Annotated in this window: 49 protein-coding genes and 1 tRNA gene (1 of these 50 cut by a window edge); 22 read left to right on the top strand and 28 right to left on the bottom strand. The window is 41.0% G+C overall.

Going from position 1 to position 56,415, the window contains the following annotated elements:
* The coding region (locus tag PN447_RS05335) for a type ISP restriction/modification enzyme (RefSeq protein WP_334311082.1) at nt 1-284 on the top strand (284 nt) is incomplete at its 5' end.
* 304 nt (nt 285-588) lie between these two features.
* Here the strand turns inward: PN447_RS05335 and PN447_RS05330 are convergent.
* Together PN447_RS05330 and PN447_RS05325 are read right to left on the bottom strand one after the other, a co-directional pair.
* Complete coding sequence (locus PN447_RS05330) at nt 589-2,334, bottom strand: sensor histidine kinase (RefSeq protein WP_271761406.1); 1,746 nt, start codon at nt 2,332-2,334, stop codon at nt 589-591.
* Nucleotides 2,335-2,512: 178 nt separating this feature from the next.
* Nucleotides 2,513-2,749, bottom strand: a complete 237-nt coding sequence (locus PN447_RS05325; RefSeq protein ID WP_271734975.1) for a hypothetical protein — start codon at nt 2,747-2,749, stop codon at nt 2,513-2,515.
* 446 nt (nt 2,750-3,195) lie between these two features.
* Between PN447_RS05325 and lepA the strand changes: the two genes are divergently transcribed.
* Entirely contained in the window at nt 3,196-5,007 is a 1,812-nt protein-coding gene (lepA, locus tag PN447_RS05320) for a translation elongation factor 4 (RefSeq protein ID WP_271761404.1), read from the top strand.
* 94 nt (nt 5,008-5,101) lie between these two features.
* Here lepA and PN447_RS05315 read toward each other — a convergent pair whose 3' ends face one another.
* Nucleotides 5,102-5,560, bottom strand: a complete 459-nt coding sequence (locus tag PN447_RS05315) for a YbhB/YbcL family Raf kinase inhibitor-like protein (protein ID WP_271761402.1) — start codon at nt 5,558-5,560, stop codon at nt 5,102-5,104.
* 183 nt (nt 5,561-5,743) lie between these two features.
* Between PN447_RS05315 and PN447_RS05310 the strand changes: the two genes are divergently transcribed.
* The gene (locus PN447_RS05310; RefSeq protein WP_271761400.1) at nt 5,744-6,934 is read left to right on the top strand and encodes a glycosyltransferase family 4 protein; all 1,191 of its coding nucleotides are present in this window, start codon (nt 5,744-5,746) and stop codon (nt 6,932-6,934) included.
* Between the two features lie 213 nt (nt 6,935-7,147).
* A complete protein-coding gene (locus tag PN447_RS05305) occupies nt 7,148-8,119 on the top strand; it encodes a cyanophycinase (RefSeq protein WP_442867078.1) in 972 nt (323 codons plus the stop codon).
* Nucleotides 8,120-8,254: 135 nt separating this feature from the next.
* Here PN447_RS05305 and PN447_RS05300 read toward each other — a convergent pair whose 3' ends face one another.
* The 4 genes from PN447_RS05300 to bcp form a co-directional block, all read right to left on the bottom strand.
* Nucleotides 8,255-9,259 carry a hypothetical protein gene (locus PN447_RS05300; RefSeq protein WP_271761396.1) on the bottom strand — a complete coding sequence of 335 codons (1,005 nt, stop codon included), beginning with the start codon at nt 9,257-9,259 and terminating at the stop codon, nt 8,255-8,257.
* Between the two features lie 36 nt (nt 9,260-9,295).
* Nucleotides 9,296-10,600, bottom strand: a complete 1,305-nt coding sequence (locus PN447_RS05295; RefSeq protein WP_271761394.1) for a DNA methyltransferase — start codon at nt 10,598-10,600, stop codon at nt 9,296-9,298.
* Between the two features lie 64 nt (nt 10,601-10,664).
* Nucleotides 10,665-11,828, bottom strand: coding sequence for a cysteine desulfurase family protein (locus tag PN447_RS05290; protein ID WP_271761392.1), 1,164 nt, complete (start codon nt 11,826-11,828; stop codon nt 10,665-10,667).
* A 135-nt stretch (nt 11,829-11,963) separates the two neighbouring features.
* Nucleotides 11,964-12,440: a thioredoxin-dependent thiol peroxidase gene (gene bcp / locus PN447_RS05285; protein WP_271761391.1), complete on the bottom strand. Its 477-nt coding sequence runs from the start codon at nt 12,438-12,440 to the stop codon at nt 11,964-11,966.
* Between the two features lie 172 nt (nt 12,441-12,612).
* Here bcp and PN447_RS05280 point away from each other — a divergent pair, with 172 nt between their 5' ends.
* The 4 genes from PN447_RS05280 (at nt 12,613) to PN447_RS05265 (ending at nt 16,703) form a co-directional block, all read left to right on the top strand.
* Nucleotides 12,613-13,947 carry an aromatic ring-hydroxylating dioxygenase subunit alpha gene (locus tag PN447_RS05280; RefSeq protein WP_271761389.1) on the top strand — a complete coding sequence of 445 codons (1,335 nt, stop codon included), beginning with the start codon at nt 12,613-12,615 and terminating at the stop codon, nt 13,945-13,947.
* 29 nt (nt 13,948-13,976) lie between these two features.
* Nucleotides 13,977-14,819, top strand: a complete 843-nt coding sequence (locus PN447_RS05275) for an FAD-binding domain-containing protein (protein ID WP_271761387.1) — start codon at nt 13,977-13,979, stop codon at nt 14,817-14,819.
* Complete coding sequence (locus tag PN447_RS05270) at nt 14,816-15,232, top strand: hypothetical protein (protein ID WP_271761385.1); 417 nt, start codon at nt 14,816-14,818, stop codon at nt 15,230-15,232. Before PN447_RS05275 ends, PN447_RS05270 begins: the two co-directional genes overlap by 4 nt.
* A gap of 76 nt (nt 15,233-15,308) precedes the next feature.
* A complete protein-coding gene (locus PN447_RS05265) occupies nt 15,309-16,703 on the top strand; it encodes a TldD/PmbA family protein (RefSeq protein ID WP_271761383.1) in 1,395 nt (464 codons plus the stop codon).
* A gap of 28 nt (nt 16,704-16,731) precedes the next feature.
* Here the strand turns inward: PN447_RS05265 and PN447_RS05260 are convergent, their stop codons facing one another.
* The 3 genes from PN447_RS05260 to PN447_RS05250 all read right to left on the bottom strand — a co-directional run bounded on the left by PN447_RS05260 (nt 16,732) and on the right by PN447_RS05250 (nt 20,694).
* Nucleotides 16,732-18,099, bottom strand: coding sequence for a hypothetical protein (locus PN447_RS05260; protein ID WP_271761381.1), 1,368 nt, complete (start codon nt 18,097-18,099; stop codon nt 16,732-16,734).
* 382 nt (nt 18,100-18,481) lie between these two features.
* A complete protein-coding gene (locus tag PN447_RS05255; protein WP_442867077.1) occupies nt 18,482-18,634 on the bottom strand; it encodes a zinc ribbon domain-containing protein in 153 nt (50 codons plus the stop codon).
* Between the two features lie 140 nt (nt 18,635-18,774).
* Complete coding sequence (locus PN447_RS05250; protein ID WP_271761379.1) at nt 18,775-20,694, bottom strand: cation:proton antiporter; 1,920 nt, start codon at nt 20,692-20,694, stop codon at nt 18,775-18,777.
* 367 nt (nt 20,695-21,061) lie between these two features.
* Between PN447_RS05250 and PN447_RS05245 the strand changes: the two genes are divergently transcribed.
* Nucleotides 21,062-21,134 (top strand) — tRNA-Glu (locus PN447_RS05245).
* Between the two features lie 250 nt (nt 21,135-21,384).
* Here the strand turns inward: PN447_RS05245 and PN447_RS05240 are convergent.
* From PN447_RS05240 to PN447_RS05230, 3 genes are all read right to left on the bottom strand, one after another.
* Nucleotides 21,385-21,984, bottom strand: a complete 600-nt coding sequence (locus tag PN447_RS05240; protein WP_271761378.1) for an SRPBCC family protein — start codon at nt 21,982-21,984, stop codon at nt 21,385-21,387.
* A complete protein-coding gene (locus PN447_RS05235; RefSeq protein WP_271761377.1) occupies nt 21,977-22,165 on the bottom strand; it encodes a hypothetical protein in 189 nt (62 codons plus the stop codon). The genes PN447_RS05240 and PN447_RS05235 overlap by 8 nt, the downstream gene beginning before the upstream one ends.
* A gap of 64 nt (nt 22,166-22,229) precedes the next feature.
* On the bottom strand, nt 22,230-22,565 hold the full coding sequence (locus PN447_RS05230; RefSeq protein WP_271761376.1) for a hypothetical protein: 336 nt from the start codon (nt 22,563-22,565) through the stop codon (nt 22,230-22,232).
* A gap of 695 nt (nt 22,566-23,260) precedes the next feature.
* Between PN447_RS05230 and PN447_RS05225 the strand changes: the two genes are divergently transcribed.
* The 6 genes from PN447_RS05225 to PN447_RS05200 all read left to right on the top strand — a co-directional run bounded on the left by PN447_RS05225 (nt 23,261) and on the right by PN447_RS05200 (nt 32,332).
* Complete coding sequence (locus tag PN447_RS05225) at nt 23,261-23,617, top strand: hypothetical protein (protein WP_271761374.1); 357 nt, start codon at nt 23,261-23,263, stop codon at nt 23,615-23,617.
* Nucleotides 23,618-24,002: 385 nt separating this feature from the next.
* Entirely contained in the window at nt 24,003-26,072 is a 2,070-nt protein-coding gene (locus tag PN447_RS05220; RefSeq protein ID WP_271761413.1) for a serine/threonine-protein kinase, read from the top strand.
* A gap of 477 nt (nt 26,073-26,549) precedes the next feature.
* Nucleotides 26,550-27,113 carry a helix-turn-helix domain-containing protein gene (locus PN447_RS05215; protein WP_271761372.1) on the top strand — a complete coding sequence of 188 codons (564 nt, stop codon included), beginning with the start codon at nt 26,550-26,552 and terminating at the stop codon, nt 27,111-27,113.
* A 168-nt stretch (nt 27,114-27,281) separates the two neighbouring features.
* On the top strand, nt 27,282-29,975 hold the full coding sequence (locus PN447_RS05210) for a peptidase domain-containing ABC transporter (RefSeq protein WP_271761371.1): 2,694 nt from the start codon (nt 27,282-27,284) through the stop codon (nt 29,973-29,975).
* A 119-nt stretch (nt 29,976-30,094) separates the two neighbouring features.
* The gene (locus PN447_RS05205) at nt 30,095-31,564 is read left to right on the top strand and encodes an HlyD family efflux transporter periplasmic adaptor subunit (RefSeq protein WP_271761411.1); all 1,470 of its coding nucleotides are present in this window, start codon (nt 30,095-30,097) and stop codon (nt 31,562-31,564) included.
* 39 nt (nt 31,565-31,603) lie between these two features.
* A complete protein-coding gene (locus PN447_RS05200) occupies nt 31,604-32,332 on the top strand; it encodes a foldase protein PrsA (RefSeq protein ID WP_271761369.1) in 729 nt (242 codons plus the stop codon).
* A gap of 419 nt (nt 32,333-32,751) precedes the next feature.
* Here the strand turns inward: PN447_RS05200 and PN447_RS05195 are convergent, their stop codons facing one another.
* The 6 genes from PN447_RS05195 to PN447_RS05170 form a co-directional block, all read right to left on the bottom strand.
* Nucleotides 32,752-33,009: a hypothetical protein gene (locus PN447_RS05195; RefSeq protein ID WP_271761367.1), complete on the bottom strand. Its 258-nt coding sequence runs from the start codon at nt 33,007-33,009 to the stop codon at nt 32,752-32,754.
* A gap of 174 nt (nt 33,010-33,183) precedes the next feature.
* Nucleotides 33,184-33,450, bottom strand: a complete 267-nt coding sequence (locus tag PN447_RS05190) for a hypothetical protein (RefSeq protein WP_271761365.1) — start codon at nt 33,448-33,450, stop codon at nt 33,184-33,186.
* Nucleotides 33,451-33,886: 436 nt separating this feature from the next.
* Complete coding sequence (locus PN447_RS05185) at nt 33,887-34,021, bottom strand: hypothetical protein (RefSeq protein WP_271761364.1); 135 nt, start codon at nt 34,019-34,021, stop codon at nt 33,887-33,889.
* A 220-nt stretch (nt 34,022-34,241) separates the two neighbouring features.
* Nucleotides 34,242-36,926, bottom strand: coding sequence for a chloride channel protein (locus tag PN447_RS05180; RefSeq protein WP_271761363.1), 2,685 nt, complete (start codon nt 36,924-36,926; stop codon nt 34,242-34,244).
* A gap of 148 nt (nt 36,927-37,074) precedes the next feature.
* A complete protein-coding gene (locus PN447_RS05175) occupies nt 37,075-38,388 on the bottom strand; it encodes a TldD/PmbA family protein (protein WP_271761361.1) in 1,314 nt (437 codons plus the stop codon).
* Between the two features lie 198 nt (nt 38,389-38,586).
* Nucleotides 38,587-39,450 carry a Tab2/Atab2 family RNA-binding protein gene (locus PN447_RS05170; RefSeq protein WP_271761360.1) on the bottom strand — a complete coding sequence of 288 codons (864 nt, stop codon included), beginning with the start codon at nt 39,448-39,450 and terminating at the stop codon, nt 38,587-38,589.
* Nucleotides 39,451-40,177: 727 nt separating this feature from the next.
* Here PN447_RS05170 and PN447_RS05165 point away from each other — a divergent pair.
* Nucleotides 40,178-40,930, top strand: coding sequence for a DUF561 domain-containing protein (locus PN447_RS05165; RefSeq protein WP_271761358.1), 753 nt, complete (start codon nt 40,178-40,180; stop codon nt 40,928-40,930).
* Between the two features lie 175 nt (nt 40,931-41,105).
* Here the strand turns inward: PN447_RS05165 and PN447_RS05160 are convergent, their stop codons facing one another.
* Entirely contained in the window at nt 41,106-43,205 is a 2,100-nt protein-coding gene (locus PN447_RS05160) for a S8 family peptidase (RefSeq protein WP_271761356.1), read from the bottom strand.
* 80 nt (nt 43,206-43,285) lie between these two features.
* Between PN447_RS05160 and PN447_RS05155 the strand changes: the two genes are divergently transcribed.
* From PN447_RS05155 to PN447_RS05145, 3 genes are all read left to right on the top strand, one after another.
* Nucleotides 43,286-43,702 (top strand): XisH family protein, encoded by a 417-nt coding sequence (locus tag PN447_RS05155; protein ID WP_271761355.1) that lies wholly within the window; start codon nt 43,286-43,288, stop codon nt 43,700-43,702.
* Entirely contained in the window at nt 43,690-44,025 is a 336-nt protein-coding gene (locus PN447_RS05150; RefSeq protein WP_271761353.1) for a XisI protein, read from the top strand. The genes PN447_RS05155 and PN447_RS05150 overlap by 13 nt, the downstream gene beginning before the upstream one ends.
* Before the next feature lie 157 nt (nt 44,026-44,182).
* Nucleotides 44,183-44,788, top strand: coding sequence for a hypothetical protein (locus tag PN447_RS05145; protein WP_271761351.1), 606 nt, complete (start codon nt 44,183-44,185; stop codon nt 44,786-44,788).
* Between the two features lie 53 nt (nt 44,789-44,841).
* Here the strand turns inward: PN447_RS05145 and PN447_RS05140 are convergent, their stop codons facing one another.
* From PN447_RS05140 to PN447_RS05120, 5 genes are all read right to left on the bottom strand, one after another.
* Nucleotides 44,842-45,525 (bottom strand): Uma2 family endonuclease, encoded by a 684-nt coding sequence (locus tag PN447_RS05140; protein WP_271761349.1) that lies wholly within the window; start codon nt 45,523-45,525, stop codon nt 44,842-44,844.
* Nucleotides 45,526-45,527: 2 nt separating this feature from the next.
* The gene (locus PN447_RS05135; protein WP_271761347.1) at nt 45,528-45,737 is read right to left on the bottom strand and encodes a type II toxin-antitoxin system HicB family antitoxin; all 210 of its coding nucleotides are present in this window, start codon (nt 45,735-45,737) and stop codon (nt 45,528-45,530) included.
* Nucleotides 45,734-45,958 (bottom strand): type II toxin-antitoxin system HicA family toxin, encoded by a 225-nt coding sequence (locus tag PN447_RS05130; RefSeq protein WP_028083551.1) that lies wholly within the window; start codon nt 45,956-45,958, stop codon nt 45,734-45,736. Before PN447_RS05130 ends, PN447_RS05135 begins: the two co-directional genes overlap by 4 nt.
* On the bottom strand, nt 45,934-46,323 hold the full coding sequence (locus PN447_RS05125) for an HNH endonuclease (RefSeq protein ID WP_271761409.1): 390 nt from the start codon (nt 46,321-46,323) through the stop codon (nt 45,934-45,936). The genes PN447_RS05130 and PN447_RS05125 overlap by 25 nt, the downstream gene beginning before the upstream one ends.
* A gap of 209 nt (nt 46,324-46,532) precedes the next feature.
* Nucleotides 46,533-47,915 carry an NB-ARC domain-containing protein gene (locus PN447_RS05120; RefSeq protein WP_271761346.1) on the bottom strand — a complete coding sequence of 461 codons (1,383 nt, stop codon included), beginning with the start codon at nt 47,913-47,915 and terminating at the stop codon, nt 46,533-46,535.
* Between the two features lie 174 nt (nt 47,916-48,089).
* Here PN447_RS05120 and PN447_RS05115 point away from each other — a divergent pair, with 174 nt between their 5' ends.
* Complete coding sequence (locus PN447_RS05115) at nt 48,090-50,363, top strand: DEAD/DEAH box helicase (protein ID WP_271761345.1); 2,274 nt, start codon at nt 48,090-48,092, stop codon at nt 50,361-50,363.
* Between the two features lie 297 nt (nt 50,364-50,660).
* Here the strand turns inward: PN447_RS05115 and PN447_RS05110 are convergent, their stop codons facing one another.
* Nucleotides 50,661-51,806: a DegT/DnrJ/EryC1/StrS family aminotransferase gene (locus PN447_RS05110; RefSeq protein WP_271761343.1), complete on the bottom strand. Its 1,146-nt coding sequence runs from the start codon at nt 51,804-51,806 to the stop codon at nt 50,661-50,663.
* A 189-nt stretch (nt 51,807-51,995) separates the two neighbouring features.
* Between PN447_RS05110 and PN447_RS05105 the strand changes: the two genes are divergently transcribed.
* Together PN447_RS05105 and PN447_RS05100 are read left to right on the top strand one after the other, a co-directional pair.
* Nucleotides 51,996-52,781 carry an ABC transporter permease gene (locus tag PN447_RS05105; protein ID WP_271761341.1) on the top strand — a complete coding sequence of 262 codons (786 nt, stop codon included), beginning with the start codon at nt 51,996-51,998 and terminating at the stop codon, nt 52,779-52,781.
* A gap of 45 nt (nt 52,782-52,826) precedes the next feature.
* Nucleotides 52,827-54,668 (top strand): tetratricopeptide repeat protein, encoded by a 1,842-nt coding sequence (locus PN447_RS05100; protein ID WP_271761339.1) that lies wholly within the window; start codon nt 52,827-52,829, stop codon nt 54,666-54,668.
* 11 nt (nt 54,669-54,679) lie between these two features.
* Here the strand turns inward: PN447_RS05100 and PN447_RS05095 are convergent, their stop codons facing one another.
* Together PN447_RS05095 and PN447_RS05090 are read right to left on the bottom strand one after the other, a co-directional pair.
* Nucleotides 54,680-55,564 carry a succinate--CoA ligase subunit alpha gene (locus PN447_RS05095; protein WP_271761337.1) on the bottom strand — a complete coding sequence of 295 codons (885 nt, stop codon included), beginning with the start codon at nt 55,562-55,564 and terminating at the stop codon, nt 54,680-54,682.
* A gap of 132 nt (nt 55,565-55,696) precedes the next feature.
* Nucleotides 55,697-56,415 carry the 3' portion of a succinate--CoA ligase subunit beta gene (locus PN447_RS05090; protein ID WP_271761335.1) on the bottom strand. The gene runs 496 nt beyond the window's last position, so only the last 719 of its 1,215 coding nucleotides appear in the window; the start codon falls outside the window, past its right edge; it ends in the stop codon at nt 55,697-55,699.

Below are 56,415 nucleotides of genomic sequence, written 5' to 3'. Positions count from 1 at the left end.
TAAAGGCTGATAAAACCCAGGGAAGTATTATCTTAGATGATGTGACTACATTACAAGGTGTGCCTAGTATAGCATGGGAATATATGCTGGGCAATCGTTGCGCTTTGGAATGGATTTTAGATCAATATAAGGAGAAGAAACCCAAAGACCCCACCATTGCGGAAAAATTCAACACTTACCGGTTTGCAGACTATAAAGAACAGGTAATAGATTTATTAATGCGGGTGTGTAGAGTCAGTGTGGAAACCATGAATATAGTTAATCAGATGTCTTCCCCTGATTAGAAAGGCGATCGCCCTGGGTTGAAAAATTCCGTTTGATGCTACACGGGGATCCGGGGGTTAGAAACCCCCGTCTAATAGCTAAAGTCAGATAAATCTGACTAGAAGATCATGTATTTGATTATCTTTAGGTAAAAGTCCGGTATCTGTGGGGTGGTTAAGATCCCCGACTTCTCACATGGTCACAGATCATCTAAGATAACTTAGCCAGAAGTCCGGGATCTGTGGGGCGATCGACACCCAGGGGAGTCGGGGGTTTTGAACCCCTGGATGCTGGATGCTGGATACCACATGATTTATAATCTTTTCAGGGAGGGGAGGTATTAACATCAGCAGCAACTAAAACAGGTTGTTGATAGAGAGGTACTGTAAATGTGACCGTTGCACCTAGTCCTTCCCCCAGACTGTAAAAATGTACCTCGCCACCCATGGCTTCTATGAGTTTCTGGGATATGACTAGTCCCAAACCTGTACCCCCGTACTGGCGAGTACGTGAACCATCTACCTGGGAGAATAATTGAAAGAGTTTATCTTGTTGATCCAGGGAAACACCGATACCTGTATCAGCTACTTTTACCCTGACCATTCCGGGAAATTCCTGATTTTGAAATTTCGCTTTTTTCAAGACTAAATCAGCACTGACGTTAATACTCCCTTCTTGGGTGAATTTGATAGCATTATTCACCAAGTTGAGCATGACCTGTAGTAACCTTTGGTAATTACCATGGACAATAATCTCATCGGAAGTAGGAAGCATCTGCATTTGGAAACTCAAGTTTCTTGACTCTGCTTGGGGGCGCACAAAATTTTCTACATCTTGAAATAGATCATTGAGTTTGACCGCAGAGCAAGCAAGCTCCATTTTGCCAGCTTCAATTTTGGCTATATCTAAGATATCATTGATAATATGGAGTAGATGTATTGATAAATAATGAGCCTCACAAATAAACTGATGTTGTTCTTGAGGATCATCTGCCATGCCTTCCAAAATCAGCTTTAAAAAGCCAATCATACCGTTGAGGGGGGTACGGATTTCATGGGAAACATTAGCCAGAAATTCGCTTTTGAGGCGGGAGGCTGCTTCGGCTTTTTGACGGGCTGCTTCTAGTTCTTTATATAGGGTAGCATGGGCGATCGCAGTTCCCAACTGATCAGCAAACTCTTTGGCTAATTCTAGTTCTGCATCTGTCAAGGGGTGAAATTCATCTTTAATAGTGATGGCAATTAGTCCATTAGCTTGGTCTTGATAGCAAGTAGCCACCACTAAGATTTTGTCCGGGGGCGACAGATTATACCGGGACATTTCCATGACAACAGGTTCTAGGGTGGCCAAGGCCTTGGCAAAAGCTGGCTCAGAAGTTACATCTATTTCCCGTCCAAGCATCGAACCTCGCTCTGGGTGGTGATACTCGGCTATCACCTGGACTCTAGAACTAGAGGGCTGGTAAGGACAGATAATGCAACGCTCTAGCCCTAGGGTTTTGCCTAAACTGTCAACTGTTTGTTGCCAAATCACATCTAAATCCAATGTCCGGCGGATATTTCTGGTAATTTTATTTACCAGCTTATGGTATGGTTCTGTGCGGACTTGATCACCGAGTACATTTACAGCTAAATCTTCAGCGGGGGATTTCCTCCCAGCCACTTGTAAGAATCTTCCCATGACTAAAACTGTGGTAGCAGCAGTTCCCAAGGGTGGGATCATAGGGGAAATTACCAACTCGAACTCGAGTAATTTTTGACAGCAGCTAAACCAGCATTGGAACTTTTCCGGCACCAAAGTATTTAAAATCCGGTGTAAGCGTTCCAAATAAGCACCATTATCTACTGGGACAAAAACCTTGTCCTCATGACTTTGATTAACTATTTGCTTAGGGTTTAACCCCAACAGTTCGCTATGCTGACAGTAAAATGTTACGTAGCGTCCTGTCCCTTCTTGAGTGTATACCAACTCCGAACCTAGAGTTGGCATACAGCCATCAGTGTGATTAGGGGAACCTTCCAGATTCTGGGGAAATAAATCCGGCAATTGGGAGTTAGCAGTAAAAGTCATTAATCGAGTTGGATAGACAAATGGCACCTCAAAGCAGTTTTGCCCAAGCCCCTGGTGAAACAATTGGGGGTAAATTATTACAGCTTTGGCATCCTTACATTGGGTATTTTGGCCTTTTTTGCACCAATAGTGACAAACTTTACCTTTTTTTCATGTTTTATTTACACCTTGTTTATTTTCAGTCATTCCACTCACCCCGGGGGGGAACAGGTACGCGCCGATGGTTGCGTGTGAGTTCATCATCCCTGGAGGCCTCACCCCGCAACCATTGACGAATGGCTACCTCAATCACTTTACTTGGGTCGTTGGTTAAGTGCTGAATTTGTTCTACTAACTCCGAGTCCAAGTGGACGGCGACTTCTACCTTCTTGGTGCGTTGATGCTCACCTTCGGTAGGTTTCTCTTTCATATTCATAGGTTTATATACTCAGAGATTTTTAGCTCTCAAGCCTTGTCGAGGGCTGATGATCTACCATTCGAGTGAGTTTACCGACTCTTCTAAAAAATGCAATTTGCATTTATAGTGAGATAGTTACCCAAAATAACGCCAGATTAACAGCATTTGCTTTGGAATGGTAAATGTAATCAACTCCCTAAACAACAACTCCAGAATTTGTGCTGTGTAAATCAGTAGTTATAGGCAGTTAGCTAGTGTAACCCCCCACGATTTCTACATGATTTACTGAATATATATTTATTGTAGGGTACTGGTTCGTCAATCCCATCAAGTTAAATAGACTTTAATAGACTTTAATATATATTCTTCACTCTCCGGCAACAGCGTCTTGGCTAAGAAAGGATTAAAATATATGAAGTAAATTTCTTGTTTAACCTTGATTGCTGCTTCAGCAAAGATAGTATATGACTGACGTTCCCGCAGATCGCATTCGCAATTTTTGTATTATTGCTCACATTGACCACGGGAAATCTACCCTCGCCGATCGCTTGTTACAAGCTACTGGGACTGTGGATGAGCGCCAAATGAAGGAACAGTTCCTCGACAACATGGATCTTGAACGGGAGCGCGGCATTACCATTAAGCTGCAAGCTGCCCGGATGAACTACAAGGCTAAGGATGGTCAGGAATATGTCCTGAATTTAATTGATACTCCCGGCCATGTGGATTTTTCTTATGAGGTGTCCCGGAGCCTTGTGGCCTGTGAAGGGGCGCTGTTAGTGGTGGATGCGTCTCAAGGTGTGGAGGCGCAAACTTTGGCTAATCTCTATCTGGCTCTCGAACATGACTTAGAAATTATTCCAGTTTTAAACAAAATTGATTTACCAGGAGCAGAACCGGAGCGGGTAATTAGCGAAATTGAAGAAATTATCGGTTTAGATTGTAGTGGTGCGATTCTGGCTTCGGCGAAAGAAGGAATCGGCATTAATGAAATTTTGGCAGCGGTAGTAGAGCGCATACCACCGGCAAAAGACACCACAGATGCACCCTTACGAGCATTGATTTTTGATAGTTATTACGATAGCTACCGGGGGGTAATTGTTTATTTCCGGGTGATGGATGGGAGCATTAAAAAAGGCGATCGCATTTACTTGATGGCATCAGGTAAAGAATATGTCGTTGACGAGTTAGGTGTACTGTCTCCCAATGAAAAGCAAGTTGAAGAACTCCACGCCGGGGAAGTAGGCTATTTTGCCGCCGCCATTAAAGCTGTAGCTGATGCGCGAGTGGGGGACACAGTTACCCTATCTAAAGCTAAGGCCCCAGCCGCATTACCAGGTTACACAGAAGCCAAACCCATGGTATTTTGTGGGATGTTCCCTATTGATGCTGACCAGTTTGAAGACCTGCGGGAGGCTTTAGAAAAGCTGGGACTCAATGATGCAGCTCTGCAATATGAACCGGAAACTTCTAGCGCCATGGGTTTTGGCTTCCGTTGTGGGTTTTTGGGGTTACTGCACATGGAAATTGTCCAGGAACGTTTAGAACGGGAGTATAACCTGGATTTAATTATTACAGCCCCTTCAGTTGTTTACCGTGTAGTCACTAACAAAGGTGAAGAACTGTATATAGATAATCCCAGCCATTTACCGGCTCCCAACGACCGGGAAAAAATAGAGGAGCCATACGTTCAAGTAGAAATGATTACGCCAGAAGGCTACGTCGGCACCTTGATGGAACTGTCCCAAAATCGCCGCGGTATTTTCAAGGATATGAAATATCTGGCCCAAGGACGTACTACCCTGACATACGAGTTACCTTTGGCGGAAGTGGTCACTGACTTTTTTGATCAAATGAAGTCGCGATCGCGCGGTTATGCCAGTATGGAATATCATCTCATCGGCTATCGTGAAAATCCCTTAGTGAAGCTGGATATCATGATTAACGGCGACCCCGTTGATTCCCTAGCGATGATTGTACACCGAGATAAAGCCTATGGGATGGGGCGGTCAATGGCGGAAAAACTCAAAGAACTGATTCCTCGCCATCAATTTAAAGTGCCAATTCAAGCTGCGATCGGTAGTAAAGTCATAGCCAGTGAACACATCCCCGCCTTACGCAAAGATGTGTTAGCTAAATGCTATGGTGGCGACATTAGCCGCAAGAAGAAACTTTTACAGAAGCAAGCAAAGGGTAAAAAACGGATGAAATCTGTGGGAACTGTGGATGTACCCCAAGAGGCTTTTATGGCTGTGTTGCGTTTAGACCAGGGCTAAAGAAAACCCTGCAGATCCACAAATGAAACCTCTGTAGAGACGTTCTGTGAGAACGTCTCTAGTTTTTCTAGTATTTATACGTAGTATTTAGCTTTTAATGTTGCTTTTTATAACGTCCAATCAATTGGGCTGTTGCCAAAATATGATTTGCCATCGCTGCTTCTAATTCTGCTTTGGTGATGCCAAAATCTAGCCCTAAAGACGCATCTAGAGCGTAAAGTTTAAAAAAATAACGATGGATACCACTGGGCGGACAAGGGGGAGTATAGCCCAATTGTCCAGTATCATTTTTACCCTGGATTCCACCACCCTTTAGGAGGGGTTCTGTGGGTATCCCCTCAGGTAAGTTCCGGGTCAGGGGGGGTAAGTTAAAGAGAACCCAATGTACAAATGTGCGATTGGGAGCGTCCGGGTCATCCACAATTAAGGCAAAGCTACGGGTTTCAATGCTGACATCTTCCCACTTAAGTGAAGGAGAAATACCTTGACCTTCACAAGAAAATTTCATGGGAATCATACCATCTGCACAAAAGCTGTCACTTAGCAGTTTCATTTACACTCAAAGTCAAGAAATGTTGAAATTAAAAGTATCCTAAACATCAGAAAGTCTTTTCTCCTCTTCCTGTGGTTGTGTTATCTTGATTTATCGGCTCTATCCAAAAAATTAGTAAATATACTCACTACAATTACTATGTTGGTCTTTGTAGATAAATTAGGCTATTGGAGAGTTTCATAAATGAAGATACTGGCGCTAAGTTGGGAATTTCCACCGAGGTTAGTGGGGGGAATTTCCCGCCATGTGGCGGAGTTATATCCGGAACTGGTAAAGTTAGGACATGAAATTTACCTGATTACCGCAGAGTTTGCTCAAGCATCGATGTATGAGCTGGTTGAAGGTATACAGGTGCATCGGGTACCAGTAGCACAAAGTCGCGATTTTTTCCACTGGGTAGGTAATCTTAACCAAAGTATGGGAGATCACTCCGGAAAACTAATTCTGGAGGAAGGACCCTTTGATTTAATTCACGCTCATGATTGGTTGGTAGGAGATGCGGCGATCGCTTTAAAGCATAACTTTAAAATCCCCCTGATTGCTACCATCCACGCCACTGAATACGGGCGACATAACGGTATTCACACGCCTATTCAAGGTTATATTCATCACAAAGAATATTTACTAGCCTATAACGCTTGGCGAATTATTGTCTGTACAAACTATATGCTGCGAGAGGTACAACAAGCCTTATACAGTCCTGCAGACAAAATAGATATCATTTATAACGGTATTCGACCAGAAAAGAAACAACACGACGAAAGCTTTCATCCCCAAGAGTTTCGCCGCCAATTTGCCGCAGACCATGAAAAAATTGTTTATTATGTGGGTCGCATGACATACGAGAAAGGTGTGTCTGTATTACTTAATGCTGCACCCAAGGTGTTGTGGTCAATGGGTGGTAACGTTAAATTCGTAATTATTGGTGGGGGAAATACCGAGCATCTCCAGCATCAAGCCTGGGACTTGGGAATTTGGGATAAGTGTTATTTTACCGGCTTTCTCTCTGATAAATACTTGGATAAATTTCAAACCATTGCCGATTGTGCTGTTTTCCCTAGTCTTTATGAACCCTTTGGTATTGTGGCCTTAGAAAGTTTTGCTTCCCGCGTCCCAGTAGTAGTATCAGATACTGGTGGTTTCCCAGAAGTAGTCAAACATACTCAAACCGGGATTGTCACCCAAGTAAATAATCCCGACTCCCTAGCTTGGGGAATTTTAGAGGTTCTCCAACATCCCGGTTATCGCCAATGGTTGATTGATAATGCTTACAGGGATTTGGCCCTGCGGTTTAACTGGACAAAATTAGCCCAGCAAACACAAACAGTTTATCAGCAAGTAGTCCAAGAGCGATCGCAAGTTGTCTGGCTTTAAAACCAACTATCTACACAGTGATTATGCGAGAATAACGCCGAGAAATAAAGATTACCCCTGGTTATACCGCGTTAAAAAACAGTACAACCCCTATACGCTGGAAATTTCCCCCTTTTTGGTGCGAGAGTTAGCAATAATTGTGGTTTGCACCAGCAGCTTAATATGACCAAGGTATTCCCAAGCATAACAAAGTGGTTCAGGACTATCAGAACCATGTTGAGGAAGATGGGAACCGCCCTCATAGCATTCCTAAACCCCGACATCCCACCAGAAAAAACTTTAGATTTACGTCCCCCCTCAGTCACACCCTTAGCAGGGCCTGTGCATATTTTAGGTGGAGGCGGTCTAGATGTAGAGGAAGCCATTCAGTGGATGATTCATCAAGTCCGGGGATCAACTAGCTACTCCACCAAAGTTAATGTTGTCGTACTTCGCACTTCCGGTAGTGATGATTACAACCGCTTAATTTATAATATGCAGGGAGTCAAATATGTAGAGACACTGGTAATTAGTAACCGACAGGATGCTAATAAATCGGAAATTATCGAAAAAGTCAGAAATGCAGACGTAATTTTCTTTGCAGGTGGCGACCAATGTGAGTATATCCGTAACTGGAAAAATACCAAATTAGAAGCTACCATTAAATCAGTTTATGCCAAAGGCGGCGGCATTGGCGGCACCAGCGCCGGGGCGATGATTCAAAGTGATTATGTCTATGATGCTTGCGCTTCCTCCCAAGAAGGTATTGAAACCAGAGAAGCTCTCGAAGACCCGTACCGAGACATCACCTTTACTTACAACTTTTTCCCGTGGAGTCATTTAACGGGGACCATCGTTGATACCCATTTTGACAGACGCAAAAGAATGGGGCGCATTATGGCTTTTATCGCCCGTCAAATCCAAGATGGCGTATCCAAGAGCGTTTTAGGGATAGCCATTAGCGAAGAAACATCTGTGACTGTCGATAAATTTGGTATGGCTAAAGTCATGGGTAGAGGCGCTGCATATTTCGTTTTAGGAGACCATCCCCCAGAAATATGCAAACCCCGCACACCTCTAACATATTACGACTACAAGATTTGGCGGGTTCCCCGTGGTGATACTTTCAACTTAAGGAATTTACCCACCAGAGGTTACTATCTCAGGAGTGTAAAACGGGGTCGGTTTGATTCTGACCCTTATTAACTGGGAACCTCACCCCAACCCTCTCTTGACTAAGGAGAGGGGGAAATATCTTTTTCTTGACTGACCCAACTGACCTATAGGCAGGCTAAAATTAATATGGGTTGGGTATCAGTATCCCCCTAGGGTCTATAATCATTAATTTTGTGTGTCAAATAGCGAAAGTTGACCCTGTTTTTTGAGTCTCCAACTGTCTTCCCCTATACGTTCGGCGATATCTTCCAATACACTTAAAATAGTTTGATTTTCCGGTGTATTTCCGTTTTTCAACAATGGTAACAGATGCAGAACTATTGTATCAAAACCTGGGTGATTATTTTCTCGTTCCATTCTTCTTAGATAACTAATTAAATAGTATTTAATTCTCAGTTTTACATCAATATGTGACTTGAATTTTGTATCTTTTTTCAAAGTAAATAGTTCAGTTTTTTCGTCATAGTCAAAATTACCTATTAAAATCGGCGTTAAATCTGAATACTCTTTTTTTAACAAATCTAAGAAACCTAACTCTAAACCTTTAATAATTAGTTCATCGTTAATTTGCTCTAATGAAGCCCCATCATTTTTAGCAATAATTCCTTCAATAGTTTCAATGAGAATTTCTGCAATATCCATTCCTAAATTAGCTTTCATGATAGTTCTAGGACTACGAACTTTGCGGAAATTAATTATTAATTGTCCTGACAGAACTGTAAAAGGATTTTGTCTTTTCTTAAAACTTGTCTGTCCATTTTTTTGCGGTACTGCTCCAATATATTCAAAACCGCACTTTTCCGCAGTATCAATAATTAAATGCCAAAATTCAGGATCTTTATGGGCGAATACAAATGATAACCAACGGTCAAATTTTAACACTCTATACATTTCTTTAATGCTGGCGGCTATCAGGTTATTATATTCATCTTTAGTTTTTTTATATTCTCCTCCTTCAATGGCTTCTTGTTCATAGTCTTTTTCAGTGACTTTTAAATCTAGCCACCCATTCCACATTACCGATAAGTCTAAATAGGGTATTTTTTTACCATAGGGAGGGTCAGTGTATATATAATCTACACTTTCTTTAGGAATAAAACTTAAATCTGTAGCTGAATGTTTAATAATTTGTGCATTAGAAATGGTTTGTTCATTAATGTAATATTCCATCTCTTTTTTAGCTGATACTATTTTTTGAAATCGCAGTTAAAAATATTTGATAATATCAAGGTCTAAGGGTTTAGGTGCAATTCTATAGCGATAATAAACAAACAGAGAACAATTACCACCGGGACGAACAAGACGATTTGAAGTATGATATGTGAGATTTAGTCTAGTTATGAGTCCAGAAAACATTAACATCAATGAATCTTTAATGTTTTTGTCTTTCTCTTTTTGAATAATTGACTTTAATAAACCTAGCTGTGCTAAGTGTTTATTACTAAATAACTGTTCTACTGTTTCGACATCTGAACCTTTAGGTAATTTTAAACCTTGAGGATAGGGGTATTTTGTTAATGCTTTCTTTATTTCAGTTTCTGTAGTGGGTTCTTGTTTTTGATATTCTTTTTTAACTCTTTCAAAAGCTGCTGAAAGTTCATTAAAATCTACAGGAGCAATTAAGGAATTAACGATAAAGACCGCCATAGGATTAATATCTATGCTAATGGCTTTTCTGTTATTCATTAAAGCCTCAATTGCTGTTACTCCACTACCCCCAAAAGGGTCAATAATTAAATCTCCAGGTTGACTAAAGTTTTTTATATATTCAGCTACCACATTCCAAGCTTGTTTAGTAAAATATCCATGAACACCAAAATGTCTTCTTGCAGCTCGTTTTGTTACGGGAATGTCTGCTAATAAAGGACGGGTGTTATAATTAAAATTACCTTGAGGCTTAACTGTAGCTGTAGTATTTTCATAACTAAAGTTTTTGCCAGATTGAAAGCTATTAGGTGAAAGATATTGATTTAACTTTTCCCAATAAAATTCAAGTTCATCAATGGCAAAAAATAGAATAGGTATGTCAGTTTCGGTAGTTTTAAATAGAGAAAATTCTACGCCATTACAAAGAGCAAAATAATTAGTCCTAATTTCCGGGTGGATAGCATAACTGTAAACTTGCTCTATATGCTCACCTGATTTGATATTTTGATTCGGTGATTTTGCATCAAGTACCCAAGCAAATTTATTTTCTAACTTCAAAACATAATCAGGAATAAGATTTACCGGGCGTTTTTTACTACCAATTTTTAAAAAAGGATGTTGTAATGTTTTACTACGAACTATATTTATTTCCCTATAACCAAGTGCTTTTAAAATCGGCAAAATAATTACTTCCCTAACACTATCTTCTTTAAAATCTGGGTTGGATTTGAGACTGTGAAAGTTCAATTCCCCAAAAATATTCTGCATTTTGATGTTTTCTCCTCTATCAGGGTAGATGAAATTTTGGATTGCTATACTTCTAAAATTTAAATAGAAGTTATGCTGGATTTTAGCAGCATTCAATTTCTAATTTTAACTCACCTCCTAGCTCGCAGCGGAGGGGGTGGGGTTCAATGACCCCAACCAATTAAGCGAACTTGAGAGAGCGTAAACTTTGCACAGTAGAAATAACCTGCTGTGCGACTATATCCATTTGTTGAGTAGTGTTAAATCGTCCCATCCCAAACCGCAGGGAAGCATAAGCTAATTTTTCCGAGTGTCCCAAAGCTGTCAGCACATGGGAAGGCGCTGTACTGGTGGAGGAACAAGCAGAACCAGAAGAAACCGCCATCACCGCTTGTAACCCTAACAATAACGCCGCACCATCTACCCCCTCAATACTAATATTCAAATTTCCCCCTAGTCGCTGGGTGGGATGTCCGTTGAGGTGAATTCCCGATAACTGCGACAGCTGTTCCCATAACCTTTGTCTGAGTTCCCCCAGGTGTTGATTTTCTGTTGCTTGGGAGGCGATCGCTATTTCCACAGCTTTACTAAAACCGACAATTTGCGGTGTATATAAAGTTCCCGAACGCATCCCCCGCTCATGTCCACCGCCATGTAGTTGCGGTGCGAGTTTAACTCTAGGGTTACGTCTGCGGACATATAAAGCCCCAATCCCCTTGGGTCCATATACTTTATGTGCAGTCAGGGACATCAAATCAACTTTCATCCCCTGGACATCCAAGGGAATTTTACCAATAGCTTGGGCTGCATCTGTATGAAAAATTATATTTCTTTCCCTACAAATTTCGCCAATTTCTGCCAAGGGTTGTAATACGCCTATTTCGTTATTAGCCGCCATGACTGATACTAAAATTGTATCAGGACGCAAAGCCTTTTCTAACTCAGTTAAATCAATTAAACCATCTGGCTGCACAGGGAGAATGGTAATGTCAAATCCCAAAGATTTTAAATAATTACAAGGGTCAAGCACCGCACTATGTTCTGTCGCTACGGTGACAATATGCTGACCCTTTTGAAAGTAAGCCTCAGCTACACCTTTAATGGCTAAATTATTAGCTTCTGTAGCACCACTGGTAAATACGATTTCTTCGGGTGTAGCATTAATAGCTGTGGCTAAAATTTCCCGTGCTTGTTTGACAGCTGCTTGCGCTTCCCAACCGTAAACATGACTAATACTAGATGGATTGCCAAAGTGTTCTGTAAAATAGGGCATCATGGCTGCTAATACCCGTTCATCTACGGGTGTAGTAGCGTGACAATCAAGATATATAGGACGGATAGACATAAACTAACTGCTTTGACTGAGTTTTTTTCAATAGTTATAATTTTGTCATTTCCTCCTCCTTCCTTAATCCCAAGCTCCCCGACTTCTGATGTATATGCTCGCTGAGTTTGGAGTTTATAAAAGAAGTCGGGGAGCTCAAAGCGCTAATTCCCGTAACTTAATTAATACTGCTTGTCCATGACCTTTAGTTTTAACATTGGGCCAAGTATAAGCAATTATCCCATCTGGTGAGATGAGAAATGTTGACCGGGCTACACCCATATATTCTTTACCCATGAATTTCTTTAACCGCCAAGCGCCATAGGCTTCTATCAGCTGGTGTTCAGGGTCACTTAACAAGGTAATAGCTAAATTATGTTTGTCAATAAATTTACAATGAGCTTTTGTGGAATCTGGACTTACACCTAATATCTTACCTCCCAGTTGGCTGAACTCGGCAGACAACTCCGTAAAGTCCTTGGCTTCGGTGGTACAGCCAGGGGTATCATCTTTGGGGTAAAAATATAATATAACCCACTGACCGGGAAAATCACCCAGGCTAACGGTATGATTATCTTGGTCAGGGATGGAGAAATTAGGCGCGAGTTGTCCGGTTTGGGGAATGTCACTCATTATGTATTGTAGATAGCCATCTGATCAAAATTTTACCTGTTTGAGGGGAGGTGAAAAATAGCCACAGGGAATTTTTTCATCTCCTGTGACAATATCTTAGTAAGTGGCTTTGGCGAAAAGAGCGACTGAGCGTCAGATTTTCCACCCAACTTAAACACCACCATCATCAATAATGACATCTAAATTTAACTTTTTCCAGCAGTGGTATCCACTCTCACCAGTAGAAGATATTGAGCCTCAACGACCAACACCAGTCACTCTGTTGGGAATTCGTTTAGTTATCTGGAAGCCTAAGTCATCTGAGACTTACCGGGTATTTTTAGACCAATGTCCCCACCGCCTCGCTCCTTTGAGTGAAGGACGTGTTGAGGAGAAAACTGGTAATTTAATGTGTAGTTATCATGGTTGGGAATTTGATTCTCAAGGGGTTTGTACTCACATTCCCCAAGCGGAAAACCCAGAAATTGTGACTAAAAATCAAAATAATTACTGTGTAATTTCACTACCAGTTCGCCAGGCTAATGATTTACTTTGGGTTTGGCCTGATGGGAACTCAGCAGCACAAGCGGCCAATACGCCCTTACCCCTGTCACCTCAAATAGATGCTAATAAAGGGTTTGTCTGGTCGTCTTATGTGCGGGATTTAGAATATGATTGGCAAACTTTAGTGGAAAATGTCGCAGATCCTAGTCATGTACCTTTTACTCATCATGGGGTACAGGGTAAAAGAGAAAATGCCGTACCCATATCTATGGAGGTTGTACAATCCACTTCAAAGTTAATTGAAACAGTGATTGATAGAGGCATGAAAACTACAATCACCTTTGCACCTCCTTGTCGTTTGGAGTATGCCATTACTTTAGGGGACTCTGGGGAGAAAAAACTAGGACTTGTCACCTACTGCCTTCCTGTATCTCCAGGTAAGTCCAGAATTGTCGCCCAATTTACCCGCAACTTTGCTAAAACACTCCACCATATTATACCGCGGTGGTGGACTCATGTCAACACCCGTAATCTGGTACTGGATGGAGATATGATTATTTTACACCAGCAAGAAAAGTTTCTGCAAGACAAACAAGCATCTGCAAGCTGGAAGAGTATCTATAAACTAGCTACAGGTGCAGACCGTTTGGTAATTGAGTTTCGTAATTGGTTTGATCAGTATTGTGGCGGTCAGCTACCTTGGGAAGAAGTAGGAATTAGGATCGCACCTACCCCCATTAATGATCACCGTGCTGTATTACTTGATCGCTATTCACAACACACTCGGCATTGTAGAAGTTGCCGTAACGCTCTCAAGGTTATACAACGCTTACAAGTGGGATTATTAGTATATAGTATAACTACTATTGCTGGAGTTGCTTTACTTCCTGATGCTTTGAGAATTAAGTTGGGTTTGCCCTTAGTAATCACAGCAGGTTTAACTATGGGAGCTTACTCCTGGTTGAAATTCCAGTTGGTACCTCAGTTCTACTTTGTAGACTATATCCATCCCCAAAAGCAATAGTTGACCGTAATTATATATAAACTTAACATATGCGACGTGATTTTAGTAACCGTGATGAGTTAATAGCCTACCTGGGGGAACAATTCCCCCATGCAGCCCAAAGGGATGGTCATGTGAGTGAAACCGTGGGAGGGCGTAAAGCTGCACAGAAATTACTAGAACAAGTAAACCCGGTAACCTACGCGAAAACACGTAATTTTTTAAATGGGGCTGTCACCAGACTTTCACCCTATATTCGTTATGGAGTGTTAAGCTTGGGCGAGGTGCGGGATTATGTGTTAGCAAAAGTACAAGACCCCAAAGATGCGACTAAGCTAATTAATGAATTGGCTTGGCGTGACTATTGGCAGAGATTGTATATGAAACTAGGCGATCGCATATGGCAAGACCAAGAAGAATATAAAACTGGGTACACCCCAACAGACTACGCCCCCAACTTACCAGCAGACATCACCCAAAGCCAAACAGGAATGGTGTGTATAGATAGCTTTAGCCAGGAATTACGCTCAACCGGCTACTTACACAACCATATGCGGATGTGGCTAGCCGCTTATATTGTCCATTGGCGGCGCATTCGTTGGCAAGCCGGAGCCGAATGGTTTTTACAACACTTGTTAGATGGTGACCCAGCTAGTAATAACATGTCATGGCAATGGGTAGCCAGCACCTTTAGCCATAAACCCTATTTTTTCAACCGGGAAAACTTAGAACGCTATACCCAAGGTGTTTATTGTCGCCAGTGTAACCTTCATGGTAATTGTGACTTGGAAGGTAGCTATGAACAATTAGAAAAGAGACTGTTTCCCCGGGGTAAATTTACCAAAAACCCCAATAGTCAAAGTTGGCAACAAGGCAAAAAAAGTAAAAAATGAGTCAAACAATAGTTTGGGTACATGGGGACTCACTGAGTCCACAAACCGGAGCATTACAACAATACCCCCATGCTCCAGCCATCTGGGTATGGGATGATGCCTTAATTGAAGAATGGCAACTCAGCCTCAAACGGATCACATTTATTTATGAATGCCTATTAGAACTCCCAGTCACCATTCGCCGTGGTAACGTAGCCCAAGAAATTGTAGCATTTGCCCAAGAACATCATGCCGATGTAGTAGCCACAGCAGCCAGTCCCAGCCCCAGATTTAAGCATATTTGCCACCAAATAGAAACATCATTAACTTTAGAAGTCTGGGAAACAGAACCATTCTTAGAATACGATGGCTATATAGACCTGAAAAGATTCTCCCGGTATTGGAAAGTAGCAGAACAACAGCTTTTTGAGTGAACTTAGCCTTTGCGCCCCTTTGCGCCCGACTTTGCGCCCCTTTGCGTTTAATTAAATATTTGCCCCCTCAGAAAAAATGCCAAAAACACTTGCTGAAGCTCAAAATCTACTTTCCGACCTCATCGCCCGCTACTCATACCGAGTAGACTACCTAGTGATTCGCCTGGAGCAAGCAGAAGGAACCGACATTTTGTTGCGCGGTGACAAAATAGAAACCCTCAGCGAAAGCATTTCTATAGGCGGGCATATTCGAGCTTGTTATAAAGGTGGCTGGGGCTTCAGTAGTTTTAATGACTTAGGGACAATTAAAGAACGCATGGAAGAAGCGATCGCAGCTGCTAAGATGATAGGTGATGAACAAACTATACTAGCCCCCATTGAAGCAGTACAAGCAGTATGCCAGCTACCCCTGACCGGGAGTGACCCCCGTCAAATTCCCATTGGGCAGAAAAAAGAACTGTGCGATCGCTATACTGATGTATTAAAAAGCTTTGATCATCGCATTACCAACACTTCAGTCCGCTATGCTGACAGCGCGCAAAAAGTGATTATTGCTACCTCAGAAGGAACTCTGATCGAGCAATCTTGGGTAGATATGGAAATGCGGTTTGCCGCCACAGCCAGAAACGGCGCTACTCTGCAAACAGGCAGGGAAACTACCGGTTCTCGCCAGGCTTACGAAGATTTAACTGCCTTTGATGAACAAGTTAAAAGTGCCGCCCAAAGAGCTGTTGCTGCCTTAACTCTACCATCAGTAAAAGGTAATACCTACACAGTGGTCATTGACCCAGTGCTGACAGGTTTATTTGTTCACGAAGCCTTTGGACATCTTTCCGAAGCCGATATGGCTTACGAAAACCCAGACCTATTGGAAGTCATGAGCATGGGACGGCGGTTTGGTCCAGAAGAACTACAAATTTTTGATGGAGCCGCTCCCTTAGGGCATCGTGGTAGCTATTTGTATGATGATGAAGGTACACCTAGTACAACTACGCAACTGATTCAAGATGGTATTTTGGTAGGACGTTTACATTCTCGTGAAACCGCCGGGAAGTTAGAAGAAGCCCCCACCGGTAATGCTCGTTGTCTTAATTATCAGTTTAACCCCATTGTGCGGATGACTAACACCTGGATTGCCCGGGGAAAAACCCCAGTTGCAGATTTATTTACTGATCTCAAACAAGGTGTATATGCCCGTAACTGGCTAGGTGGTATGACCAACGGGGAAATGTTCACCTTTACTGCAGGAGAAGCGTGGATGATTAGAAACGGTAAACTAGCCGAACCCGTCAGGGATGTGACACTTTCGGGTAACGTTTTCCAAACCCTGGCGGATATTGAATCCGTGGGTGATGACTTTTATTGGGATGAGTCTGGTGGTTGCGGTAAAGGTGGACAGAATGGCTTACCTGTTGGTTGTGGTGGTCCGAGTCTGCGAATTCGCGATGTGGTAGTTGGAGGCGAAACCTGAAACTCCACCTCCGCTAAACTCGCCACTGTTAATTTGATTCTTCTAAATTAGAGTTTGTTCTTTCCTCTCGCACTTGGCGCAACTGTTGTATTAATTTTTCACTAGATTCTAGAGTGGAAGACAGCGAACTATTATTAGGTTCGGGTGTAGTCTTGGCAGTAACAGCCTGTGCAGGTGCTGACTGCTCATTGGGGACTCGCAGTTCCGGTAATGGTTTGACGGTAGTTGCAGCAGTGTTACCGTTTTTTTGGAAACTGAGATTGAATGGATAAATGCTGACTTGTTGATCTCCTTGAGGAGACTTAGTAGTAAAATATTCTCTGGCCTTTGATTGCAACTCAGTAGAAACTAATCCCTTGGGGAATTTAATATCTAAAACCTGCCCTTCAGTACCCACCACTAAGAAACCCCACACTCTGCCTTCAAGCCGGGGCTGATTGACGGCAATGGTGTCGCGGATAACTGGTTTTTGTTTGGAATTGGGGTAGTCTTTCTGAATTTCCTCTCTGATATCCTGATGTGAGTTCAAGTGGGCGATCGCCCCTCGCGCAGTGCCGGAGTCCATCGCTCCCCGGGCTGCATTTACTTTCTCGACAGCGGACTCTGGTTTTGTGTCCCTAGATTCCGACTGCAATTTGGGAGTGCTTTGATGACTCGGTTGCTCAGGTTGTTGTCGGCTTTCCTGAAGACGAGCTACGAGGGCTTGATTTCGACGACTTTCACCGGCATTATTCACTGCTGCGGTGGTAGGGCGGGTATTTGGTAAATCCCCAGGTACTGGAGATGGAGTTAGTTTTGGCAATCCTTCTACAGGTATTGGTTTCACTGCCACTTGTATTTCACTGTGATTAAAAGTTCGCGTAGAAGGAGTGAATTTTTGAGCGGCAGCATTAAAATCAGAGGTAAATCGATATTGCTCTCCAGAAAGCTCAGATTCAACCCTAGGGTCTGGTATAGGTGTAGCAGTCCTCTGGGGCGAGGAAACATTCCGATTAGGAGGAGTAACAACCTGATAATTCAGTGTTGTCCTCATTGGCGGCAAGACAGGTTGCGTATAAGCAGATGATGGTAACGGCTGTCTAGTTCTGGGCATATCCAGATTCGGAGGCAGAAGTGGCGGTCTTGGAGGTAGTGACCATTCTGCAGGTAGTGACGATGGGGATGTTTCTGGCGATATTTGGGGATTTTCTGGCAGACGCGCTTGATCAGCTTGGCTTAATTCCAAGATACCAACTGATTTGGCTACTTCTGATGGTTGAGATGAATTAGAATCTACAGGCATCAATGGTACAATCAACGCAATAGCACCGTGGATGCCAAGAGAGGCTATTACTGCTATCCCAGTTGGTCGGCTGAGAATTTCCGGTATATTTTTTAGCAGGGAGACGTAGGACATAGCTGTTATCGTTCACTCGGCTGGGTTGCGGTTGACTAGCAAGGCAATTTTATCTTAACTACAAGAGATGCATCCTGCTCAAAATCATGACTTCCTATGCTGAGACCGAAAATGTCGGAATAGGGTGGTTTTCAAGTTTCTAACTTTTCCATGAGACCGGGGACAATCACCACTGTTGAACTGCAATTTTTATGAGGAGTTGCACAATATGGACACTGAATCTAAGGTAGTTGCCACTGGTCGCTATGGCATCAGGCTAAATATATAACTATATCTATTGCAGTTGCTGGTCTGATTAGCCAACTATCTTAGCTTGATTTACGTTTTTTTGGCAGGGTAATTTATAAATAAATTGCGCCTAGGCTTTTCCATTGTACCACATTCAGCCCTTTTTACACTCCTCCCCGCATTTAGTCCAATGCATGCAAGAATGAGTTCTAGTACTAAGGGATTTCTGAACTCTAGCACCACAATTTGAGCATTCCTGACTAGTGAAATGTGGTGGTACTGCAATTATTTGCCGACCAAATTTCACGCCAAAGTGTTAGATCCCCGTAGTTATCGCAGTTATCCCGGTCTGGCTGTACCCTTTAGTTGCTAGTTTAACCACCCTGGCCACACCCCATGTGAGCCAATAACTTTCGACACCCCAGAATTTGGATTTTGTGACTGCATTCACTTCTGAGGAGCATCACCGCTAAAAAGTTGAGGTAACTTCTCCAATGGCATCTCCTCCACCTCCGGTAAAGTTTCCAGAGACAGGCGAGTTGATGGGCTACCACCGGATAAACGCTTTAATAAGTTGGGTCTGGGGTCGTGTAACAAGTATATAATGCGATCGCCTACTAACCATTCTTGACTAGCTGGCACTACCTGTAGACGGTCTTCTCTTTCCAGCAACAACGGAATCAAATCTCCGCTCTTAATCTTGTCTTGGATACGCTCCTGTTGTTTGGTAAATTCGGGAGCATTAAGTGTAGTTGTCCCCAACTTCACTCTGCCATCGTTGAGATACTCATTCCAAGTCTTAATGGCTAACTCCGTGCTAAAAGCTTGGTTAACCTTGTGACTAGAACTAGAATTAGCTTGGGATTTCCGGGGAAACACTGCCAAAACACGCGGCGGGCTAAATTCTTCAGCCGCCCGTTGAGCCAAGACAAAATTCACCTCACCATTATTTGTCATAGCCAGGAAAGTTCCCACAGAAGCCAGTCCAGCTTCCTCCAAAACAGAAACATCCAATCCACTGCTAGAAATCACCGGAATATCTTCCGCCGCTGCTTTGGCACAACGTTCTGGGTCAGTATCAATCATGACTACTTTTTCTCCCCGTTCATGAAAGAAACGCGCAACCAACAAGCTCAAGGGATTACAACCCACAATCACCGCCCCTGTGGCATCCTTAGAGGTGATACGCAGCCATTTAGCAATTGTTCCGGCTGTTAACCCTTGGCAAACCACCGTCATGATAATTGTCAAGAACACCAGAGCTTTGATAGCATCACCACCATTAATACCCCGCTGTGTCAACGCAATGGCAAACAAAGATGCCACAGAAGCACTGACAATGCCCCTAGGAGCCACCCAACTTAAAAATACTTTCTGTCGCCAATTCAGGTTACTGTTCCAAGTACAGAAAAGAATGTTAATGGGGCGAACAACGAACATAAGCACTAAAACAGTCAATACACTGCCCCAACCCAAAGCAAACACACTGGCAATGGAAAGGTCTGCCGCCAGGAGAATAAATAGCACCGACACACCCAGAATTGTCAGCTGACCTTTAAAGCTGCGTAATAGACGCTCTTCTGGCACTGATGAGTTAGCAAATACCGCACCAGCGATGACCGTAGTCATAATTCCTGATTCACTCCTAATCGTCTGTGCCAAGGTAAATAGACCCCACAGAATCGCCAGCACCACTAGGTTTTTTAACTCTGATGAGAGAAAATTAGCGCGTTTGAAAATCAAGCTCATCAAGTAGCCCCCGGCTCCACCAATTGCCGCACCAATCCCCAGACGCATCAGTAAGCCGATGATGGCATTTATGGGGTCAGCATCGCCGTTCATAATGGTGTCGAGGACGACGAATGCCAGAATAGCTCCTACTGGATCGATTAAAACTCCTTCTCCCTCTAAAATAGTTGCCACTTGACGATCTACGTTGATTTGTTTGAGCAGGGGACTGATGACCGTTGGCCCTGTGACTACAATGATGGATCCGTAGAGAAAGGCTATATTCCAAGGAAATTCCCCCAACCAGTGGGCTGCCATACTACCGCCAATTAATGTAATCAGTGTTCCCAGGGTGACCAGCAATTGTAGGCTAACTGAAACTCTCCCCAGTTCCTGTATATCCAAATTGAGTCCGCCTTCAAATAAAATTATTGCCGTTGCTAGGGCAACAATCACTTCCAGACCAGCACCGAGGACATGAGGATGCAACAATCCCAGCCCATCGGAGCCTAGCAGAATGCCTAGTAGTAATAACAAGACAATACTCGGTAAGCGGAAGTATGCAGCCATGACCTGGGCGGTAATGCCTGCAAAAACGACGCTGACCATTTGTAGGGTGATTTCAAAAGATGCTTCCATGTTGTAGATTTTGAGCTATGTATTTCAAAATCTTTTGTAAAGAATAGTAAATATTACTTCTACAGCGTACAGCATCACATCCTTTGTCCCCAGCGAAATCCAGAGTTTTTTCATACTTAGTCGTCTATCTTACTTGATTGGCTGACTGCTAGGGCAAAAATTCAACAGTCCTCTAGTTAGTATCAAACACTGGTGAAAAATCAACAGCTACATTCATCGCTGCTCATCCTATGGCTTTGTGTTCTGGATGCACAAACTCCAATATCAGCTATGTATTGTCGTCCATCTTAGCCGGGAAAATTTTTTTTGCAAAACCTATTGACATCCACTAGAAAAGTAATTAGTATATATAAAGTCTGAGTCTTAAGCCCCCATCGTCTAGAGGCCTAGGACACCTCCCTTTCACGGAGGCGACGGGGATTCGAATTCCCCTGGGGGTATTCCAAAAATATAGCAGTAACCACAAGTGTTAGGACATTTCCCTGCTTGTTGTTCCCCATTCCCTGTTCCCTGTTCCCTGTTCCCTGTTCCCTGTTCCCTGTTCCCTGTTCCCTTAAAACCACAATTATGATGTCCTAACGTGTATGCGTAGTGCTATATAAAGCGAAATAATCTTGTTTATCTTTAATCAGCCTTCTCGTAGAAAAGGCTGATTATTTTTGACTCAGAAAAATACTGAATGCTCAGGCTCTATTCAGCACTTTGCCATAACTCCTCTACACGCCGGTGAATAGCTAAAAGATTTAACCGCAAATCATCGCTGAGGCGACGCTCAATGATTGTGATTGGCATCGTTAGTTTAGGGCAAACTTGAATGGTATAACACAAGGTAGTTCCAAATTCCTCACCCCGATAATCAGGCTCTAAACACCATATCCCAGAAAAGTCCTTAAAATCTCCCTCTACCATAGAGAAATTAATCTGATTAGGGAACTGTTCTTCCAAATCCAAAACTACACGGGCGCAAAAATTGAACTTGAGTAAGCGCACAGAGCCGATTTGTTCTAGTCGAATACCACCGTGAGGATGCTCTAACAAGCAACTTTGAGCCAGATTGGGAATGAATTCAGACAAGGCTTCATAGTCTGTTAGCACTTTCCAAATCCGTTCAACAGGGTGAGGAATTTGGATCCTAGCCACAATTTTTCGCTTTCTTTCGGCTATTTTCTCAATTTTAACCGCCACGTCTGGTAAAGTAACTGGATCAACAGCCAAATTGTTTTCTAGACCGGTTTCATCTCCAGCAGGGCACAGAGGAAGGTTTTCTCGGATTTTTGATTTTTCAGTCACTTTCGGAATTTGGTTGGCTTTTATCGGGAAATTTGGCCACATTCAGGATAAAACAAATTTCGCTCTTGTGGGAAATTTGAGCTTTGAAGACACTCTCAACGGCGATCGCCCCCATTCCACACAAAGTCATGGGACTCGCAAGCTTTAAGGATAAGACAATTTTAACAAAATATGTGCCCATGAAATTTATGCTAGATTCTGAATGCAGCCTCCCAGAAATGGGCTGCATCCAAGGAAATCCCCAACTAAGGAGCTAAACTTTCTGCACTCAAGGGAACCATATCACCATTTCTAGTTAGTCCTAAAAACATCGATTCTTGGGGATGAATTAATTGACCCGTCAATACACAATGTTCTTCTTTCTCAGCTGTAGCAGGTACACTAGCTCGAATATCGGATCGGGAAAATCCGGGTTTCCACTCACCTGATTTTTGTTGTACATAGTTCCAGAGGATCTCTCTAATCAAGGCCTGATATCCCTGGTTATGGGCTATTTCTTTAAGTTTATCTTTGAGTTCCCTTTCTAGGCGGATGCTGGTAACTTCCATTTCAGTAGTGGGAGTGCGCGCGATCGCATGCATAACTTTTGCTCCTTCCAGTGGACAGTCTAGTAATACAAGTGTAGTATCTTTAGAGAAATGTTAAAATAGATAAAATTTGCTGTTAAAGTAGTTTACTTATCTTTTACACCACTCCCTTGTCACAACCAATCAAGATTAATGGGTCAGTAATAATACATCACAAGCTGGATTTAGGGACACTTATAGGGGGATGTTGAGCGTCTACTTTAGGAAGATGCAGGTGAGATAATATATTGAATTTTCTAGATCATCCCTGCAACCAAAACACAGTTAACTTGGTCTGAAGTTCGTCTACCTCAAGATTGATTAACGGACAAATATAGACCAATATATAGTTATCCTATTTGAGTTGAGAAATTATCAGTGAGGAAAGGGAACACCGGAACAGGGAACAGGGAACAGAAATTGTTGACAAATCAAATACGAGTCCTATAAATAAAATAAATTCAAATAAATTCAAATAAATTTCATTCTCCGGGTCGATACAAGTGTGAGTGATTTACTCATAAAATAGTACTTAGACATAAAAAAAGGAGAATTTACTAAGTAAGTCAAGCTATTTCATAACGTAACCGATCAAAGAGCACATATTAATAAATAAATAATTTCACGCCCATTCTTTACTACTAAAGGTATTCATTGCTCATTAGTATGTGCAAGCATCACGGTGTTAAAGCTGTTATTGAGGATTGAAGATGAAGAATTATCATGTGATTTTATCCATTTTACACCCAGTGCGTTTTATAATTGTGGCTTCTGCCTGTGTCCTGCTATTTTTCTCCAGCGCCTCAGCTGCTTTTGCCATCAGTAGTTATCAAAGTGATCCTCAAGAAGGCACGACACAGCTTCTGGAAACGCAACGCCAAACTGACGAGGTAGCTAAATCCAAACCATTGGGACTCAAAGAAACTCAAGAAAAGTCAAACAAAGGACTCAATGAAGTTCAGGGAGACGCTGACATAGACAAGATGAAGACCCCTGAAAATTCACAGAGTTCAACTTCAGTAGAACAGAATGTTAAGAACCTTCTGGAAAAAGTGACAGGTAATTAGAAATACATTAGCGGTTATACCCCGATTGTTTGAATTAATCGGGGGTTTTAAATATGAATTTTTTATCTGTTTGTCTACTTACCATGTAGAGAAGATACAAGTGAGCAAAATAGCAAAATAGATAGAGTTTTAGAGTTTTGTGGGACTTGTACATAGTGAGGTTATATTATAATATAATCAATATAAGATCAGGGATTTTCTGGCTCTTGTAGTTTTCGGTGCAAACGGAAAAATGGGTGAGCATTTACCAAAACTTACTATATAAGTAAATCCCCAATCCCTACAGCAGTGTTTTCTACCATGATTGAGCGAGAGCCAATGTTAATTAAGGGAAGTTTCGGGACTAACTTAACATTATTTATTGTGCAGTCGCGCCTGTCAGATGATGATCTGCTGCTTAAATCCCGATTGCCCAAATCCCCTCAATCCTGACACACAGAAGTTATGCCAAAGTTGTAGTACCCCCTTGGTGCCACTTTTGCGAAATCGCTTCCGTGTGATTCGGTTGCTTTCCGATGAGGGGGGATTTGGCAGAACCTATTTATCCGAGGATACAGATAAACTAAATGAACGTTGTGTTGTCAAGCAATTAGCGCCGAAGTTTCAAGGAACTTGGTCGCAAAAGAAAGCAGTAGAATTATTTGCTCAGGAAGCAAAGCGTCTACAAGAGCTAGGAGAACACCCACAAATACCAACTCTTTTAGCTTATTTTGAGCAAGACAACTGTTTGTATTTAGTACAGCAGTTTGTAAATGGGCAAAATTTGTTAAACGAGTTGCAACGGCGAAAAGTTTATAGACCGGCGGAAATTAAAGCAATTTTGCTGCATTTATTGCCTGTCCTCAAGTTTATCCATGACCGTGGTGTGATTCACCGGGACATCAAACCAGAAAATATTATTCGACGACATGGTGACGGAAGATTAAGCCTCATAGATTTTGGTTCCTCGAAGCAGTTAACCACCAGAGCACAGAAGAACATGGGGACGTCAATTGGTTCCCATGGTTATTCGCCATTGGAGCAAATTAGAGATGGTAAGGCTTACCCAGCTAGTGATTTGTTTGGTTTGGGGGCTACCTGCTTTCATTTACTAACTGGAATTGCTCCCTTTCAGTTGTGGCTGGAATATGGCTATGGTTGGGTGACTAATTGGCGACAATATTTGCGAAGTCCATTGAGTACTGAATTGGATTATGTTCTCGATAAGCTGTTGAGAAAAGATATCGAGCAGCGTTACCAATCAGCCGATGAAGTCATGAGAGACTTGAAGGTAAAACAACCACTAGCACTACCAAAAGCAGCTAAATCTACCGGAAAAATACCGGTAACTCAGATTTCATCTTTACCAATCAAATATGCCTTACTGAAGAATATAGTTTTAGTCAGTGCCTTGATGATGTTATTTGGGATTGAAGATTCTTGGTATCAGCAATATCAGCGCTTTCAGACTGTGTTATTGTCTACATTGACTCAAGATCATAGTAGTGGTGGCGGGTCAGTTACCGAAGGGTCTCCCAATTCAAGTTTCAAGAATATTACCTTAGCTAAAGCTCTGGAAGGTCATGAAGATGTGGTTTTATCTGTGGCTATTAGTCCCGATAGCCAGATTTTTGCCAGCAGTGGGGAAGGGAGTATTAAAGTTTGGAATTTAGTTACAGGCGAGGTAATTACTACGGTCAATAGCCGACAAAGGGTGAATGTCGTAGCTATCAGCCCCGATGGAAGTACTTTAGTTAGTGGTGGTGATGATCAAACTATCAAAATTTGGAATCTTCCTACTGGTGAGTTACTTCGCACCCTCAGGGGACATTCCGATTCAATTCACGCCTTAGCCTTTAGCCCAGATGCCAGCACTTTAGTTAGTGGTAGTGATGATGGTACTATTAAACTGTGGAATATGGCCACGGGAAAGTTAAGAGGTACGCTCAGAGGTCATACATCTTGGGTGCGTTCACTAGCTATGAGTGCAGATGGTGTAACTCTAGTCAGTGGTAGTTTTGACAAAACTATTAAGATTTGGGATCTGCACAGAGCAGTTTTGCTCCGCACAGTGGAGGAAGATGGGGAAATAGTTACAGGTGTGGCTTTGAGTCCAGATGGTCAGACCCTAGCTATTGCTAGTCGCGATGACTCCGGCGGTAAGCTACGCACGATGACACTTGGGGATTTAGGTACCGAAGGGAAAACCCAGACACTAGCAGAGAATATCGAAACTGTAAGATCCATTGCTTTTAGTCCCGATAATACCACTCTTGTTAGTGGTGGGCGCGATCGCGAAGCGCTGCTACAAGGAGGTCGCACAATTAGACTTTGGGATTTAGCCACAGGTGAACAAATGCGCACACTTGTGGGACACGCGGATACTGTCACCGCCTTGGCTATCAGTCCTGATGGTCAGACTCTGGTCACTGGTGGTGAGGACAATACTATCATCCTTTGGCGAGTCCCTCAGTAAGAGATGTTGCATATAGCTTGCAATTGAGTATCTCGTTTGCTTAATATGAGTTCCAAGAAACACCGAACACCGACGAGATAGTAAACTGTGGAAAACAACTGGCTAGATTGACTTTGTGCATTGTTGCCCAGTCATAAGTTCCCATATATCAAAACCATCTGCCTTTAGCAGTTGTAGCAGACTTTCTTAGTTTTAGAAAAGACCCTTTCTATATACCTTGAGTTGCAAGTATATGGCTCACTTGATATGCCTATCCATCAAAATTAGACGTGATGGGCTGAGGATGTCTATTTTGCGGGTAATCGTATAATTAGGCACTAATTCTATTCCTTTGGGTCGATGTCGCCATCATGGGGAAAATGATCTATAACCTATTGACATTGGGAGATACCAGCGATACCTGAAAATAAGGTATTTTACTGTTAATTGCGACAATTATGGTATAAAAGCCAGCAATCAAATATTAGGTTACGGAATATGAATGGTAAATTGTTGACACCATTTCAACGCCAATTCTTACTGAAAAAGTTGGCAGAAGATATACCAGAATTATACCGCCAACGGATTTCAATTATGCTGTTGGCAGATGAAGGAAAATCACAAAGGGAAATATGTCGTACTTTAGGATGCTGTTCAGCTACCGCTAGACACTGGATACATATAGCCCGTAGTGGGAAAGCCCACGAATGGCAAACATCACCAGTTGGTCGTCCGAAGGCGATCAATGAGGAATATATAGCACGACTTGAAGAACTTGTCAACCATCATCCCCACGACTATGGTTATGGTTTTCGGCGTTGGACAGCTAACTGGTTAAGTAAACACTTAGCTAAAGAGTTTGGACTGCAATTGAGTGAATGTCATATCAAACGCTTACTCAAACAAATGGGACTATCCACTAAAGGTAAATCTGAAACTGCATCAGAAAATACCCATGAAGGTGTGACTTGCCAAATATCTATTACTGATATCACAGGAAAATCTAGGGGAAATACTAATGCATTTGTACCGATTCAATTGCTGAAATTTCATAAAAATTAAATAGCTATCATCCCCTAATTGAGAAACCCTTGGGGGGTGAATTAAGACGATGCTCCTCATAAACCCAGGGGTAACAGATGATTGTGTCCGTTTTTAGAAGGGGGAACCTATCAAGTACTTACTCAATTTCACAAAATCAGATGATCATTCTCTAAATTTTCTAAATTTATGGTTCAAGAATCAGTTAAAACACAAATTTCCCAGGAACTATTCAATCAAACCCTAGGATATTCCTTTTCTGTCGCCGAATTTCAAATCTATGGACAGCAACTAAAATACAGAGAACCGAAAATAGGGAAATTTTGGTCAGGGACAGGAGTTGAACCCGGTATTTATGTTGTACTTAGCAGCAAAGTGAGGTTAATTGATGACAGTGGAGAAGTAATTACCACGGTCAGAAAAGGTGAGTCCTTCGGACATCATACATTGTTTCCTAATCTTAACTGTCAGGTTTATGGTGCGCGAGCCAGTGAAAGTCTGCGTTTGTGTTTTTTCCCTGGTGAATTGCTAAAAAACTTAATGGATAAATATCCACAAATTCAAGAGCACCTAAAAACAAAAACCCATATTCTCCATTCTCCATCTCAGCAGCCATTACCAAGGGTCACTACCGGGGAAAATCACCACCAAACCAGACAAAAAATTAGTCAAGCTTACCTTCCCACTCCTACCCAAAAAGTTCGTCATCTATTACAAAGAATTACTCGGCGTTATCCCTTTTTTGCTCAACACAGCGCTTCTGATTGCGGTGCTGCTTGTTTAGTGATGGTTTCTCTCTATTGGGGGAAACAATTTAACCTCAACCGGTTACGGGAGATGGCTAATGTTGATCGTAATGGTGTATCCTTGCGTGGGTTAACCACCAGCGCGGAAAGCCTGGGTTTTAATACCCGTCCGGTGAAAGCTAATATCCAGCAGTTAGCACAACAGAAACTACCGGCCATTGTCCATTGGGAAGGAAAACACTATATTGTTGTCTATGAAATTACCCCTCAAAATGTGATAGTTGCTGACCCTGGGGTTGGTCAACTGACTCTTTCTTACGCTGAATTCCAGGCGGGTTGGACTGGGTATACACTGCTGCTAGAACCAACGGCTTTATTTAAGAATGCACAAGAAAGTACAACCCCTTTTTGGCAATTTTTTGAACTGGTCAAGCCTCATGGTGTGGTCATAGGGGAAGTATTTATTGCTTCCATCTTTATTCAAATATTTGGACTGATTACACCCTTATTTACACAACTGATTTTAGACCGTGTGATAGTACAACGGTCTCATTTAACCTTAATGGCTGTAGGGTTGGGTTTGATGATGTTTAGCCTGTTCCGTGTGGCCATGACAGGTTTAAGGCAATATCTCATCGACCACACGGGTAATAAGATTAATGTGGCTTTGGTGGTGGCGTTTATTCGTCACACTTTCCGATTACCTTTAAGCTATTTTGAAAATCGTTATGTGGGTGATATTGTCTCTCGGTTACAGGAAAATAGCAAAATTCAAAGCTTTATTTCTGGGGAAGCATTATCAATCGTTCTAGATTTTATAACTGTATTTATTTATCTGGGTTTGATGTTTTGGTACAGTTGGCAAATGGCTTTGATATCTTTAGTAATTGTCCCGCCTTTTTTGGGTCTGGCTTTGATTGCTACACCTTTTTTACAGCGAATTTCCCGAGACATCTTTAAGGCTTCAGTTCAGGAAAATAGTTACATTATTGAAGCTTTAACTGGTATCAGAACTATCAAATCAACGGCGGTAGAACAAACAGTACGTTGGCATTGGGAAGAGTTATTAAACAAGGAGATAAAAACTAACTTTTCTGGGCAAGTAATTGGCAATCGGTTACAGATTTTTAGTAATACGATTGAGGCTTGTGTATCGACTGCTTTATTGTGGTATGGGGCATATTTGGTAATTGAAAATCAATTATCTATTGGGCAGTTGGTGGCATTTAATATGCTTTTAGGCAATATTATTAACCCTTTTAAAAGATTAACTGTGCTGTGGAACCAGTTACAAGAGGTAATCATTGCTGTGGAAAGGATTAATGATGTGTTAGATGCTAAACCCGAAGAGGATATACAAGAGCAACAACGGCAAACTTTACCAGAAATTATGGGTAATATTGATTTTCAACAGGTGACCTTTCGTTATCATGAGGATGCTAATGTTAATATTCTGCAAAATGTCAATTTTTCAATTAAATCAGGACAAACAGTGGCTTTAGTGGGGCGTAGTGGGTCTGGTAAAACTACAATTTCTAAGCTGGTTTTAGGTTTGTATCCACCTACTAATGGTAAAATCTTAATTGATGGACATGATATTACTACGATCTCTTTAGATTCTCTGCGCCAACAGGTGGGTGTGGTTGATCAGGATACTTTTTTGTTTGGTAATACTATCCGGGAAAATATCTGTTTAGCACATCCTGATGCAAGTTTAGAGGAAATTCTCACCGCTGCTCAATTAGCAGGTGCTGATGAGTTTATCCAAAAATTACCTATGGGTTATGAAACTCAAATTGGTGAAGGGGGCGGTTTATTGTCTGGGGGACAAAGACAAAGAATTGCGATCGCCCGCGCTTTATTAGGTAACCCCAAACTCTTGATTTTTGATGAAGCTACTTCTCACCTTGATACGGAATCAGAAAGGATAATTCAGCAGAATTTGCAGCAAATTCTCAAGGGTAGAACTGCTTTAATTATTGCTCATCGTTTGTCTACGATCAGGAATGCTGATTTAATTTTGGTTTTAGATCAAGGTATGTTGATTGAATGTGGTAGTCATGAGCAATTAATCGACAAGCGTGGTCATTATTTCTACCTCAATCAACAGCAATTAGGTAACAAGGATTATTCCTAAATATAGGAGATGGTTGAGCGATATTTTCTGAGGTAAATTAAGGTAAATTTATGTCATATACAATCAATGAAAATGGAAAAGTCACGACGGAAGAGATTTTATCTATAACTCCTGAGACTATGGGGAAATCTCCGCAGGTTCCAGTACAGGTCAAATCTCACGCTCATTGGTCTTTTGCAACTCAAGAATTATTAGATGCTTTACCCCAAGTGTGGACTAGGGGATTACTGTACTTTTTAGTCATATTTGTGGCAATTATTTTACCTTGGGCGATGTTATCTAAGGTGGATGAAACAGGTACAGCTAGGGGGAAAATTGAACCGGAAGGTAAAACTATGAGGTTAGATAGTCCGGTATCTGGAACTGTCAGAGAAATTCTGATTCAGGAAGGCCAGGAAGTCAAAGATGGACAACCTCTATTACTGTTAGATTCAGATTTAGTGACTGCTGAATTAGCTCAGGTGAAGGAGAGGTTAGAAGGACAATTAAATAGGCGATCGCAATTAACTACTCTGCAAAATCAGTTAGTAGTGACTTTCAGCACTCAACAACAACAAAATCAATCCCAGCAGTTAGAAAAACAATCCCAAATCGACCAAGCTAGACAACAATTAATAGCATTAACAAATAACTGGGAGTTACAAAAGTCGGAAAAATTATCTCAAGTCAACCAGGCTAAACAAAATTTAGCCCATAGTATCACTGCTCATAAGTTAACTGCAAGCAGCTTGGCGATCGCCCAACGAGAAGAAACCAGATACAGGGAATTATATCAAGAAGGGGTCATCCCTGAAATTAATCTTGTAGAAAAGCAAGAACAAACAAAACAAAGACAACAGCTATATGAACAAAGTCAGTCAGATATTCAACAAGCTGAATTACGTTTAGCAGAACAGCAAAGCAGTTATGAACGAGTGATCAAACAGGGAAAAGCTGATATTACCCAAGCAGAACTCAGAGCGAGGGAACAAGAACGCAGTTATGAAACCCTCAAGCGTTCCGGTGAATTAGCTTTACTACGTATTCAGGAACAACAAAACAATTTAGCCACAGAAATCACCGCACTAGCAGCAGAAATCGCTCAAACTCAAAGACAGATTGAATCTCTGAATATTCAACTAGCACAAAGGGAAGTCACAGCACCCATGAATGGGACTATATTTCAATTACCCATTCAAAAAGCTGGCGCTGTGGTTCAAGCGGGAACAATGGTCGCAGAAATTGCGCCGCTTAATTCACCTTTAGTGATGAGAGCGCAAATAGCAACCGCACACAGTGGTTCTCTGAATGAGAAATTACCAGTGAAGCTGAAATTTGATGCTTATCCTTTCCAAGATTATGGAGTCATGGAAGGAGAGTTAATGAGCATTTCTCCCACAACTATAGATATAGATACACCCCAGGGGAAAGTATCAGCTTATAACTTAGAAATCAGTTTACCAGACAACTGTATCCCACACAGAAATCAATGTATTCCCCTACGTCCGGGAGATACTGCTACAGCGGAAGTAATTTTACGTCAGCGGCGAATTATTGATTTTATCATTGACCCCTTCAAGCAATTACAAGCAGGGGATTTTAAGTTATAGCAGTCAATTCCAGAATTGTAAATTAAGTAGGACAAGATTATGTCATACCCCATGGTAGTCACTCAAGAAGATATTTTACATCAAATCAAACTATCTGGAAAAATTCCTGAAACAGTTGAGCAGATTATTCAGCGCAAAATCATTAAAAATAGGGCGGATGAAGTGGGGATAAAAGTAGAAGTTGCAGAATTACAACAAACAGCAGACCAAATGCGGTTAGTTAACCAACTCACTACCACTGATGAAACTTGGACATGGTTAAAAAAACATGGTTTATCTTTAGAGGATTTTGAAGAAATTATCTATATAACCCTCCTCACCGCTAAATTAGGTCATCATTTGTTTGCTGCTGAAGTTGAACCATACTTTTATAACCATCAAGTAGATTATCTACAGGTGATCATGTATGAAGTTATCTTAGATGATGAGGATTTGGCGTGGGAGTTGTTTTATGCAGTTAAAGAAGGGGAGAAAAGTTTTTATGATGTCGCTCATCAATATATTCAAGATGTAGAACTACGTCGCCAATGTGGATATCGAGGGGTGATGGGTCGTCAAAATTTACATCCAGATATTTCTGCTGCTGTATTTGCAGCTGAACCACCACAGTTACTTAAACCAATTGTCACAGCTAAAGGTATACATTTAATTTTTGTCGAGGATATGATTCGACCCCGATTAGATGAGCAGCTAAGTTATCAGATCATCGGCCATTTATTTGCTGAGTGGTTAAAGCAGCAGGTTGAGCAGACGGATTTTCAAATATAACACTCAGAGGATGTTTGTCAAGTCATGATTAGTGTATCTAATATTTTTAGATCCCCCTAAATCCCCCTTGAGAAGGGGGACTTTGACTCTAGTTCCCCCCTTTTTAAGGGGGGTTAGGGGGGATCAAGAAGTCTCTAAAATCACCTTATAAAACTTATCAAACATCCTCTCAGATTTAATCTTTAAATTAGGGTGGGTTAGAAGTTTCTAACCCACCCATTATTTACAGCGTATTTTATCTGAGTGAGATACAAAAGGGCGGGCTTTTCTGCCCACCCCACAAGATTTATGATATTAAGGTGTGTACTTTATTTAGTTGAAAAGTGCTGTATATTCTCTCAATATTACGTCTAGCAACTCCTGAAAATTGTGCTAAATATTCGAGTAGATGAACAAAATACAAATCTTGCTAAATGGGTTTAGACTGGTCCAAAATCGTTATCAATTGAGGGTGTAGAGTCTGTATTGTTGCTGATTCCGCCCCACCCTGTAGATAATAAAGAGAAGATCATGTCAATAAAAATGCCGATAAGACTGACAGCAATAAGTCTATTTGTGATCTGGGAGAATTGTCCGATGAACATAAATCCGCCGATGACTTTCTCCATTTCCCCTGGAGAAAGTTGCTGCAATTGAGTAGAGGCGATTTCTAGGTTTTTAATGGTGATGTTAGCCATGATTGAATTTCTCTTAGTAAATGCGGTGTTTTGGTTTTGGTCAGTTATGTATGTCCTGCGCTTCACCCACCTTCAGAAGTGAAATGTCTAGTTAATAAATAACACAGGGTGTAATTTTTACACCCTGTTTTTTTAATCAAAATTCGCTAATTTGAGTTAGCTTTTATATGACTTTTAAGCATTGTAACCATTGTAAGGATTGTAACCATTGTAACCATTGTAAGGATTGTAACCATTGTAAGTTGAATTAGTAAATAAAAACATTTGAACCCAACCTCCGATAAGCCCAGCGAAATCAGTTAATACTTGTGCAGTTGTGATCGCTTGTATAGCACCGGCATAATTCGTCCATCCACCAACAACTTTTTCCATTTCGCTGGGGGAAACTTGATTCAATGCAGTAGATTCAACTTCTAGGTTTTGAATTGTGATGTTAGCCATGATTTACTTTCTCCTAGTAAATGCTATGTTTTTGTGTTTGTGTTTTGGAATCAGGCTCTTGCCTGTTTCTGTAACTATAATCCCTGATTTATTTAGGCTTTTCAAGCTGATGAAACATGAATAACGTACATAAATAATGCTATTTATCATCATTTTAATAACGGAATAATCAAGGTTTAAGCTAATACTAATAACTAAATGATAGCATCAAGCTATTATTTCGGTTCATAATTATTGCTATTAAGATACTTTTTGTATATAAGCAGTGATAAATCCCTATATTGACTGCTAACAGTTAACTGTCAACCCCCATGAGTGGAGATTGCACTAATCATTATTAAGGTCTGGTGGGATGAATATCAATAAATAAAAGCAGGGTGTAATTTCTACACCCTGCTGTTTGGAGAACATCGATGATTTTTAGTTACTGTCTATATTAGCCAATTAATAATTGAGGTGAGTAAATGCGGTATGGTAGGGGAATCAGGTGTTTACCTGTTTCTGTAACTATCATCTCTGATTTATTGATGATTTGCCAGATGATGAAACATGAATAACGTACATAAATCATGCTATTTATGATGATTGTAATCCCTGGTTTAATGCACTACTAATAACTAACTGATACTATCAAGCCATGATTTTGGCTCATAATTATTGCTGTTAAGAGGTTGTTTGATAAGTTTTCAACAGGTAATTTTTATCTTAGGGAACAGGGAATAGGGAATAGGGAATGGGGAACACCGAAGGATTGGGGAATGGGGAACACCGAAATCATAACTTTTCAGACTTTAACTACTAATAGCGCCTCTGACTAAAATTACTGTACAGTCTACCCCAGAGGCGATCGCTTCGGGGATATTACCTTGTACTGCTTGCTGTAATAACCCTTCACGGGAAGCTCCTAAAACCACTACATCATAATCGTCGTCTTTTACCAGGTTAATCACTCCTTCCGCTACGGAGTCAGCTTGTAGGGGGATAGCAACCACATGACTGGATAACTGACGACGACCCATTAAGACGCGGATAGCTTGTTCTAAAACCGTCATATCTGGTTGTAACTGGGAGGGTTTAAACACTTGGGTGAGGCGAATATATGGATGTTCGCCCAAGGAGGCTAAAGCGGGTAAGAGTTTAATCGCTGCTGTCGCATTGGGACCGCCAGCCATTGTCACCAACCAACGGTTAAATTGAGGAGAGGTAGAGGGGGTTAATTGTGGTTCGCTCAGGAGTTCAACAGATGGGGGAAATGGGGAAGGGGAAATTTTACCCAGTTTGACTAACATCACATCGCAGGTGGCCTGGCGAATGATGGTATCTACAACATTGCCAAAAATTCGCCCCGGGGTGGAGGTTTGACCTTTCCACCCCATCAAAATCAGGTTGATGTGTCGTTCGTTGATGGTTTCTAATATGGCTTGGGCGGGGTCGTGGGCGACTCTAATTTGGGTGTGTAGAGGAATTTTCCACTTTTTGGCTAAAACTTCCGCTTGGCGTAGTAAGCGGCGACTGTGAACTGTTTTGACTGGTGTTTCTGATGGTGAAGTATGGCGGGATACTAAAATGATTTGTACACATTCTATTTCATAGTGGCGATCGCGGGCAATAGCGGCGGCCATTTCTAAGAGGATAGCGGCGGTGTGGGGATTGGCTATTGGTATCAATAATCTACCCCTGCCAATATTGGGAGATCGCGTTTGATAAACTAAATAAGAAGGTTCCCTATGTGCTTTACTCACGTTCCCATGGTTGAGGTGTTCAGCTTGGGCGCGGATAATATCTGCACGGGTAATAATTCCAATTAACTTTCTCCCTTCTACTACTGGTAGGCGGCTAATTTGATACCTATCCAGCAAATACAACACATGACTGAGGTTATCCTTGGGTTGTACTGTCATGGGGGAGGGCTGCATAATAGACCTTAATAGTACCTTCTGTGGGGGTTGGCTCTGGTCTAGGATGTAGGAGTCACTATCGCGCTTAGTCACTAAATCCGATTGTGTAATCATTCCTACCAGCTTACCCTCCTCTACCACTGGAAAACCGCGATGATGGGAACGAGAAAATACTTGCATTGCTGCTTCTAGTGTCATGTCTGCATCCAGGGTTTCTACTCGATGCTGCATGACATCATTGGCTGTTAATTTCCCTAATATCCCCTCGTTGGAAACTGCTTTAGTAATAGTGATCCCTTTTAGCTGTAATAGTTTGTCGTAGAGGGATCCCGGAATTACTTTGTCGGAAACCAAGTAAGCAGCTACAGAGACAATCATTAAGGGTAATACCAGATTGAAATCTGTAGTCATTTCAAACACAATTACAATGGCTGTAATGGGTACTTTAGAAACTGCACAAAAAAACCCTCCCATACCGGCTAAAGCGTAGGTGGTGGGTGAGTCCACGGCTAAGAAATAAGAGGCGGATACACCTACCAGATGTCCTAAACAAGAACCCAAAATCAGACTAGGCGCAAATAACCCCCCAGGCGCACCGGAACCGAACGCAATGAGAGTGAGGAGAAATTGAGATAAAAAGGCGATCGCGGCAAAAGGTATATTAGCTTCGCTAATAATCATATACTCCCTTAAACCCGCATAATTACGGAAAGATTCGGGAAGTATTGCCACTACTAAACCTGAAATACAACCAGCTATAGCCATTTTCAACGGTAAGCTGAGATGGAGATTTTGATAAATTTTAATACTAGTTATAATGCCACGGTTAAATAATGCACCCAGTAACCCCGCTAAAATTCCCAATACCAAAAAAAAGGGAATTTCTGGTAAAGAGAAGTTACTAGAGTATTGCAGCAATTCTAGGTTGAGTTGTAAACTCCCCCCACCCAACAACCGGGAGACTACACCACCAATAAAGGAAGCAATAATGGCGGTTCCTAAAGTCAGCCCTGATAAATCTTGGAGTAATTCCTCGACAATAAATAATACACCAGCAATGGGGGCATTAAAAGCAGCCGCTAAACCAGCACCCGCACCAGCTGCAATCATCTGACGGCGATGGTCTGGGGAAGTGGGAACCCAGTTACTCATCCCTGCTGCTAAACCCGCGCCTACGTGAACTGTGGGCCCTTGTCGCCCTAAACTCAACCCGGAACCAAGGGTAATGATGGCAGTAACTAACTTGATAATTGCCACTTGCCAGGATAATCTAATTGGTACATTAGCAAGGGTGGCTTTAACTTGGGGGATACCGCTACCTGAAGCTTCTGGCGCAAATCTATTGACTAAATACCCGGCTATGAACCCAAAGCTCATACCAATGGTCGGTAATAACAACCATGCTGGCACAATTTGAGTGGTCTGTACCCGCCAAGTACCCAACCATCCCGATCCCATTTTCAAGCATACCGCACCAAAGGCCGCTACAAGACCAATAATACAAGCTTCGGCGATCGCTAAACCTCTTGTGGGTTGCAACCAGATACGAAGGCGCTGAGTCAGAATAGAAAGGCCCATATGAAAATATCAGTAGATACTTACTAGATTACCCACATGGCTAGCGAATGTTGCGATTATTGTCCCCCATCCTCGTACAGGGGTTGGGGGTGGGGTGCCCATGGTCGCCCCTACCCACACTGGCAAACTCTCATCATAGTCGAAGTTTTCAATACACTTTACCAATTGTAGATAATCCTTCTACTATCAAGGATGGGGTATAACAAGACCCATTCCAATCTGCGTCACTACCTAATGCTACTAGTTGTTTGAGAACTGTGTAAACGTTACCTGCCACCATGGTATCCTTAACACGCCCAATGATCTCACCGTTTTTGACCCGATAGCCCAAATCAACATTAATGGAAAAGTCACCAGAAATACCGTTGCCACCACCGAGCATTTGATCTACAATTAGCCCATCATCCATTTGATGAATTAGTTCTTGTAGCGATGCCGAACCAGGCTGAATCAAGAAATTAAATAAGCCAGGACTAGGATAACTGCCAAAACTAGGACGAAACCCATTACCGGTGCTATTAATACCCAGTTTGTTGGCTGTGGTGCGATCGCAATAGAAATTCTGTAAAATTCCGTTTTGGATAAAAACTACAGTAGTAGTGGGAATACCCTCATCATCAAAAGGACAACTATAGGGACCTGCTTGGGGATCTTGGTAGAGGGTGAGACTAGGGGAGATGACTTGTTGACCTAGGCGTTCTACCCAGGGGGAAGCTAATTCTAAAATCCGCTTACCATTCAAAGCCGCTTGTACGGTTCCCCAAAGCATATCCGCAGCCTTAGAGGTAAACAAGACGGGAACCCTACCCATGGGGGGTGGGACGTTGTTTATAGACCAATCTAGTCTTTGTAAAATTTGATCAGCTAATTTTTGCGGGTGCAGAATATCCCTCTGGGTTTCTCCATCAGCCACACTCAAAAAATCATCGCCCTTGACCCATTCCGCAGCCATGTAGGAGCTGAGAGTAGTGTCAGTGTAGTAACAATCTAAACCTGCACTATTACAAAGTCTGGTAGTTTCCACATCACATTCCCAGTCACTGTTGCAAAGCACATCGGGATAGACATCACGGATGAGAGCGATCGCCTGTTTCCCCCAATTGACCAATACTTCTAAGGATACAGATTTCCCTATATCTGGATAATTGGGCTGATAATTCTTGACTAACTCTACTGATTCCGGTACACTAATACGACTTAACGCTAGAGCTCGTTCTACCATTGTCTGTGGAGAGACACAACCATAAGCTACCGTGAGTCCCGGTCGTCCATCGCGCCATAGTCTTAGTGCTGTACCTTCAGATTCGCTGGTTTCTACCTGTTTGAGACGGTTAGCTTCAAAAAAGACAGGACGAGAAAGCGATCGCGACTGATAGACCTCTGCTGCTTCCGCTCCCGATTTAATAGCTAGTTCTAGCAGATGTTCTGCTAGGGTGTCTTGTGAGAAATTTTCAGAACCCATGACCCTCGATCAATTGTCGTGTTTGGATTTGTCACCGAGCAAATGAATCAACGCAGATAATTATCCCAAATCATTGGTACCTATCCGCGTTGTCTGCACCGAGAAAATTTTGCTAAAATTAGCCGGCTGTATGAATATATACTGATATTATGTTTTTTCCTTGCTCAAAAGTCCCCCCCCAATTAGCCCAGATTTAAATTAGTCCAGATTTAAATTTTGCAGCAGCCAAAATCCGGTAAAAGATTCTGCTTGAGGATCAGACTGGACACCAATAAAATGCACTCCATTAGCTTCTTGTTTGGCTTTTTCGTAACCTTTGGCTTCTGCTAAAGTTTGGGGGTTGTTGATATTAGCCAAAATCCAACTTTCAGTAGCACCGGTTTCTAAAATTAATCTTTGCCCTTGTTTAGTGTCAAAGTTCAAGCACGCCAACTCTAAACCCGACATCCACCCCGCTATAGGTAAGGCTCTGGGTGAAAAAATTAACACACCAGGAATGCGAGTTTCTGGGGACACCTTGGCCAGTTCTAAGGGAAAAGCCTCACCAAAACCAATATCCCAATCTGGCATATCAGCAAATTCAGCAGCTTGTAGGCTAACAAATGCCCATTGTTCCCCCTCTAAAGCATCCGGTAACCGTTGGGGTAAAGGGCTGTCTAAACGCACCGATGCGCCTACCCCCCCTTGATACCCTGGTTCTTGAGGATAAACCTCCTCCATTCGCTGTTTCAACCATTGATTGAGAACTAAAATCCGGCGGCTAGCTTGAGCGGGGATACCCGCATCCTGACAAGCTTTAGTGATCATATTGTTCATTTGACGGCGAAAGAAGCGGATTTTGATTGGTGCTTCCCCAGCCTTGTCAATGGCCTCCTGTAACGCCGTCCGCAACCAAACCGAATTTACCTGAGTACTGGGACAATACTTGGCATAACGAAATAAAGATTCCGGTTTGGTGCGAATATCTGACGGACTTTCGCATATTAAGACTTCCCAAACTTTTTTCTGCTTTTCATCTAAAATTGGACGAGAGTAAAAATCAATTTCCCAAATACTACTCATGTTTGGTTCCGTAAAATTCTGGCGACTTGATATTTTTTGATATTTTTATCTTAAGAGGGAATGGGGCGCAAACCAGTCGAGTAATTACTGATCACGTGCAAGGTAAAAACTTTACAGGATACCAGCTTTGAGGTAATACCCGGACTTTTAAACAGGAAACGAACTCTGAGAGGATGTTTGATAAGTTTTATCAGGTGATTTTAGACACTTCTTGATACCCCCTAACCCCCCTTCTCAAGGGGGGAAATAGAGTCAAAGTCCCCCTTCTCAAGGGGGATTTAGGGGGATCTAAAAATATTAGATACACCATGAGGGACTTTCCAAACAACCTCTGAGAGGATGTTTTAAAAGGTATGATTAGTGTATCAAATATTGTTTTACCCCTCCCTCACCTTTCCCTTTATAGGGGAAAGGGGACTGGATTTTATTGTTTTTTGTGTGTTCCCTATTCCCTGTTCCTGTGTTCCCTAAGATAAAAATTACCTGTTTAATACTTTCCAAACATCCTCTGAGAGAGGATATAAACTGTCAGTAAAATCTCTGGAAATTAAAACTTGTTCAAACATAAATAAAATAATTAATCAATAATCAACAAAATAATGGGTGGGAGACATATCCCCGTCCGGAAAGTTTTTTCTGGGTTAAACAGGGTATTTTCCCGGCTCTACGGTTACTAGTAACTCAGGAAGGTTAAAATAGGTCTGATTTCTTCCTGAATAGAAAAACTATGACAATCTATCCCCATTCTACTCTCCAAAGTGCCTTTGCTGACCGCCGTGTCCTCAAAGTTATTAGCGGCTTGAATAACTTTGATCGCGATCGCGTAGCTGCTACTATCAAAGCAGCTGAACTCGGTGGTGCAACTTTTGTCGATATCGCCGCCGATGCTGATTTAGTCCAGATGGCTAAAAACTTGATTAATTTACCGGTTTGTGTATCAGCAGTTGAACCAGAAAAGTTTGTCTTAGCGGTTAACGCTGGTGCTGATTTAATTGAAATTGGTAATTTTGATAGTTTTTACGCCCAAGGACGGAAATTTACCGCTGAGGAAGTTTTAGCACTGACTCACCAAACCCGCGCCCTGTTACCAGAAATTACCCTATCTGTGACAGTTCCCCACATCCTAGAACTAGATCAACAAGTACATCTAGCAGAGGAACTAGTCAAAGCCGGCGCTGATATTATCCAAACCGAAGGCGGTACCAGCAGTCAACCTACACACCCTGGAACTTTGGGGTTAATTGAAAAAGCAGCCCCCACTTTAGCCGCAGCTTATGAAATTTCCCGTGCTGTTTCGGTACCTGTACTCTGTGCTTCCGGTATTTCCAGCGTCACCGCACCTTTAGCTATAGCTTCTGGTGCTGCTGGGGTTGGTGTTGGTTCTGCAATTAATCAACTTAACAGTGAAGTGGCGATGATTGCTGCGGTGCGGAGTTTAGTTGAAGCTTTAGCTAGTGCTAACAGCAGAGCAATTATTTAATTTCAGATCTGATTCTAAGGGAATAATTGCATCTGTACCTATGCGTTGCTGCTAAAGCAGCAGCGCTGGGGCCATGGACTAGGTGGGACTCAAATAAGTTCTACAATTGAGCAGTTAACCTTTACCGAAGTTCAATCAAAATCCCTGGAGTCCTTATTCTGATGTTTTGATGCTCTTATTTCCCCACAGACCAAGAACGAACTTGACCCAAAGTTACAGGAATCCTATCACTAACATCAATAGTAAACAGATACACTTTTTTAGCTCTGCGGCCATTTTCCGGGTCAAAAAACTTTAATTTCACATCCCAACAATCACTATTAATCCGACAGAAAGGACTTTTTTCTACTTCAATACTATCAAGCTGCATACCCGTAGAAATAGCTTGGCTAAAACTAGAAGCGGCTTGAAAAGCATTAGTGACAGAAAAATTCAGCGCCCGATCTTTAGCAGTTTTTCCTACATTTTGTAAATCATAGTAAACTCGATTTAAGAAACTACTTAAAGCTTTGCGCATTGCCATTTCTTGGGCTGGTGCTGTGCCTTCCGTAATCACAGTTTGCAAAGCTGCATCTACCAAACTGTTAACTTTCCAGCCATACATTCCCCTAGTATTAGTTAGAGTAATTACAGGTACAACTTGACCAGAAAATAACTCTACAGTTCTATCTGTTAACCTGGCGGGAATACTCACCCGTTCCACAAAATCATCACTGTCTTCTGGTTGAATTTGTCCCTCTAACATGGCAATTAGAGTTTCATAGATATCAGCAGCAAAACCGCTAACGGGTTCTAGAGCATAAATGGGAGTTAGTTCTTGGTTGAGAGTCCAAATTAAAGGTTTAGCTTCGCTGGGGTTTGCTGACAGATAATCCACCATTTGCTGGGTATCATAAGGGTTAGCAGGGATAATTGCACCGTCAATATTCACTGCTGGCATTAATTGTTTAAAAGAGTCCCTTCTGGCTTCATCACCAAAGTCATAACCAATAGTACCCAAAGCATAGACAAGTTTAGAAGCCGCACTAGGGGTAACACCTTCTGTTATTTCACTTCTTGGAATAGTAGCAACTGCTACACCAGATTCTCCTTCCCAGTCTCCGGCTGAGAATGCCTTTTCCAAGGCTCTGCCTGATGATATAGTGAGGGGCACAGCTTCTGATGTTGCATTCCCTGGTAGAACCTGGGAACGAGAGATTTTTACCCCCTTCTCCTGATAGGAGAGGGTTTGGGTGTGAGGTTCTAACCTTTCTCCCGTCAATAATTGAAACGCACCGGGAATATTCAACTTACCCAACAAACACCGTTCCGGTTCTTCCACATCTTCCGGGTTACAGGGAATAGCACTATTTAAAATTGCTTCCCGCACTGCTTCCGCGTTGGGTTGTTCTCCCCGTTGTAGTTGCATACTCATTAATAATGCAGAAACACCTGTAACAATAGGTGCAGCGCAACTTGTACCTTTTTGTTTGATAGGTTCTTCGGTTCCTGGTTGTGCGCCTAAGATATTTTCCCCATTGGCCATTACACCCTTATTTTGATATTCTCCCCCGTAATTGCTAAATTTAAAGGGTTGTCCGTCGTCACGCATTGCACCAACGGTAATTACACCTGGAAGAATTGAGGGAATACACCAACATTCGCCTTTATCATTACCACCAGGGGCAATAATTAACATATTATTGTCTTGGCATTGTTTGACAGCACGGGCAAATAAATCTGGTGCTACTCCGGTTTGGGTGGGGTGACAAGCAGCGATATGGATGATATTTGCACCCCATTGCAAAGCTGTATTAATGGCGTGGGTGAGGTTGATGGGGGAAATAAAATCATCACCAGCGAAGGAAATGGGAATATTTAATGCTGTACATAAAGGAGCAATACCAGGGGCGGGTGTGTTGTGTTGCCCTAAAATTGTGCTAGAAATGTGGGTAGCATGACTTGATAATTCTATCCGTTGTCTAATAGCTTCGGGAAAGGGGGCAAAAAATGCTTCTCGTTCTTTTTTCGCTTCTTCTTTGTCGTGGTCTGGGTCTTCTTTTTTGTCTTTTTGTTGTTGGTTAAATTCTAAATATAAGTTGAGATAATAATAATATTCTTCGTTGAGTTCAATATCTTCTGACCAGTAGGGTTTAAATTGAGTAAAATTTGCACCTTGAAAACAACTACGTTCTAAGTCCGCAGCACCGTCAAGGATAGCAATTTTAATCCGGGGGTCGCCTTTTGTGCGTGTCCAAATTTGGGAAATTCCGGGGATGTCTGTCAGGTTAGGCATGGTTTTGATTGTGTTGTTGTAATTGGTGTTATAATAATTAGGGGTAAAAAGTCTAATTTTTTATTTTTTTTATAAAGTTAATGCCAGCTAAAGATATTTTTCATGATGCTGTTAGGATAGGGTTAGAAAAAGAGGGTTGGGTGATTACAGATGATCCTTTAAGGATAGAAGTCGGTGATGTAGAAATGTATATTGATCTCGGTGCAGAGCAAGTTTTAGCTGCTGAAAGAGAAGGAGAAAAAATAGCGGTGGAAATTAAGAGTTTTATTGGTACATCTAATATCTCTCAATTTCATCAAGCCATTGGACAATTTTTTAATTATCATTTGGCATTAGAAGAACAACAACCAGAACGAGTTTTATATTTAGCTGTTCCTTCAGGAATTTATTACTCTTTCTTTCAATTACAATTTATCAAAACAGTTGTTGAGCGTTCCCAACTTAAAATCATGATTTATGATCCAATTCAAGAGGTAATTGTATCATGGAAAAACTAGAACAATATCGCAATTATGTCAAACAAGTGATCACAGAATATGCTCAATTAGGTTCAGCTAAGGATGAAATTGAAGAACAATTGATTTTTGATACCGTTGGCGACCATTATCAATTAATGTATGTAGGTTGGAAAAACAGACGACGGCAGCATGGTTGTGTTTTGCATTTAGATATTAAAGATCATAAAATTTGGATACAACATGATGGAACTGAAATTGGCATAGCGGATGAGTTAGTTAAATTAGGAGTGCCAAAATCAGATATTGTTTTAGCATTTCATGAACCTTTGGTGAGACAATATACAGGTTTTGCTGTTGGTTGATTTTCATATATAGCAGGGAACAGGGAACAGGGAACAGGGAACACAAGTGAAAGTCCTTCTGTGTATGGTTTTTGGTTAAATTCTCTATCTCATTCAAGTGCATACCGCTATAAGATTTTCACATGAATTTTAGATCATTTTTGGAAATATTTACATTATGTCATACAGTGATTTTACTCTTAGAAAAGTTAAGCAAACTTTTGGCATAAATACCATTGAGGATCAAAAGTTTCTACCAGAAATCAAGCCAATTGCTGCTAGTGGGACTCTGACAGATTTTCTAGCTGAAAGTTTACCGTTAGCTATAGCGACAGGAAGTGAAAAAGCACGTTCTGAGTTAATTATTAGTCCGGTTTTACTAGAAGTCCGTAAGATATTACAAAGAAAAATTAGTTTATTTTCTGGTACAGATTTTACTGTAGATTCGGCTTTAGGATTGAATGGAGTCTGTGATTTTGTTCTGAGTCGTTCACCGGAACAGTTAGAAGTTGAAGCACCGGCGGTGATGATTGTGGAAGCCAAAAAAGCAGACTTAAATCCTGGTATTGGTCAGTGCATTGCGGAAATGATTGCTGCTCAAAAATTTAATGAGATTAATAATCAACCCATTGCTATAATTTATGGTAGCGTAACTAATGGCACTGCTTGGCGATTTATACAATTAACAGAACAAACTGTAACAATTGATTTTACAGATTATCCTCTTCCTCCTGTTGATGTCATATTAGGCATTTTAGCTTGGATGGTAACTTCTGCTAACTAGATAATTGTCACCAATCAGGATTTACAGTTATTGAGCGATAGCCTGACTGGTGACTAACTGGATAATCTACTAATAAAATCCTCATATTCTGGACTTGCTAAACCCTGTTGGACAACGGTTAACACTTTTCCTAAATCACCTGCTAATAATGCTGTTTTGTCTAACCATAAACCAGGGAAAACCTGAGAGCAAGTTATACCATCTGCATTGGGTTGAAGTTGAATATACTCTCCTTGTTGTAGCCTAAACCAATCAAATTGATAGTCATAAACTCGCCAGATTAAATATTCTTGGACTTGATTACGACGATAAACTTTGAGTTTTTCATGTAAATCATAGGAAGCACTAGAAGCAGCAATTTCTACTATTAATTCTGGCGCACCTTCTACATAATCATCTTTATTTATTTTTGATTGTCCTCCTGTTTCAATTCTTAATAAAGCATCCGGTTGTGGTTCGTTATCTGTATCAAGAAGGACGGTAGTATTATCGGCGAAACCTATGCCCGGTGTAGCTGCTTTATAAACTCCCAGCCAAGTCATAATATAAGCATGGGGTTCTCCATGACTTTTGATTCTTAATGGTGATGCCACGTAAACTACTCCTTCAATTAATTCGGCTTTTTTGAGATTCGGCATGGCATGATAACGCCGTTCAAATTCATGACGGGTTAATTTGTCGCCGTTTTCTAGGGGAGGAATAGTTAAGATGGGAGACATGGCTTTAGGAGATATCATATTTAAGCTATTTTTTGTAATATTTGGGGTTGGGGTATGGGCTTACCGATTTGATTATAGCCATACACCAAATCTTCTAACACTTCCTTGGCATTTTCTAGAGCTTCTTCATAGCTTTCTCCGTGGGTTTTAGCATATTTTCCCCACTCAGGTAAAAAGGCAATATAGGCTTGATCTTCGTCAGACCATTGAATTAAAATACTATATTTCATAGTTCATCTCCTTTTTCTAATTGTTCAAGTTCTTTGATACTTTCTATTATATCTTTCTCTTGATAAGGTTTTGCATCTTTGCTGTCTTTGCCAGATAGAACTACAGGTTTTGGTAAAAGTGGATGAATCCAGTAAGAATGACTACCTTTTCCCCGCTTTGGTAATAACGTAAATCCTGCTTTTTGCAACATCTGTTTTAATTCTCTAATTTTTTTGGGCATTTAGTTTTATTTATTTGGACTTCTGGAAATTGCATTTGAATGATGTTATTTAACGTTTTGGTGATTTTGTGATTTAATGTTGTTGGGTTGCGCTGTCGCTTAACCCAACCTACATCTCTATTATTCAATCTCAACGCCCCGACTGTAGCACGACCACAGGCTGTCAGACCGATAATTTCTGTCCCCTCTGGACTCCAAGTAAAATGTTTTTGCCACTGTTGTTGACGAGGATTAAATAGAGAAATTATTCTGCCAGATTGAGGGTCTAAATCCTCAGTTTGTGTCCATTTATATTGATTACATAATTCACACGCTAAACAGAGATTATCTTCTGTATTATCTCCTCCTTTCGCTAAGGGTTGGATATGGTCAGCAATCTGCCCATAATATAATCTTGATGACTAAGGCAATACTCACAGCGATTTTGTGCCCGTTCTCTCACTTTTTGGCGTATGGTTTTAGATAGAGAACTCATAGTGATAAATCCGATATAAAATCTAAATAGTGGTATCACATCCCCGACTTCTTTGATCATCATCTTCATAATTTATCACTCATGATAGAAGTCGGGGATCTAGTTTAAATTTCTCATATATTCCCGAAAAACGGAAGATAATGAAAACATCACCTTATCTTCTTTAATTTTCACCACTAAATACCGTTGCTGCAAAGATTGTAAACCGTTATTAAAATTAACTGAGGATAAATTTAAGGTTTCTATTAACGTTTCTCTTAATTCTTCTCTGTAAATAGGGGTTTCAAATTTACTCAGTTGTAATACTATTTGTTGTTCTATAGGTGATAAACGGTTAAAAGTCTCTTGAAAATAAGACTGCATTTGCTGGGTAATATGTAATGTATTTTCTGCTAAAAATTCAACAACTTCACCATCATAATTTTTGTTGATTAAGACCGTAATAGTTTTTAAAAACATCAAGTTACCTGTATATAGCTTGATTAAGTCTAACCAAATATCCTGATTTTTTAAGCCTGTGTTTTGGAGAATATCAGGATGATATAAACCTGAGATTTCTAAAGATTTGATGGGATATAATTCTATATCTAAAGATTCCATTTCTGGACATTGTTCTTGACTAATTAATATAATATTACTTTGATGTTGGGTTTCTGTAACAAGTTTGAATAGGGTTTGATAATCTTGATATTCTGGTTGATATTTTCCCGCAATTTCACCAGGAGTAAAGATATTTTGGATATCATCAAGGATGATTAAACATCTGTTGTTGGTGAGAATATTAAATAGTTGTTTGATTTTATCGTCTAGATTTTTTTCAGGTTCTTGTTTACAGACTTGCAATAAATCATCAATCAGTAAATTTAGAGATTTGGGATATTTTAAACTTTTCCAGATAATGATTTCAAATTTATCGAGGTTTAAATCTATGAATCTTTTTACTAGGGTGGTTTTACCTATTCCTGATGTTCCTAAGATGGAGGTTAAGCGGGTGTTTTGGTTTAATATCCATTGGGTTAGGGTTTGCAGTTCGGTTTCTCGGTTGTGAAATTTGATGATTTGGGGTGCTAGGGTGAGATCATGGTAAATTGTTTTAGTTTTATATTTCTGTGTATTATTATCTTGCTCACCTTTATTATATTGAAAAGTTGCTTGTGAACTAAAATTAAAAGTATGGTTATTATTTTGTTTATTTTTATTTTGAATAATAATTGGTGATGATGTTATGTGTAATCTTTCAAAAGTAGAACGAAAATTATTTTTTTTAATATCTTCACCTAATGCTTTAGATAAAAGTTGCCATAGTTCAGAACCTACATCACCTATATGATTTTTAGTAACATTGTGTTTTTGTGCAATATCATCATAGGTTTGTCTTTCCCATGTTCCTGCAATTACAGCAGTTTGAATATCATCTAGATGCTTTCCAGTTTTATCAAAGACTATCTGATCAACAAATTTTACAACTTCGTTTACAGTCATAAAAGCTATACATAGTATGGTTTTTAACCATTATAGCTAAATGTGATCCCATTTTTTCCGTTCTTTTCCGGTTTTTTTCTTAGTATTTTGTAAAACAAGAACAGTATAAATCCGTATTTGCAAGACTGAAAACTATAGTATAAAGAATTAATCTACACATAAACAACAAATACAATGACTACAAAAGCTAGACAAGGTTTAGCACGTTTTATTACTACAGAAGCTATTGCACCAAATAATGATGCTGGTTATCAAAAAGTTTGGGATGCAGTCAGAGAAGCATTTTCTTCTAGTCGTGAGTCTAGTATTGGGTATTGGCGTTATCCTCTTTTTCTGCAAGTTGGCAATCGCCGCAAAGAACCAGATATACTTATTGTTGATCAACAATGGGGGATTATTGTAATAGAAGTTTGTCCTGTAAATATTGAACAAATTACATCAGTTAATGATAATTATATCCAGTTTTCCGATAATACTCTACAACAAAATTATTCTCTGGCAAATATTTTTCAATATGCCGCAGTTTTGCGTAAATATTGTGATCAAGAACCTATTAAAACTCCGGAATCAGATATTCAACAAAAAATCATTGGACGTACTTTAATTGCTTTTCCCAATATTAGTACAAAAGAATGGCAAGAAAAAGGATGGACGGGAACAGAAGAGGGTACACCATTTATATTTAATAATCAACTGGGTGAAGTTGGTTTAAAAAACCGTATAGAAAAAGCTCAGGCGGCGATTACAGGCGAACCATTAAATGATAGTCAATATAAATCTCTTTTGAGTGTTATAAGTGGAACATCTATTCTGCGTAAGTTTTTAGAAAAAATAGAATCTGCTGATCATCAAAGTCTTTACAATATATTAGTAGAAGCACAAAAACTGATGTATGAATGGGATATTAAACAGGAACATATTGGTAAAACTATTCCACCAGGTCCACAACGAGTAAGAGGAATTGCTGGTTCAGGAAAAACTGTTCTTTTTAGTCAAAAAGCAGCAGTTATGCATCTGAAACATCCTGAATGGAAGATCGCTTTTGTCTTCTTTACTCGTAGTTTATATGACCAAATCGAAAAATTATTTGAGTTATGGATAGAGCATTTTACTAATGGAGAAATCGAATATAAAAATTTAGCTGGTTCAAATTTAAGAGTTCTTCATGCTTGGGGTGCAAGAGATAGAGACGGTTTATATGCAGAAATTTGTAAAATCGAAAGGGTAAGAAAGTTAAATCCAGGTGATACAGGAGAAGGAAGTCCTAATAATGGATTAGCCTATGGTTGTCGAAACTTTTTGGAACAAAAGCCGAAATTCAAACCTATTTTTGATGCTTTAGTGATTGATGAAGGACAGGATTTAATGACTGAGGCTTATCTAAAATTTACAGCAGAAGATGGTGAAGAGAAACAGTCAATTTATTGGTTAGCATATCAATCATTAAAATCTGTTACTGAGGATCAACCTGAGCAAAAACGTCTGATTTGGGCTTATGATGAGGCACAGACTATACATTCTACAGGAGCAGTTGCACCAGCGGGAAAAGAAGTATTTGGTGATAAACTCCGTAATATTCTGGGTGGTAGTAAAGGTGGTATTTATCCGGGGGGTATTCGTAAAGCTTATGATATGGAACGTTGCTACCGTACTCCTGGAGAAATCTTAACTGCTGCTTATGCTCTTGGTACTGGTTTATTAAGAACAGAAGGAATGTTCAAACCTCAACGCATGACTAAACGAGACTTAGAATCTATTGGGTTTGTGGTAGAAGGTAAAATCAGCAGTAATGCTAAAATTACTATTACCAGACCTCCAGAAAATTCACCTAATCCTGTTCCTAGCCTCTCTAATCATCCAGTTATTAAATTTGAAAACTATGATTCTCGTGAAGATGAGCTTTTGGCATTAGTAGAGAAAATTAAATATAATTTACAAGAAGATAAATTAAACCCTAGTCGCAACATTTTAATAATTGCTTTGGGTTATACTACTCCGCCTTCGTATAATGGTAATAACTTAGAAAGAAAAATAGCTGATTTTCTAATAAATTGTGGAATTGATATTTATATTCCTAGCGCATTATCATTAAATAATATTCAACCTGAATGGCCTAATAATAATCGTGATTTATTCTGGTTTGATGGTGGTATAACCGTTTCTAGAATTGATCGGACTAAGGGAAATGAAGCAGATATGGTTTATGTAGTTGGGTTAGACAACATTGCTAAAAAGGAAAGCGATACAAAACTACGAAATCAATTATTTGTAGCTTTAACGCGCTCTCGTGGTTGGGTCAATATCAGTGGTATTGGTAATTATCCTTTCTATGAAGAAGTAAATAAAGTAATTGCACAAGGTAATACTTTTACTTTCACTTTAAAAGGAGTGACACCACTTCAAAATGCTAATGATGATTTAACTGAAGAAGATGAACAAAATCTTTAATATTCAGTAGTAGGTTGGGTTGAGGAAAGGAAACCCAACACCACATATATCAATCTTGAATAAACTCACCTATTTACAATAATAGTTTAGATAAATGAAATTGTCACCAATCAGGATGTGCAGGATTTCAGAGGATGTTTGTCTAGTCATGATTAGTGTATCAACTATTGTTTGACCCCACCCTCACCTTTCCCTTGATAAGGGAAAGGGGACTGGATTTAATGAATTAAATGGGGTAATGATGTGATAAAAATTACCTGTTGAAAACTTATCAAACAACCTCTGGGTAATACTGTTCTACCCCAAGCTGTCTTTGACAGCATAAATCACCTGGTCTTGCTGTAACTGGGTGAGTTCTGGGAACATGGGTAAAGATAACACCTGATTACAAGCTAACTCAGCTACTGGTAATTGTCCGGGCTGATAGCCTAAATATTGATATACTGGCTGTAAATGTAAAGGATGGGGATAATAAACCATGGAATTTACCCCCCGTTCTTGTAGTTGACTCCGTACCCAGTCTCGGTAGTTGGGGCGCACTATTCCCTCAGTGCTGGAAATGCGAATAGTATACTGATTCCATACACTCAGCCCCCCGGGTATTTCTTGGGGGACAATAATATCTGGAATGTGACTGAGAAACTGCTGGTAATAAGCGGCGATCGCCCGTCGTTGGTGATTCCAAGTATCAAGATAACGGAGTTTAATTTGCAAAATAGCCGCTTGCAGACTATCTAAGCGACTATTTATACCAATTTCTTCGTAGTAATAGCGATTTTTCTGCCCATGCTCCTTGAGTATCCGTAATTCTGCTGCTAGTTGAGGATCATTGGTGGTAATGGCTCCACCGTCACCGCACCCGCCGAGATTCTTAGTAGGGTAGAAACTAAAGCAGCCAATATCTCCTATGCTACCAACTTTTTGATTATCCCAGGTTGCACCTGTGGCTTGAGCGCAATCTTCAATCACTGCTAAATTGTGAGACTTAGCGATGGCCATCAGTGCTGTCATATCCACCGGTTGACCAAATAAGTGCACCGGGATGATTGCTTTGGTTTTAGGTGTAATGGCTGCGGCTACTTGCTGCAAGTCAATATTTAAAGTATTACTGTCAATATCCACAAAAATTGGTGTTGCACCCACCGCGCTAATAACTTCAGCCGTGGCCACAAAGGTAAAGGGTGTGGTAATCACTTCATCACCTGTACCAATTTCCAGAGCTCGTAAAGCTAAGTAGAGAGCATCAGTACCTGAGTTGCAAGCTATACAATGATTAGTCCGATGATAGGCAGCAAACTCTTGCTCAAAGCTTTCTACTACAGGGCCACCAATATAACGCCCAGAAGTTAAAACTTCTAAAACCGCCGCACTCACTTCTGCTGCAATAGTAGCATATTGGTGCTGAATATCAAAGGCAGGGACGGAATTTACGCTCTGGATCATAAGTTTTCATTTGCTCTGAAAATACAAAGAATGCACTGGGACAGCCAATTGTGAGGCTCGTTGACTTTTATTAAACAACTTGCTCAATACGTCGCTACGGATACCCATCAAAGCTGGGTTTTTACTGTAATTATTGTATGGTTAACAATACCATTGTTAAGCAGTCAGTCTGTGGGAGATGAATAACCTATGCAGGATTTAATAAGGCTGGATTTGGTTGATTTAGTGATTGCGGTGGGATTGATGGCCATAGCCATCGGTTTATCTACCTGGGAAAGGTTAGGACTAGAGTTAAACTTAGCTATGGCTACCGGTAGAACTATCTTACAACTACTCGTATTAGGATACGTTTTAGACTTCATATTTGCTTTGGATAATGTTTGGGGAGTTTTGGCGATTTTAGCAGTAATCTTAACTATTACAGCTATGGTGGCCAAAAATCGCATCAGTGTGAAAATTCCCCGGGTTTTACCTTTGGTATGGGGCGCAATTTTAATTAGTACAGCTTTGACGGTTATTTATACTAACTTCTTGATTATTCAACCGGACAGGTGGTATGAACCCCGTTATGTAATTCCTCTAGCAGGGATAGTATTAGGTAATGCGATGAATGCAGCGGCGATCGCCGGGGAACGTCTTGTTAGCACTCTGAACTCACAGTATGTGGAAATAGAAACACACTTGAGCTTAGGTGCGACTCCCCACCAAGCAGTTAGCCAATACCGGAAACAAGCCATTAGAAGCGCATTTTTACCAACTCTCAATCAAATGATGCTCATGGGTATGGTGGCTATTCCGGGAATCACCACCGGACAGTTAATCGCCGGAATTAGTCCCCTTGATGCTGTATACTACGAAATTGTAATTATCTTTATGGTGGCCATGGCTAACTTGCTGACAAGTATTTTAGTCACCAGAGGATTGTATCATCAGTTCTTTAATTCTGCTGCCCAGTTGGTGACCCCTGGGGATTGATGGCGATTTTGTTAGAATAGGGGTTTACCTTCCCCAGGAGCTAAAGTGTCTGAATCTGTGCCAATACGCGATAGCTATCTCGCTTTAATTGATGAAATTGTGGAATCTACCCTCCAGGGCAAAATTAGCTCTGTAGAAATGGTGTATCAAATATTGCAAAAAAAAATAAAGGCGGGAACAGGAGAAATATTTGAATTAGTATTGAGCGATCGCCTCAGTAGCATTCAAAGCCAAGTTGATTCTCAAACAGATGAACTGAAAAAAGCCAAAGCCAACCGTAAATTGAGAGCGGTGAAAACTATTCAAACTCAATGGCAAAGATATTCCCAGCACTATCAAACCACAGAAGCGATCGCAAGCGCAATTAAAGAAATTACCACGGCCGCTACAGATGAACGTCTGACGATTTTTTTACGTGTTATCGACCCCAATCAAAAGCAACCACTAAATATACAGTCAACAAAGCAGTTAGCCAGCGGGTTACAACAATTTGCTCAGGTAGATACTGACTTACAGGAAATATCCCAGGGAATTACCCGCGGTTTAGCTAACTGGGAACGACTACAAGAGCACCTAGTCAGCTGGATGTATGAAAGCAATCAACAATTAGGTTTTGGTGGGGTTCCCACAGAAAGTGGTCCTTGGGCAACTTGGGCAAAGCAGGTTAATAGTAATGTATGTCAAGCACTGTTTCACGCCCTAGCAAGGGAACAATCTGTCTGGGAATTTGCACAACAGCAAGGCAGTATCAGCCTGAGTGACTGGGTAGAACTAGGATTAATTTTACAATACCTGCAACGAGGTTTAGTCAACTGGTTCGACCAACAGGCTTACAACGTCCAAGCAGGATCAAAGTTATCAATTTCTACATTTTTAACCTTTGCAGTCATTTGGAGCCAGTTAGCAACTGGTTTTAATCATCAACCCATATACAGTCATGGCTGCTCTCAAGTTATGCTCCAGATCCTGCGCCACTTTGCCCAGCGTCCCTATTTTCCCCTGTATGGTGGCATTTTTGCCTCTTTTTCTGGTGGTTACTTACGGGATGCTTTGGATTATCTCGATGAACCACTGCGACGAGTAGAGGGAAATCAGCAAAAAGCTAGAATTATCACCCTTTTAGGCTATTCACAACGGGCTTTAGGACAATATGAGCGTTCTATTGCGTTTCACCAGCAAGCACTGGAGATCGCTAGAAACGCGGGCGACCTCCCCTGTGAACTCGCCAATCTCAACCACCTGAGTCGTACCTATGTACAACAGAAAAATTATGCTCAGGCCATTAACTACAGTCAACGAGCATTAATGCTCAGTCGCCAAGGAGGGGAAAGGACAGCACAAGCCAATGCGCTGGTAAATTTAGGTTACAGCCAAGTTATGGAGGCGCAACAGCTAGAACAAATAGAAACAGAGGTTTATGAAACAGCTATTAATTATTTAGAACAAGGGTTAAAGTTATCAGAACAATTGGGCGATATTCAAAGTAAAGCTCTATGTTTTAGTAGCTTAGGTATTGCCTATTTAGTTATCGGTCAATCATCCGCGGCAATTCCCTATTTAGAAAATGGGTTTAAAACAGCCCAAGTTGCTGGAGATTTATATCTCCAAGGTCGGAATTTAGCTTACTTATCTGAAGCTTATTATAACTTACAAAACTCAGAGAAAGCTATTTATACTGGTAGCTTAGGAATGTATCTGTTAGAGCAAATTGCTTCTAGTGAATGGAGACAACCAGCAGGGTTACTGGCAATTTTACGGGGTCAAATAGGAGACGAAGCTTTCCAACATCTACTACAGCAAAATCGCACCAAAATGATTGCGATTATTGGTGTGGATGGATATGATTACATCCGCCAATTGTTAGGAAGGTACGAGGAAAGTATGTGATATTTACTCAATCAAGACTTCATCGCCTTTTTAACCAATTCTGGAATCAGAGAAAGACGTTCAGCAACAGTCACTTTTGCGGCTTCAAAAGCAGCTAATTTACTTTGTGCAGTGCCAAAATTAGGCTCACGTCCAATAACTGTAGCCAAGGTGCCACTTTGTCGCCAATTTTTTGGTCTTGGTGCGTGTCTACCTGCAATATAAGCAATGACTGGTTTATCAATGGCTTCAGCAATATACTTTGCTGCTGCTTCTTCACTATCGCCACCGGGTTGACCGACTAAAACGATCGCTTCTGTGGTTTCATCTTCATCGAGAATTTGCAGCCATTGCAGAAAGGATGAACCGACGATCGCATCACTACCAATACTCACACTAATGGATTGCCCTAAACCAGCTTTAGTTAGTTCCCAAGCAACCTCGTATGTGAGGGTACTGCTGCGGCTAACGATACCAACCGCTCCTGGTCTATATAATTCACTAGGTTGAGTACCCAAAAGAATTTTACCCGGTACGATAATTCCCGGACTGTTGGGACCTACTATCAAGGTTTCACCCGCTTCCGACTGACGCAGTAATTGCACCATATCCAAAGGTGGTACCCCACCTGAAATGATAATTATCTGACTGATATTAGAGGCGATCGCTTCTAAGGCTGCATCTAAAACTTGGTACGGATGTACGCAGATAATTGCCGTATCAATTGCGCCGAATTCTTCCACCACCTCTTCTACCAAATCGAAAATTGGCAGATTGTAGAGTTGCTGTCCACCACATCCGGGATTGACACCAGCAACCAAATTTGTACCATACGCTTGCATTTGAGCGATATGATTTGCTGAAATAAATTCAGAAAAGCCCTCAATTAATACCTTACTATCTGGTGTTAAGTTCATAAAACATTTTAGTAGCTTTAGCAATTATCTGTGTTCATCTGTGTACCCTACAGGAGTCCGCTAAGGCCTCTACATCTGTGGTTAAAAAATTCTGACCTCATGAGTAAGTAAACAAGAACAAAACCAAAGGCTTTACCCATCACGTTTGGTAAAACTCACAGATGTTGCCACTGCCTCATCTAAATTTTCCAGTACTATCAGAGCATCAGGTTTAGTATTTAATCGCCCTAACAATTTTTGAGCCGCAGCGAACTCAGATCCAGCAATGCGGACAACCAAACGGGGAAAATGATATCCTCGGCGGGTTCTGCTGCTACAAGCTACACTTGCTGATTGAACTTCGCGGTTGTCCTGCTGCATAAAATTGCTAATGATTTGCGCTACTTCCTTGGTCTCAGTTACACCACCGATCAGGTTTAGTAGTATAACTTGAACACTCTTGTCAGCGGCTAAAACATTTAAACCTTTAGCAAGGCGATCGCAGAAAGTTGTCGGTGAAACATCTGTGAGCAAAGCATGGCGCAGGTTCAGACAACTACCAGGTTTACCACCTGCACTAGTGACTAAATCCAATGTAGCCATCATGGAACCAGTACCATTAGCCAAAATGCCAATTTTACCATGCAGTTCTAAACCATCCCAATTACCTAACTGAGGGTTGATGGTACTTCTACCGTGACGTTTAGCTGTTTTTACGGCTATTTCCTCCAAGTCTGGATGGCGGCCAATGGCCCGTTCATTGATAGTGACTTTACCATTGAGAGCCATCACTTCACCTGAAGCACTTACGGACAAGGGACTAATTTCCACCAAATCCAAGTCTTTTTGGATAAATAACTGGTACATTTTGT

The organism is Anabaena sp. CS-542/02 (assembly GCF_028331085.1).
GTDB lineage: Bacteria > Cyanobacteriota > Cyanobacteriia > Cyanobacteriales > Nostocaceae > Anabaenopsis > Anabaenopsis arnoldii.
The sequence above is the reverse complement of the archived record's forward strand: the minus strand, read 5'-3'. Positions and strand labels throughout refer to the sequence as shown.

Excerpts from the sequence above, each read along its gene's own strand:
- PN447_RS05330 (WP_271761406.1), bottom strand. The coding sequence starts at position 2,334 with ATGACTTTTACTGCTAACTCCCAATTGCCGGATTTATTTCCCCAGAAT.
- PN447_RS05325 (WP_271734975.1), bottom strand. The coding sequence starts at position 2,749 with ATGAATATGAAAGAGAAACCTACCGAAGGTGAGCATCAACGCACCAAG.
- lepA (WP_271761404.1), top strand. The coding sequence starts at position 3,196 with ATGACTGACGTTCCCGCAGATCGCATTCGCAATTTTTGTATTATTGCT.
- PN447_RS05315 (WP_271761402.1), bottom strand. The coding sequence starts at position 5,560 with ATGAAACTGCTAAGTGACAGCTTTTGTGCAGATGGTATGATTCCCATG.
- PN447_RS05310 (WP_271761400.1), top strand. The coding sequence starts at position 5,744 with ATGAAGATACTGGCGCTAAGTTGGGAATTTCCACCGAGGTTAGTGGGG.
- PN447_RS05305 (WP_442867078.1), top strand. The coding sequence starts at position 7,148 with ATGTTGAGGAAGATGGGAACCGCCCTCATAGCATTCCTAAACCCCGAC.
- PN447_RS05300 (WP_271761396.1), bottom strand. The coding sequence starts at position 9,259 with ATGGAATATTACATTAATGAACAAACCATTTCTAATGCACAAATTATT.
- PN447_RS05290 (WP_271761392.1), bottom strand. The coding sequence starts at position 11,828 with ATGTCTATCCGTCCTATATATCTTGATTGTCACGCTACTACACCCGTA.
- bcp (WP_271761391.1), bottom strand. The coding sequence starts at position 12,440 with ATGAGTGACATTCCCCAAACCGGACAACTCGCGCCTAATTTCTCCATC.
- PN447_RS05280 (WP_271761389.1), top strand. The coding sequence starts at position 12,613 with ATGACATCTAAATTTAACTTTTTCCAGCAGTGGTATCCACTCTCACCA.
- PN447_RS05275 (WP_271761387.1), top strand. The coding sequence starts at position 13,977 with ATGCGACGTGATTTTAGTAACCGTGATGAGTTAATAGCCTACCTGGGG.
- PN447_RS05270 (WP_271761385.1), top strand. The coding sequence starts at position 14,816 with ATGAGTCAAACAATAGTTTGGGTACATGGGGACTCACTGAGTCCACAA.
- PN447_RS05265 (WP_271761383.1), top strand. The coding sequence starts at position 15,309 with ATGCCAAAAACACTTGCTGAAGCTCAAAATCTACTTTCCGACCTCATC.
- PN447_RS05260 (WP_271761381.1), bottom strand. The coding sequence starts at position 18,099 with ATGTCCTACGTCTCCCTGCTAAAAAATATACCGGAAATTCTCAGCCGA.
- PN447_RS05250 (WP_271761379.1), bottom strand. The coding sequence starts at position 20,694 with ATGGAAGCATCTTTTGAAATCACCCTACAAATGGTCAGCGTCGTTTTT.
- PN447_RS05235 (WP_271761377.1), bottom strand. The coding sequence starts at position 22,165 with ATGGGCACATATTTTGTTAAAATTGTCTTATCCTTAAAGCTTGCGAGT.
- PN447_RS05230 (WP_271761376.1), bottom strand. The coding sequence starts at position 22,565 with ATGCATGCGATCGCGCGCACTCCCACTACTGAAATGGAAGTTACCAGC.
- PN447_RS05225 (WP_271761374.1), top strand. The coding sequence starts at position 23,261 with ATGAAGAATTATCATGTGATTTTATCCATTTTACACCCAGTGCGTTTT.
- PN447_RS05220 (WP_271761413.1), top strand. The coding sequence starts at position 24,003 with ATGATCTGCTGCTTAAATCCCGATTGCCCAAATCCCCTCAATCCTGAC.
- PN447_RS05215 (WP_271761372.1), top strand. The coding sequence starts at position 26,550 with ATGAATGGTAAATTGTTGACACCATTTCAACGCCAATTCTTACTGAAA.
- PN447_RS05210 (WP_271761371.1), top strand. The coding sequence starts at position 27,282 with ATGGTTCAAGAATCAGTTAAAACACAAATTTCCCAGGAACTATTCAAT.
- PN447_RS05205 (WP_271761411.1), top strand. The coding sequence starts at position 30,095 with ATGGGGAAATCTCCGCAGGTTCCAGTACAGGTCAAATCTCACGCTCAT.
- PN447_RS05200 (WP_271761369.1), top strand. The coding sequence starts at position 31,604 with ATGTCATACCCCATGGTAGTCACTCAAGAAGATATTTTACATCAAATC.
- PN447_RS05195 (WP_271761367.1), bottom strand. The coding sequence starts at position 33,009 with ATGGCTAACATCACCATTAAAAACCTAGAAATCGCCTCTACTCAATTG.
- PN447_RS05190 (WP_271761365.1), bottom strand. The coding sequence starts at position 33,450 with ATGGCTAACATCACAATTCAAAACCTAGAAGTTGAATCTACTGCATTG.
- PN447_RS05185 (WP_271761364.1), bottom strand. The coding sequence starts at position 34,021 with ATGATTTATGTACGTTATTCATGTTTCATCATCTGGCAAATCATCAAT.
- PN447_RS05180 (WP_271761363.1), bottom strand. The coding sequence starts at position 36,926 with ATGGGCCTTTCTATTCTGACTCAGCGCCTTCGTATCTGGTTGCAACCC.
- PN447_RS05175 (WP_271761361.1), bottom strand. The coding sequence starts at position 38,388 with ATGGGTTCTGAAAATTTCTCACAAGACACCCTAGCAGAACATCTGCTA.
- PN447_RS05170 (WP_271761360.1), bottom strand. The coding sequence starts at position 39,450 with ATGAGTAGTATTTGGGAAATTGATTTTTACTCTCGTCCAATTTTAGAT.
- PN447_RS05165 (WP_271761358.1), top strand. The coding sequence starts at position 40,178 with ATGACAATCTATCCCCATTCTACTCTCCAAAGTGCCTTTGCTGACCGC.
- PN447_RS05160 (WP_271761356.1), bottom strand. The coding sequence starts at position 43,205 with ATGCCTAACCTGACAGACATCCCCGGAATTTCCCAAATTTGGACACGC.
- PN447_RS05155 (WP_271761355.1), top strand. The coding sequence starts at position 43,286 with ATGCCAGCTAAAGATATTTTTCATGATGCTGTTAGGATAGGGTTAGAA.
- PN447_RS05150 (WP_271761353.1), top strand. The coding sequence starts at position 43,690 with ATGGAAAAACTAGAACAATATCGCAATTATGTCAAACAAGTGATCACA.
- PN447_RS05145 (WP_271761351.1), top strand. The coding sequence starts at position 44,183 with ATGTCATACAGTGATTTTACTCTTAGAAAAGTTAAGCAAACTTTTGGC.
- PN447_RS05140 (WP_271761349.1), bottom strand. The coding sequence starts at position 45,525 with ATGATATCTCCTAAAGCCATGTCTCCCATCTTAACTATTCCTCCCCTA.
- PN447_RS05135 (WP_271761347.1), bottom strand. The coding sequence starts at position 45,737 with ATGAAATATAGTATTTTAATTCAATGGTCTGACGAAGATCAAGCCTAT.
- PN447_RS05130 (WP_028083551.1), bottom strand. The coding sequence starts at position 45,958 with ATGCCCAAAAAAATTAGAGAATTAAAACAGATGTTGCAAAAAGCAGGA.
- PN447_RS05120 (WP_271761346.1), bottom strand. The coding sequence starts at position 47,915 with ATGACTGTAAACGAAGTTGTAAAATTTGTTGATCAGATAGTCTTTGAT.
- PN447_RS05115 (WP_271761345.1), top strand. The coding sequence starts at position 48,090 with ATGACTACAAAAGCTAGACAAGGTTTAGCACGTTTTATTACTACAGAA.
- PN447_RS05110 (WP_271761343.1), bottom strand. The coding sequence starts at position 51,806 with ATGATCCAGAGCGTAAATTCCGTCCCTGCCTTTGATATTCAGCACCAA.
- PN447_RS05105 (WP_271761341.1), top strand. The coding sequence starts at position 51,996 with ATGCAGGATTTAATAAGGCTGGATTTGGTTGATTTAGTGATTGCGGTG.
- PN447_RS05095 (WP_271761337.1), bottom strand. The coding sequence starts at position 55,564 with ATGAACTTAACACCAGATAGTAAGGTATTAATTGAGGGCTTTTCTGAA.